Below are 57,671 nucleotides of genomic sequence, written 5' to 3'. Positions count from 1 at the left end.
GTTGGGTCAAAGCCTGCTTTTACACGGAGTGGACGATTCTCTTTCAGTTTTTTCAATAAATCTTCTTCAGAGATAATCTCGTGCGTGCCTCGTTGAATGAGAGCAAGCTGTTCTTCGGCTGGCAAGAAATTTGACATCACAAAACCTAAACACATCAGTTATTCAATTTGTGCGATATACTAACATTTTTTCAGCATCTTGCAGGATAAGTTGTATATGAGCGCGATCTATATTGGTGTAATGACAGGCACGAGCATGGATGGTGTTGATATTGTTGCAACTTCATTCGATCCATTAACATTGCATGCCACGCTGACTGTGCCTTTTGAGCCTGAACTACGTGATGAGTTGATGGCATTGACACTCCCTGACGACAATGAAATTGATCGTATGGGTAAAGCTGATGTTGCTTTAGCGCAAATGATTGGGCATGGCATTAATCAACTGATTGAACAAAATAATTTAGACCGAAGCCAGATTAAAGCGATTGGTTCACATGGACAAACCATTCGCCATCGTCCTGAACATGGTTTCACCTTACAAATTGGTGATCCGAATATCATTACAGAAATCACGCAACTGCCTGTCGTGTCTGATTTCCGTCGTCGTGACATGGCCGCAGGTGGTCAAGGTGCACCTTTAGTGCCTGCTTTCCATCAAGCGCTGTTTCAACATGACAGCATTCATCGCGTGATTTTAAATTTAGGTGGCATTGCCAATGTCAGTATGCTGCCTGCAAATAACCTAGACGGCGTATATGGCTTTGATACAGGTCCTGCCAATATCTTGATGGATGCATGGTGCCATCGCCATACTGGACATCCTTATGATGAAAATGGCGATTGGGCAGCCTATGGTAATCCCATCCGTTCGTTATTGGATCGTCTACAGAATCATGAGTTTTTTGCCAAAGAACCCCCGAAGAGCACAGGCCGCGAAGACTTTAATTTAGAATGGCTAGATGAACAGCTCAGCGATTGGCGCAATGATCTTGAATATGATGAACTGGAAGATACCCCAGAAAATATTCAATCCACTTTAATGAAACTCACCACACGTGCCATTAAAAAAGCGATTTACCGTAGTAAAGAAACCATGCCGACGGGTGAAATCTATGTTTGTGGTGGGGGTGCCTATAACTCACATTTACTTGAGCAACTCCGTTGGCGCTTACGTAAACACAATTGGTCGGTGCAAACCACGGATGCACTTGATTTAGCCCCAACATGGGTTGAAGCAACTGCTTTTGCGTGGTTGGCTATGCGCTTCGTACAACAACTGAGTGGTAATTTACCCGCGGTGACGGGTGCAGCTGGAGATCGCATTCTCGGCACCATCACCATGGTATAAAACAATAAAAAAGCTTCTCAATTGGAGAAGCTTTTTTTACATCAAAAATCGATTAAATCGAGAAAGATGATCCACAGCCACACGTTGTCGTCGCATTTGGGTTTTGGATCACAAAGCGTGAACCTTCAAGCCCTTCAAGATAGTCGACAACAGAACCCACGAGATACTGATAGCTGAGAGAGTCAACCAATACTTTCACATCACCATTGCTGAACTCAGCATCATCTTCATTGACACTTTCTGCAAAGTTAAAGCCATAAGAGAAGCCTGAACAGCCACCACCCGTTACATAAACACGTAACATAAGGTCGTTATTGCCTTCACTTTCGCGTAGTTGGCGAACTTTGTTAGCAGCACTATCTGACAATTCTAGAGCTTGGGCGTTCATGATAGATATTCCTCAGACTTCAATACGTCTTTCATAAATAAAAGACCCGATATGTAGTATAGCATACTCAATATCGGGTCTGTATTTGAAGTTTAAAGTGCCGTTAAAGACTTTTTATACGATTATTTGTAGTTCTCGTCTTGTAGGCCACATTCAAAATTCTTGGCATCTTCACGGCAACGGAATTGCCATAACAATTTCATCATACGCTTGTCATAAATTCCTTTTGCAGTCAGGTTGATACGCGCTTCACGCATCAACTTTTGGTAGCCAGGCTTATCAGAAGCGGGCACTTCCATCCAATATTTTTGTGGAATGTCTGCTTTCATCTTCCCAAGAATGGTAAATGCACGTGGCAATTGTGCCTTCACCCACTCTCGAGATTTTTGACCAAAACCTGCCGGAAATTTCTCTGGATGAATAATTAAATTGCCTGTTACTTGCAGAATTGGATAATTGACAATTGCCCCTTTGGTTCCTAAGCCCTTATACAGTTCCAAAGGTTTAAAGGCCGCGGCTGGTGCACCAATAATATCCACCTGACCATTATTGAACTTGGCACCAAAGTTGGTGATATCAGAACTCACAGCTTGTGCGCCAACTTGTGAAGCCATAATTTTTTGGGCCTCATCATAATCTAGGACAGCGATTTTCTTGCCTGCAGCCTTCGCCACCGTATTGATGTTACGATCATTCACCAATAAATAGGCATCACCTACAGGAATGACCCCAACCACTTCATATTTACCATTCACCATCGCTTTAGCAAAGGTCGGGCTAGCTAAGCCCTGCATCACTTTAACGGCCAATTTAAGGTCAGTAATCGCCCCGATTGCATCCAATGAGCCGGTAAACTGGTTAAACTGACGGCCACGCATTCCTGTGATACTGACCCCATCACATTTACCTGCCTTGAAATCTTCGGCAATAACAGCTTCGTTAGTTCCGACCTTCAGCTCAATATCAGCGCCCCACGTTTTTGCAGCGAGTTGATAATCCTTCATTAATGCATAAACATCGCCACTTTTGCCCACGATATCAAATACACAAATTGTTTGTTTTGCCTGAGTGCCCGCAGATACCGCAGCGATCCCAGTCGCAAGTAATAAAGTTTTAAACCATTGCATTTTATTTTTCCTTTGCATCTATGCTGATTGTTGTTGCATCCCATCCAAAATCAAAAGACTGGTGGTCTATCTTGAAATACGGTTTACCAATGAATCAATGTTTGAATACAGTCATGTTTAATCGTCCTGATTGAAACATCTTTTTAAATCACCAAGATTCCATTTGGTTTTTATATTTTTATATAATTACGATCTTTTTAAATCAAGACAATGGCTTAAATGACATCTACAAAAAAACAAAAAGCCTAGATCAATCTAGGCTTTAAGTCTTGATTATGGCAATTCTGGATTATTCACCCGGTAATGCACATTCAAAGTTTGCTTTGTCTACTGAACAACGCGCTTTCTTCAATACAGACATCATACCCGCATCGTAAATACCACGTTTAGTCAGATCCATACGACCATCACGTAATAATTTTTGATATTTCAAGTTGTCTTCAGCACTCAAGTTCATTTTATATTTGGCTGGAATTTCAGCTTCATAACGTTTGATCATTGAGAATGCTTTTGGAAGTTGTTTTACAAAGTAGTCACGAGATTTTTGACCAAAACCAGCAGGGAACTTCTCTGGACGAATCACAAGATCCGCAGTAACTTGTAACACTGGGAAGTTAAACATCGCACCATTTGAACCTAAGCCTTTGCTTAACTCTAATGGTTTGTAAGCATAAGCAGGCGCACCGACCATATCCACTTGACCGTTGTTAAATTTAGCAGCGAAGTTAGAGATATCAGAAAGTACCGCTTGCGCGCCTACGCGTTGTACCATGATTTTTTGTGCATCGTCATAACCCAATACGGCGAATTTTTTACCCGCTGCTTTTTCAATTGAGTTAATGCTCTTGTCGCGTACGAAAATGTAAGCAGCACCTAAAGGCGCGATACCCGCGATTTCATATTTATTACCACCCAAATTAGTGGTCATTTTTGCTGCATTACGTGCATCAAGTACATAGGTAATCGCACGCTGTGCAACTTCATTGCTTGGCGCACCGCCCAATGAATCAACTGAACCCGCAAATTTGTTATAAGGACGAGCACGCATTGCTGTCATCGCAACAGCAGCACATTTACCCGCTTTAAAGTTATTGTCTGCAACCTGTTCATCCGTGATTGCAAGTAAGTTAACATCAGCGCCCCAGCCTTTCGCTGCGAGTGCCCAGTCTTGCATCATTTTGTATGATTCACCTGACTTTCCTAATAAGTCGAATACACACACATCAATTGCTGCTTGAGTAGAAGCAGATACACCAAAGATCGAAGTTGCTGCAAGAGCAAGTGCAATTTTTTTCATATTTTTCATCCTTTCACAAACTTTATGTTTGTCTCCTTGTTCGAAGCAAATATTAATCATGTTTTTTGAAAAAAAATAGAGCTTATACTCTATTTTTATGACTGGATTGTTTATTTTTTACCCTCTTTTATCTATTTCTATTATTTTCTTAGGCAATTTTGTTATATCTGCCTCACTTTGTGTATAGATTTATATCTAGGCTACTGTTCTCCTTTTTTATTCACCACTCAAAGTACACTCAAAGTTAGTCCGTTCAACCGTACAACGGGCACGTTTCAGCACATTCATCATACTCGCATCGTACACGCCTTGCTTGGTTAAATTCATGCGTCCATCACGCAACATTTTTTGATAACGGGTTTTATCTTCATTGGTCAAAGTAATCTTTTTGGCATTCATTCCGGCCTCTAAACGCTGCACCATGGCAAAGTTACTTGGCAGTTTGTTGACGAACCATTGTCGAGATTGTGGACCAAAACCACTTGGGAATTGTGCAGGGCGAATAATCAGGTCACCAGTAATATTCACCACAGGGAAATTAAACAATGCCCCATTGACCAAACCTTTACTGATTTCTAAAGGCTTATAGGCATAGGCAGGCGCTGCAATCACATCCACCTGTCCACTATTAAATTTTTTCACAAAATCAGAAATATCCGATGGTACCGCCACCAAATCGATACTTTCTACAATGGCCTTTTGTGCTTGGTCATAATGTAAATAAGCAAATTTTTTGCCTTTGGCTTTTTCAATGGTGTCGATCTTTTTGTCACGTACAAAAATATATGCCAGCCCGACTTGGATAATGCCTGCAACTTCGAATTTATCCCCATTCACAGTTGCCGTTAAACGGTGTTGATTACGCTTATCCAGCACATAGCTAATGGCTTTTTGCGCAATGGCATTGCTGGTGACTGCCCCGACCGCATCCACAGAGCCTGCAAATTTATTATATTTACGGGCACGCATCGAGGTCATATAGACGCCATCGCATTTGCCCGCATCGAAATCTTTTTCTGCTTTTTCTTCGTCTTGATAAGGAATCAGTTCAACATCGCCCTGCCATGTTTTAGAAGCCAGCTTCCATTCCTCAATCAGTTTATAAGACTCCCCAGCCTTACCCAATAAATCAAAAACACAAATTTGTTGTTTTGCCTGTACAGGAGTGCTCATGACAAATAGAGCTGTAGCACTCAATGCCCAAAGTCCTTTTTTCATCTTGTTTTCCCTTACTTTGCTATTTTGCACAATTTTCCATCAGTGCTTATTCAATATAGTCAGATTTTGACCAAAAGAATAGCGCTTTTATATACATATGTCGGGTTTTCATCTGTTTTAACCATCTGCATCACAGAATCAGATCCAGTGATAGGTAGACACGAATCAGCTAAAAACATGTCCTTTCACAGCGATTTACTCACCACCCAAAGTACATTCAAAATTGGTTCGATCGACTGTACAACGCGCGCGTTTCAATACACTCATCATGCTGGCATCGTAAATACCGCGTTTGGTGAGTCCCATTCGTGCTTCACGCAGGATTTGCTGATAACGAGTTTTATCCTCGTTATTCAGGTTAATTTTATACTTGGCAGGTAATTCAGATTCCAAACGCTGGATCAGTGCGAAATTGGTATTTAGACGGCTCAGAAACCATGCCCGAGAGTTCTGTCCAAAATTACTGGAGAATTTTTCAGGACGGATAATCAAGTCCATGGTCATATTCACCGCAGGGAAAGTAATAATCGCGCCCTCATTTCCCAATCCCTTAGACAGCTCTAAAGGCTTATAGGCATAGGCAGGTGCCGCCATAATATCGGCCTGACCCGTATTAAACTTTTTGGCGATATCAGAGATATCTGCAAGTACGGCTTGTCCACCTAGGCTTTTCACCACGATCTTTTGAGCTTCGTCATAGCCCAGCACTGCAAATTTTTTGCCTTTGATTTGCTCAATGGTATTCATTTTCTTGTCTTTGACAAAAATATAGGCCAAGCCGATTTGCGAAATCCCTGCAACTTCATAATTTTCATTATCAACGCTACTGACCAAACGGCGTTGATTACGTTTGTCCAAAGCAAAACTAATCGCTTTCTGTGCAATTGCATAGCTGGGCACAGCGCCAATGGCATCAATCGAACCTGCAAATTTGTTATAACGACGCGCACGCATGGAGGTCATATAGACGCCATCACATTTGCCTTGTTCAAAGTCATTTTCAGCCAACGCTTCATTCTGATAGCTGATCAAAAAGGTATCACCACGCCATGCTTTAGCAGCCAAGGCCCATTCTTCCATAGCCTTATAGGCTTCTCCTGATCTCCCCAACAAATCAAAAACACAAATTTTGCTCGCTGCCTGTGTTTCTGTATAGGTCCCCAACACCAGCATTGCCCCCAATGCAAGAATTCCCTTTTTCATCCTTAAATCCTATGCTACTACTTTTAGTCTTGTTGCTTATTTTTTCATATAATTTAAATAATAATCTGATTCGCATCACAAAAATAGAGTTTTTACTCTATTTTATCATTGATTGATCAGCTCAATTCGAACAACTTGATCTTAAATATAAAAATTTGCATTCATGGACGATCACCTTAAAATGCAGCTATCTATTCGCTATTTTGCATGCTCATGATCCAATTTGACCAAGTTTCATTACGCCGTGGTGGGCGAGTTCTGTTCCAAAAAGCATCGATGCAGCTTCATCCAGGCTGGAAAATTGGTCTTACTGGCGTGAATGGTGCAGGTAAATCGACCTTATTTGCTGCATTTCTAGGAGATTTGGTCGCAGATGAAGGTAATCTGACTCGCCCAGCGGTGTGGACTGTGGCCCACATGGCGCAAGAAATTAAGGCCTTGGACATACCAGCAATTGATTTTGTCCTGTCTGGAGATGAAGAGTATTGGGATATTCAAGAAAAATTAGCCCATCCAGACCAGTTGAGTAATGATGATTTAGCCCGATTGCATGGTCGTTTTGACGAGATTCACGGATATGCAGCACCTGCCAAAGCAGCGCAATTGATGGCAGGTCTCGGCTTTCTCGATCACCAATTAAAATTAAATGTCGCCAGCTTCTCGGGTGGGTGGCGCATGCGTTTGAACTTGGCGCGTACCCTCATGAGCCGTTCAGACCTGCTGTTATTGGATGAACCGACTAACCATTTGGACTTGGATGCGATCTTGTGGTTAGAAGACTGGCTCAAAGCCTATGAAGGCACCTTGGTCCTGATTTCACATGACCGAGATTTCCTCGATGCGATTACCGATCATATTCTTCATATCGAGAATCAAGAACTGACCTTATATACAGGCAATTATTCCACCTTTGAAACCACCCGCAGTGAACGTTTAGCCCAGCAACAACAAGCCTTTGAAAAGCAGCAAGAAACCCGTGCACACCTACAAAAGTTTATTGACCGCTTTAAAGCCAAGGCCACCAAAGCCCGCCAAGCACAAAGCCGAATTAAGCAATTGGAGCGTATGCAGCAGCTAGCACCCGCACATGTTGATACACCGTTTACCTTTAGCTTCCGTGAACCGACCAAAATGAGTTCACCGCTGCTCAGTCTAGATGCGGCTACAATTGGCTACGGCGATAAAATCATTGCTGAAAAAATTCGCCTGCAAATTACACCAAGTTCACGCATTGGCTTATTGGGAATGAATGGTGCGGGTAAATCAACCTTGATCAAGACCCTTGTCGGTGATTTACCACTACTTGCAGGTGAACGTAAGGCTTCTGAACTGCTCAATATTGGTTATTTTGCTCAGCATCAAATGGATGCCTTGGATGCCCATGCCAGTCCAATGTTGCAATTGGCCCGTATTGCCGATAAAAAAATCAGCGAAGCCGCTTTACGTGCCTTTTTAGGTGGTTTTGGCTTTAGTGGCGAACGGATGGATACGCCATGTGAGAGCTTCTCTGGCGGTGAGCGTGCCCGTTTGGCCTTAGCCCTGATTGTGTGGCAACGCCCCAATGTCTTGATTCTGGACGAACCAACCAACCATTTGGACTTGGATATGCGTCTGGCATTGACCATGGCGTTACAAGACTTTGATGGTGCAGTGGTGCTGGTTTCACATGAACGCCAATTGATTGCGAGTGTCTGTGATGACTTGTTATTAGTACATGCAGGTCAATGCACCGAGTTTGAGGGTGATTTACAAGACTATGCCAAATGGTTACGTGAAGCGCGCCAACAACAGATCAATGCACAAAATGCATCACAGCAACAAAGTACAACCACTCAAGCCCCTGCCGCAAAAGTAGATAAAGAAGCGCAACGTAAAGAAGCAGCTCGTCGCCGTGAAATGACGCGGCCAATTCGTAAAAACATCGAAAAAGTCGAGGCTCAAATTGAAAAGGTTCAACCACGCTTAGCTGAGATTGAACATGCTTTAGCGGATAGTGCTCTATATGAGGCCGACCGTAAAAATGATTTGATCAAACTGATGAATGAACAAAATGAGCTAAAAGCCAAGTTGGAACAGCATGAAGAACAACTTTTAGAACTAATGATGGAACTGGAAGAATTGGAAAGCTCATTTGCAGATTAAGCAGTTCGCAGATTCATACACATCTCTGATTGAGTGTGTATGAATCACAACATTTAAGGTCAGTGTTTTAAACAGAAGCATCCCATTTATGGCCTTAAAAGATGTTTCGGATACTTAAAAACACTATGAATAGCATGAAAAATGTCATGAATTTGTCGGTAATTTAAGATAAGGTAAAAATTGGAATTTTCTCAGAAAATTGAGCTTTAGCCTCAGGCTCGATATACTCGACCCCCACTGTTGTAAATTTATAACTGACGAATGAATCCTGAGGGTTAAATTCATTTCACATTTTTTGTACTTTGATTTGGTGAGTACTCTATTTTGGATCATACAAACTGAATGAATTCTTTAGATTTTATTTTTAATTTTGAACATATTCTACCGGTCTTGGTTCAAGAGTACGGTTTATGGATTTATGCCATCCTTTTTCTGATTATTTTTTCAGAAACCGCCTTTGTTTTTATGTTCTTCCTACCCGGTGATAGTCTATTACTCACCGTAGGTGCATTATGTTCTGTGGTGGAAATCATGCACCTCGGCTACATGATTAGCCTGTTGTTCTTTGCTGCAGCGTTGGGCTATATGGTGAACTACCATATTGGCCGTCATTTTGGCGACCGTATTTTCAATATGAAATCGCGCTTTATTAAGCAAGAATATCTACAAAAGACCAATGTGTTCTTTCTGAAACACGGCGGAAAAACCATTTTACTGGCTCGTTTTATTCCGTTTGCCCGTTCATTTGCGCCATTGGCAGCTGGTTCTAGTAATATGAACTATAGCCATTTTGTGATTTATAACATCTTAGGCGCATTGCTGTGGATTAGTGTCCTGGTTACTGCTGGATACCTGTTCGGTCATGCACTGATTCAAGTAAGCGACTTTGTAGAAAGTTAATTTTAATAGCACACTATTTTCTTATTCAGCAGGAAAGCTCAGCTCTCCTGCTTTTTTTAATCAATTTATCCCCTGCTAAGTTCCACGTGGAACGCAAAAAACAATGGTAAATAATAATGAAAATAATTATCAATAAAAATAAAATCACCTTATAAAAAATCTAATCATCAAGGGGATCCCATGCACTAAGCCGCATGGGAAAATCAGTTATGAAGCAAACCGTACCTTCAACCAAGAAAACTAACTCCCGCTGGTACCGTCTTAATTTATGGATTCATCGCTGGGTCAGCTTGGTGATTGTGATTCCCTTTGCGATTCTATCGATCACTGGGGTCATTCTGATCTTTCATGAAGAGATTGATCATGCGCTTGGTGTCGAGCCTACAGCGCTGCATTCTTCTTTAGCACAACAACGACCTTTAGCCGATTCTATTGCAACCGCACAACGCACCTACCCCAATGAGCAGATTATCAGTACAGGCTATGATCCTGAACACCATCCTGGTGTGCTGTTAATTGGGATGGCCAAGCCCGATCAAAGCTTCGAACAAGCACGTTGGCTATTTGCTGACATTGGAACGGCACGTTTGATTCAGCAGCCAAATGAACGAGATACCTTAACGGGCTTTTTGCTGGAACTGCATGCCAACTGGTTTTTAGGCTTTATTGGACAACTGATTGGTGCACTGATTGCCTTTTTAGTGTTGTTATCCCTTATTTCTGGCTTGGTGGTCTATGCCCCGTACGTGAAAAAATTCCTGTTTGGCATTTTGCGTTTTAATAAGGGGCAACGGCTATTACAGCTCGATCTACATAACTTAATTGGTTCTGCTGTACTGGGCTGGGCGCTGGTGGTGACGATCACTGGGTTTTTACTGGGTTTTGGCACGGTTGCAATTGGGGTTTGGCAAATGACTGAACTGAAAGCACTGCAAGACAAATATCAGCATGCCCGTGTGATTCATCCCCATTTAAGCATTGATCAAGTTTATGCCGCTGCACAAAAGGGTCAAACAGAATGGCATCCGACCAGTGTGTTCTACCCAAAAACTGAATATGCCACCCAAGGACATTATATGGTGCTGTTACAAGGCAATGAAGGGCTAAAAGAAAAGATGCTTAAAGTGGCCTTGGTCAATGCAGAAACAGGACAAGTGGATACTGTTGAGGAATTACCGACTTATTTGAAAGCCATTTTACTGTCACAACCGCTGCATTTTGGCAATTACGGTGGCCTGCCATTAAAGATTCTATGGAGTTTATGCACCCTACTCACCCTATTTATTACCCTGAATGGCGCCTGGTTATGGTGGGCAAAACGTCAACAAAAGAGCTTAAAAGGAGGCAACAACAATGCAACGATGGAATAAGCTCAGTACTTTATGGTTACTCGCACTCTGCAGTATTGGTGGGATTATTGGAATGCTGCTAATGGATGGTATGGCAGATGTTATTTTTCTAATGATTACCCTGCTGCCCCTGTTGCTTGCAGGATGGCGAGCTTATCTTTTACAGCGTGGTAAAAGATAAGCCAGCTTGATTGATATTGATGCCTAAACTAATTAAGCATCAATATCTGCATTTAAGGCATTTTCTTCAATGAAGGCACGACGTGGTTCTACGTCATCACCCATCAAGCATGAGAACATACGATCTGCTTCAATCGCATCATCAATGGTCACTTGCAACATATTACGGTTTTCAGGATCCATCGTGGTTTCCCAAAGTTGCTCAGCATTCATCTCACCCAAACCTTTATAGCGTTGGATCATCATGCCACGGCGCGAGTCTTGTAAAATATGCTGCCACACTTGATGGAAACTGCTGACTTGAATACGGCGATCACCTTTTTGTAGATAAGCCCCTTCCTCAAGCAACTTGAACCAGCTCTTCGAGTTTTTCAGCAAACGTGCATATTCAGCAGAATTTAACAGACCTGCATCTAATAAATACGAATGCGGCAAATTATGTACATATACGGTGACACGTGGCCAATAATGTGCCGACTTCTCACCTTGCGCATTTTCACGTTCAAACGCTTCCAATGTAATTTCTGGACGTAAGCTTGGTTGTAATTTTTCAATTGCAACACGTAATTGCTCTGCCCATGCTTCCACATAATCACGTTCGTGATTGTGATCCGCTTTAAATGCATCCAACTCAAGTAGACCATCGAGCAAGCTTGCAGGATAACGTTGGGTTAAGCGTTGTAAGCTCTTCTGCGACACTTGATAATCAGCAATAACACTCGCTAGCGCGGTGCCATTAATCGCTGGTGCTTCAGCGCTGATATGTAATGCAAGTTCATCAATCGCATTTGAGATCAGGTAGGTCTCAAGTGCATCGTTATCTTTGATGTATTGCTCTTGCTTGCCTTTCTTTAACTTGTACAACGGTGGCTGCGCGATATAGATATAACCACGTTCAACCAACTCAGGCATTTGACGGAAGAAGAAGGTCAATAACAAGGTACGAATATGTGAACCATCCACGTCCGCATCGGTCATGATAATGATTTTGTGATAACGCAACTTGTCTGGGTTATATTCTTCACGTCCGATACCACAGCCCAAAGCGGTAATCAACGTACCCACTTCTTGGCTAGAAATCATCTTGTCAAAACGTGCACGTTCAACGTTCAGGATTTTACCCTTAAGTGGCAAAATCGCCTGCATCTTACGGTTACGACCTTGCTTGGCACTACCACCCGCAGAGTCACCCTCGACCAGATACAGTTCCGACAATGCTGGATCTTTTTCCTGACAGTCTGCCAACTTACCTGGTAAACCTGCAATATCCAAAGCACTCTTACGGCGGGTCATTTCACGAGCTTTACGTGCCGCATCACGCGCACGTGCCGCATCAATAATTTTACCTGCAATCGATTTTGCAGCCTGTGGGTTTTCAAGTAAATAAGCTGAAAACTCTTTGTTCATGGCTTGTTCAACAGCAGGTTTTACTTCACTCGACACCAGTTTTTCTTTGGTTTGTGAAGAGAATTTTGGATCAGGTACTTTCACTGAAATAATGGCGGTTAAACCTTCACGTGCATCATCGCCCGTCACAGCCACTTTTTCTTTTTTCAGTAAGCTTTCATTTTCCATGTAGCTGTTAAGGCCACGGGTTAATGCAGCTCGGAAACCTGCGAGGTGTGTACCACCATCTTTCTGTGGAATGTTGTTGGTAAAGCAACGGACATTCTCTTGATAGCTATCGTTCCACTGCAATGCGACTTCGACACCGATGCCATTATCCGCATCCATGGTGAAGTGGAAGATTTCATTTAGATGGGTTTTACCTTCGTTAATATATTTAACGAACTCAGATAAACCACCTTCATAATCGTAAACATGCTCGAGATTAACACGTTCGTCACGCAATACGATACGTACCCCTGCGTTCAGGAACGAAAGCTCTCTTAAACGACGCGCCAAAATATCGACACTAAAAATGGTTTGGCTAAAAGTCAGTTCACTTGGCCAAAAACGAACGGTTGTGCCCGATGTATCGGTTTCACCCACAACTTTTAACGGATATTGCGGATCGCCATGTGCGTATTCTTGCTCATGGATTTGGCCAGCACGGTGAATGGTCAAATGCAATTTTTTAGATAAAGCATTAACAACAGAAACACCTACACCGTGTAAACCACCCGACACTTTATAGCTGTTATCGTCGAACTTACCACCTGCATGCAGAATGGTCAGAATCACCTCTGCCGCAGACACCCCTTCTTCAGGGTGAATATCGGTCGGAATACCACGACCATTATCCGAGACGCTGACCGATTCATCTTCATGAATGGTCACCAAAATCTCGTCACAGTGGCCTGCTAAAGCTTCATCGATGGCATTATCCACCACCTCAAACACCATATGGTGCAAACCTGTACCGTCATCGGTGTCACCGATATACATGCCAGGACGTTTACGAACCGCGTCTAATCCACGTAATACTTTAATACTAGAGGAATCATAAGCCTTTTCATTTGTTTGTTCTGTTTGAGAGACTGATTGAGACTCTGAACTCATGGTTACTCCCTAGTAAATATCTAATCTATCCAAAGATGAGGAAATAAAATTATGGCGCAGCAAGACTGACTTGGCCGTGAACAACATGGAATAATTGAAAGGGAATCGACAGATCATGTAAGTGTTTTAATACCGACGCATGGTCTAAGGTGGTCATAAAAACCTGACTTCCCAACTGACTCAGTCGCTCAATTAAACGTTGTTGTGCAGCTAAATCTAACTCTGCTGTCAGATCATCTAATAATACCACAGTTTCCTTATTACTCGCATGCAGCATTGCAATTTGTGACAGTTTTAATGCCATGATTAACAACTTTTTTTGCCCGCGAGACAGCACATCATCGGCATTGCCAAATGGTGTTTTTAAGCGTAAATCCGCACGGTGTGGACCGTACTCGGTATAACGCCGATCGAGATCTTTTTGATGCTGCTGAACCAAGTCCTGTAGCAAGCCCTGCTCGGTATGAAAGCCCGCACTGTATTCCAGCTCAATCTGCAGATTCGGCAACAACTGCTGCAAATCTTCATGGAAAAACTGATTCCATTGTTCAACGATTCCAACACGTTGTGAGTGCAAAATTTCGCCATAATCACTCAGCATTTTGTTCCACGGCTCTAAATCAGCCAAGCTGAGATTACGCCGTGTTTTCAGTAAACTATTACGCTGCTTTAATGCACGCGAATAATACTGCCATGCAAAATAGAACTCAGGTTCCACGTGGAACATCAACCAATCCAACAATTGTCGTCTGGGTTTAGCGCCGTGATCGATAATATCGGTACTTTGTGGATCGATATGTTGTAAAGGCAATAGTTTTGCCAACTGACCTTGTGTGGCAATGGTATCGCCATTGACCTTAATCAGTTGCTCTCCCGAAGCCATTTTTTGCATACCAATCCGTTCACTTGCCGATTGTGCAAACACAATCGCATCACCAGCCTCGTACTGGATATAATGTTTAGGAATATGGGTACGAAACGAGCGACCTGTAGCCAATAAATGGATGGATTCAAGTATTGAGGTTTTCCCAGAACCATTGGCCCCGTAAAAAATATTAAACGGTTGCAACTCATTGAGTGCAACCGCCTTTAAATTACGTACACGCTCGATATTTAAACGCGTAATTTGCATGATTTTAAACTCAAACCATCAACGACCTTAAACACGCATTGGCATGACAACATAAGTTTGATCTGGATGGGCTGGATCTTGAACAAGCACAGATTGATTGGCTTCGCTCATGCTCATTTTCACATCATCACCATCTAAAACGCTTAAAACATCAAGGATATACTGCGCATTAAATGACATTTCCAGCGGTGCATCTTGATATTGAATTGCAATATCTTCAACCGCCTCATCTTGTTCAGGGTTATTGGCACGCAACTGTAATGAGTCTTGATTGAAGTTCAAGAACACGCCACGAAGTTTTTCATTACTTAAAATCGCCACACGCTGTAATGATTGCTTAAACACATCATGTGCAATAAAGACATGCTTATCACCATTTTTTGGAATCACACGGCGATAATCTGGAAATTTTCCATCAATCAATTTCGTGGTAAAACGAACGGTAATATCACCCTGCTCTTTATCACGGCTTGGCGTATTGATGGTGACGTTCAATAGTTCACGACCAATCAATAAGGTTAATTGTTCATCTTCAATACTGAGTAAACGCTGTAATTCACCGACCGCCTTACGTGGCACAATGGCCTGCATTGGTGCAGCTGCTGTTGATGAAGCTAACACTTCACATAAGGCTAAACGATGTCCATCGGTAGTGACTGTACGTAGTTGATTTTGATCAATTTCCAACAATGTACCAGTCAAATAAAAACGAACATCCTGAACCGCCATCGCGAAGGCGGTTTTTTCAAATAAACGCTTTAATTCGCGTTGGGTAACCTGGACTTGTGTTCCTTGGCTATTTTCGGTGGTCAATAATGGATAATCTTCTGCTGGAAGTGTACCCAAGACGAAACGGCTGTTGCCCGATTTTAAAATACAACGTTGATCTTCGGTAATTTGTAGATCAATTAAGGCTGCTGTAGGAAGAGATTTACAAATTTCGACCAGTTTTCGTGCAGGAACTGTGGTTTCACCCGCTTCCAAGCAAGCACCTTCTGCTAACGTAGTACTGGCAACCAATTCAACTTCCAAGTCAGAACCTGTAATGGTTAAAGCCTGTTGTGTGGTTTGAATTTTAACGTTTGAAAGAATATTCAAGGTATGACGGCGTTCAACAGCCCCCACCACATGGGATAAAACATTGACTAAACTTTCTTTAGCGATTTTCAAACGCACGATTTTATTCCTCTTACAACAGAAGCCGATATGAATGTTAGCAGTGTACTATGCTGCACTTAAAAATAGTTTGCAACTCTGAAAAATAGATTAACTTTGTAACAAGCGCAGTAAATTTTTATAGTCTTCATTAAAAATAGGGTCTTCTTCACGCAAGCTGACCACTTTTTCACAGGCATGCATCACGGTACTGTGGTCACGACCACCAAAGGCCATACCAATTTCAGGGAAACTGTCCCCAGTTAATTCACGCGCCAACCCCATAGCCAATTGACGTGGGCGTGCATAAATACGGGTACGCTTTGGCCCAATCAACTCTTTCAGTGGAATTCGGAAGTATTCACTCACCACCCGCTGGATGTTTTCCACGCTAATCGTACGCGCACGAATTGCTAAAACATCTTTTAAAGATTCCCGCACCACATCCAAATCAATCACGGTGCCTTTAAAACGTGAAATTGCGACGACTTTATTGAGTGCACCTTCAAGCTCACGTACGTTTGCAACCACTTGTTGTGCAATAAACAAAGCACAGTTTCGCGGTAAATCAACACCACTATTTTCCGCTTTTTTCAGCAAGATCTCGATTCGGGTTTCAATATCGGGCGGTTCTACCCCCACAGATAAACCCCATGAAAAGCGAGAAACTAAACGTGGATCAAGTTCAGTGAGTTCTTTGGGATAACGATCTGAGGTTAAAATAATTTGTTTAGATTCATCCAGTAAGGCATTGAATGTATAAAAGAATTCAACAAGGCTCGCTTCTTTGCCTGCGAGTAAATGAATATCATCGACCAATAACAAGTCTAAAGAACGGCAATTTTTCTTAAATTCTTCAACCTTACCTTTTTGCAATGAACTGACAAAGTCCTGAACAAAACTTTCGGAGGTCATATACATCACACGTGCATTTGGCTTGGCTTGTAATAGCGCATTGCCCACGGCCTGCATTAAATGTGTTTTACCGAGACCTGTTGGGCCATATAAAAATAAAGGGTTATGTTGAGAAGCACCTAACTGGGTTAACACCTTACGGCAGGTTTCAGCAGCCATTTGGTTAGAACGGCCTTCAACAAATAAAGAGAAGGTAAATAACGGATTGAGTTGTCTTTTCTTCGGTATTTTAGTGACATTTTGACTCGGTTGAACCAGATCAGATTCTTTTTTTACCTTTGTTGGAACAGCAACAGGAGCACTACTCAACGCTGCTGTTGTGGTTGCAGGTTGCTCATTAGAAGACAAAATCGTCCCAGGACGTGAATCAACCAGAATTTCAACCTGACGAACTCGACCTTCCGACAATTGTTCAGCAAGAATAGAAATCAGTTCTAAATGGTTATCTTGAATATAACGCGTCCAATAAGGGTTCGGTGCGTATAAACGCATCACACCATCAACCTCTTCAGCAACCAAAGGACGAATCCACATCGCAAAGACGTTATCAGATAGCTCTTGTCGCAAGCGAGTTAAGCAGTCTGTCCAGAGCATGTGCATCCCCTATATATCCATTTTTTAAATTCAAAAATAAAAAACCGTCACCCCTCATCTTTCAAAGGGGTCGCCATTCTAACCAAGTTATCCACATCTGTCAGGACAATTTATGGGACTTTTGCTGAAAAAGACAGCATTCGTTTATAAATTTAAATTCAAAACCACATGTGCATAACTTTTTGCACAAGCTGTGGATAGTTTTAAGCTCAAAGTTATCCACAAACTATAAAATTAATAAAAACATGCTTATCCACAGTGTAACTCTATGTTTATTCATAAAAAAACATCACTTTCCACAGAAAATATCCACCCTTATAAGAATAAATTTAAATTTTAAAATTTGAATTTACTTATAGGGTTCACTCGAATTGTGGATAACTGAGCATATCGAAATTTAAATTCAAAATCCAAGAATTAAATTTAAATCAGATGATGGAATGTTGATAAGCTTGTTTGTAAGCTGTGAATATAGACGAATACTGATATTATTTAAATAGATAGCTTGTGTATATTTTTTGTTTTCAATAAAAGCATATAACTACGAGCAGCTTTATCGCTTCAAAACAGAACAAACAAAATGTAAAGTTTTTGATTTTCCATTGACAGCGTAAACATTGCACAATAAAATCGCGGACCTTTATAGAAAGATCATTTTGGAGTTTCGAAATGAAACGTACTTTCCAACCATCTGAATTAAAGCGTAAACGCGTTCATGGTTTCCGCGCTCGTATGGCTACTAAAGCAGGTCGTCAAGTTTTAGCTCGTCGTCGTGCAAAAGGTCGTCATAGCTTAACTGTTTAATACTGTTAAGCTGACCAGACTTGGGTGATGACACTTTACAGTTTCGGCACTGAATCTCGTATTCGTTGTGCCGCTGATTATAAAAGTGTATTTGATGGTGCGCTTTTTAAAGTGCATCAGCCCCATTTCCTTTTTTTAGCAAAATTAACCGAACAGCCGAAAAGCCGTTTGGGTATTGTCGTTGCTAAAAAAAAGGTGCGTCGTGCACATGAACGAAATCGAATAAAACGTCTTGCTCGGGAGAGCTTTCGTTTACATCAAGCGCAATTTAATGCTGATATCGATATTGTGGTGATGCCTAAAGTAGGTATAGAAGCAATCGCAAATCAAGAATTACATCAACAATTAGATTTTGCTTGGCAAAAATTACAACGCTTAGCAAAGAAGCATTCCAAAGTCGTTGTGACATCCCTCCAAAATTAGAGATCTCCAATGGTACGTTTACTGCATTGGTTGATAAGATGTTACCAAATCGCAATTAGTCCATTATTGGGTCCTCGTTGTCGCTATATTCCCACTTGTTCGCAATATGCAATCGAAGCGTTGCAGACACATGGCGCGGTCAAAGGTGTATGGCTATCGACTAAGCGAATTTGCCGTTGTCATCCTTGGGGTGGGTCAGGCTATGATCCAGTGCCTCGTAAAGCACTTCGTTTTATTTCGTTTCATCAAATAGATTCTCAAATGCATCACGTTGCTGTACCCTTTCGTGATCGTTTATTCAAGCAAAATCTCTCTAACCATTTGGGATTATAGATATGCAACAATGGGCCAGATTTGCAATTCTTGGAGCCATGTTTGTTACCGCATATTTGCTTATTTTGGCTTGGCAAAAAGATTATGGTCATGCTGCACCAGCACCGCAACAACAAGCGGCTGCTGTGACTGCACATGAAGTATCTGCAGATTTGCCAAATGCTCAAAATGCAACAGCGGCTTCAGACTTGCCACAAGCAAATGCGACTGCATCACAAGCTACAGAACATAATACATCTGTGAGCCAGCAACTGATTTCAGTACAAACTGATCTTTATCACCTGTGGATCAATCCAAAAGGTGGTGATATCGTCCGTATTGAATTGTTAAGCCATGATGAAAGCAAAGACAGCGATAAACCGTTTGTCATGCTGGAAAGTGATGCGAAACGTACCTACGTCGCTCAATCTGGTTTAATTGGTTTAAATGGACCAGATAGCAGCCGTGGCGGTCGTCCAATGTATGATGTTGAAAAAACAGCATATACCTTGGCAGATGCGAAAAGCGTTGCGTCGAAAGATGGTAAAACACATCAAGTGTTGACTGTGCCGTTGGTATTTAAAACACCTGAAGGTGTGGAAGTGATCAAATCGTTCACCTTCACGCAAGGCGATTACCCAATTACCGTTAAACATCAAGTTATTAACCGCAGTCAGCAAAACTGGCAAGGTCAAATGTTTGGTCAGTTAAAGCGTGATAATTCGGATGATCCTGGTAAGTCTTCACAAGGTATTTTCACCTTGGGTACTTATCTTGGCGGCGCTTGGGGTACACCAGATGCGCATTATAACAAGTTAAAATTCGCTAACTTTAATGACGAAAAATTAAATGTTGAAGCCAAAGGCGGCTGGGTTGCCATGGTTCAGCATTATTTTGTGAGCGCATGGATTCCTGGGAACTTAAAACTCACTCAGGCCGATGGTCAGCCATATAATGCAAAATTAGAGTCACGTCAGTCTACGGACGGCATGAATATCATGGGCTTCACCTCTCCAGTGATTAATGTACCTGCAGGTACCTCAATGGAAGTAGATGCTAAGCTTTATTCTGGTCCGAAAGTTCAGTCTGAGCTGAAAGACTTGGCTGATGGTTTAAACCAAACTGTAGATTATGGTTGGTTATGGCCAATTGCGAAATTATTGTTCTTGGGCTTGCAATTCTTCCATAACATTATTGGGAACTGGGGCTGGTCAATTATCTTATTGACGATCTTGGTGAAGTTGATTTTATGGCCACTTTCTTCAAAAAGTTATCGTTCGATGGCGAAAATGCGTGTGATTGCACCCGAAATGCAACGCATGAAAGAAGAATTTGGTGAAGACCGCATGCGTTTCTCGCAAGAAATGATGGCCTTATACAAGCGTGAACAAGTCAACCCATTGTCTGGTTGCTTGCCATTGCTATTACAAATGCCGATTTTCTTAGCCTTGTATTGGGTATTGATGGAATCTGTTGAGCTGCGCCATGCACCATGGTTAGGCTGGATTCAAGATTTATCAGCAATGGATCCATGGTTTATCTTGCCGTTGATCATGGGTGTGACCATGTTCGTTCAGCAAATGTTGAACCCACAACCGACTGATCCAATGCAGGCCAAAGTGTTCCGTATCATGCCAATCATGTTTACGGTATTCATGTTGTTCTTCCCTGCGGGCTTAGTCCTTTACTGGATCGTCAACAACAGTATTACCATTTTACAACAATGGTTTATTAACAAAGGTGTCGAAAAAGACCGTCTCAACAAGGTTGAGCCGAGCGCTTAAGTTCGAACTTTTACTGAATAAATCCGCTTAAGATGGTAATCTTAGGCGGATTTTTCTTTGTCTGTATTTAGGGTTTGAACCCAACAACCCTTGCTTTTTTTAGGTGAATTTAACATGCAACATCAAACCACAATTGCTGCGATTGCTACTCCATTAGGTCGTGGTGGTGTGGGGGTGATTCGACTCTCTGGACCGAAAGCTTATGTGATTGCAGAGCAACTGACCCAGAAAAAGCTCCCTGCGGCACGCATGGCTGGTTTCCGTCAGTTTTGTGATGCCGATGGCTCGGTAATGGACGAAGGCATTGTATTGTGTTTTCCAAACCCACATTCCTTTACCGGGGAAGATGTGGTGGAATTACAAGGTCATGGTGGTCCTGTCATTCAAAATGCCCTGTTAGCACGTTTACTCGATTTGGGGGCGACAGCCGCAAAGGCGGGTGAATTTTCCATGCGTGCCTTTGAAAATGGCAAGATGGACTTGGTACAAGCCGAAGCGATTGCCGATTTGATTGATGCCACTTCACAGGCGGCAGCACGTTCAGCAGTACGCTCTTTACAAGGTGCATTTTCAACCAAAATTAATATGGTTTTAGAGCAACTGATTCACTTACGGTTGCATGTTGAAGCTGCGATTGATTTCCCCGAAGAAGAAATTGATTTCCTGGCCGATGGCAAGATTTTGGCCTTGCTGGATGGTGTACAGGGCTCGGTTCAAGCGGTACAGCAGTCTGCACGCCAAGGCCAATTGCTACGTGAAGGTTTACAGGTGGTGATTGCGGGTAAGCCCAATGCGGGTAAATCGAGCCTATTAAACGCACTCGCTGGCCATGAACGTGCCATTGTGACCGATATTGCAGGGACTACCCGTGATGTGCTGCATGAAAAGATCAGTTTAAATGGCTTGCCGATGACTTTAACCGATACTGCAGGCTTACGTGAAACGGGCGATATCGTCGAGCAGGAAGGGATTCGTCGTGCGATCAAGGAAATTGAACAGGCTGATTTATTGCTGTTGGTGTATGACTTGAATCAAGGCGATGAACCTTTACAGCTGGCACATGAATATTTTGCTGATCATCTGGAGCCAAAGCGTTTATTGTTGATTGGGAATAAATGCGATTTAACTGGACAACAGGCGGAAATGACCGATTATCAGGGCTTCCGTCATATTAGTGTCTCAGCCAAACAGGATATGGGGGTTCAGGCGCTCATAGATGCGATTACAGCGCATGCGGGCTTCCAACCTGAGGAAGACACCTTTATCGCCCGAACACGTCATTTAGACGCAATGAAGCGCACTCAGCGCTATTTGTCTGAGGCACGTGAGCAGTTGGTGGTGTTTAACGCTGGTGAGCTGGTGGCTGAGTCATTGCGTTTGGCGCAAAATGCATTGGGTGAAATCACCGGTGATTTCAGTGCCGATGATTTGCTCGGCAAGATTTTTGGTTCGTTCTGTATTGGGAAGTAATCAAGTATTTAAGCCATTTTAACAATCATAAAACAAGATAAAAGTACTAATTTATAATGAATTAGTACTTTTTATTCTAAAATATACTGATAATAAAATTTAGTGTAATTATTATACTTTTATTGCTGATTTTTCTTATTACAAAATTTCTGATGAGTTAAAAATGATTGCTTATAAAGTGATTTTTGGGCCAATTACAAAAACAAATCGAGAACAAGCCGAATGGTTGGTTGAGGATTATCTTTCGGCTTTATTACATAATGGTCAAGTCTGCGGTGAGTACTATTTGATCGTACATCAAGGCCTGTTGTGTACCTATATCAATCTGCAAGGTCTTGATGCAAATTTAAAAGAATATCATTGCAAATATGGTATTGAACGATTGAAACGCATTACTGAGTTGTTTGATTGTGAACCATTATGGGAATGTATTGATGATGATGTTCCAGAAAAAAATACCCATTGGCAAAATGCTACTTTCCTTTACCTTTATACCCATATGAATGATTGGCAGTCACCTGTGTGTCGAGGGGATAATGGTTATCCAATACCGATTTTTCTTCTTTCAGGAGAGCATCAGCAACGAGAAGAAATATTTTTTTGGCAACAAGAATATAAGATCTATGATCAAGCTTGGATACATAGTGGCGCTTTGGAAAAAATAGCTTATAAACAATTGGCAACTCCAGATAGTGAGTTAGCAAAAACAGGTCAAAAAATCTGTAAATATATTGAAGAAGTTACAGGTGTACCTACGTACTATTACGTTAAGCGTTATTGGGGACGTAAAAAGAATGAAGATGCTCGGCTGTGCCCAGCTTGTGGTCAAAAATGGAGTATAGATACGGATGCAAAAGTGAATGTTTTTTATAATTTTACTTTTAAATGTGATCCATGCCGTTTAGTCTCACATCTTGCCGTCTCTTATGAAGATGAACGACATGCAGTTATTGGAGAATGGCGGCCATCTAAAATCTAATTAAAATTCATATAAATAAAAGGCTTAGATCGTGATGATCTAAGCCATTGTTGATCAACCTTCTTCTTGTTCTTCCTCTGTTTTTTCTTCTTGTACCACATTTAACGCGGTCATCATGGCGGCCGGTGCGCCTTCTTGGCGAGTACTTTTTAGCTTGATCTGCAAACGCAATTCATTGACTGAATCGGCATTGCGTAAGGCTTCATCATAGCTAATTGCGCCTTCGTTATACAGCTCAAATAAGGCTTGGTCGAAGGTTTGCATACCCAACTCACGCGATTTGCTCATAATCTCTTTCAGTGCGTGGAACTGCCCTTTGAGAATATTGTCTGCAATTAATGGGGTATTCAACAAAATTTCAATTGCAGCACGACGACCTTTGCCATCTTCGGTACGTACCAAGCGTTGCGAAATAATCCCTTTCATATTGGATGAAAGATCCATCAGTAATTGATTGCGACGCTCTTCTGGGAAAAAGTTAATAATTCGGTCCAGTGCTTGGTTGGCATTGTTAGCGTGTAATGTACCTAGACACAAATGCCCAGTTTCCGCAAAGGCAATTGCATGTTCCATGGTTTCTGTGTCACGGATTTCGCCAATCAGAATCACATCGGGTGCCTGACGTAGCGTGTTTTTCAAGGCATGCTGCCATGAATGACAATCAACCCCCACCTCACGATGGGTAATCATTGATTTTTTATGTTTATGCACGTATTCCACTGGGTCTTCAACGGTAATGATATGCCCCGCTGAGTTTTCATTGCGATGGTCAATCATGGCAGCCAAAGAGGTTGATTTTCCTGAACCTGTACCCCCAACAACCAGCACCAAACCACGTTTTTCCATAATCACATTTTTCAGAGATTCTGGTAATTTTAGTTTCTGAAAGGTTGGAATTTCTGAGGTAATGGTACGAATCACCATACCGATTTGTAGCTGTTGTTTAAACACGTTGACACGGAAACGGGAAACATTGGGCACATTGATGGCAAAATTACATTCCCATTCTGTTTCAAACTCTTGGCGTTGTTTTTCATTCATCAAACTATAGGCAAACAGCTTGGTTTTATCTGCGGTGAGTGCTTGTTGCCCCAATGGACGCATCAGCCCTTGCAATTTAATGCTTGGTGGGAAATCAGCAGTGATAAATAAATCAGACCCTCCATATTCCACCACTTTGCTGAGCATGTGAAACATAAAGGTTTTGGCTTCTTCTAATAGTTCCGCGTTATACATTGAGCTACCTAAATTTTTTAGAATGAAGCGAAGTTCATTGCTGTAATACGATGATAATCATCCCGATAGGGGAACATTTTTGTTTCTTGAAAATGAATGATGATAGATCAATGTGACTCGATTTGGACCATTTTATCGTCATCATTTTCACTGTGTTGCTGAATGATACGAATTATTCCAAAAAGCGAGGTGTTGATCTATGTGCTTTTTAAAATTATTAAATAATTATCAATGTGATGGACCTAAATTGTCAGTTTTTTACTGAATCGATCGCTTGCAGCATGCTGTATGGGGGATGTGAACAGGATAAACGAACGTTCCACGTGAAACATCGCATGAATTGGTTGAGTTTTGGTTGTTACTGAGTAAGCTGAACTGTTGAGTGGCTTGAGACTGATTACAATAGCCGCTGATTTTTGAATTGAGTGTCAGACATGTTAAAGAAAATTGGGATGTTCTCATTATTGAGCTGTATTTCAGCGCTGAGTTTTGCCAACGTAGACAGCTTAAAAAACAATTTAAATCAGCAATATCCCAATATCGAAGTCAGCAATATTCAACCTACAGAAATGAAAGGCTTATATAGTGCCAGTCTAGATAATCAGATTATTTACCTGGATGAAAGTGCCCAACATATGTTTGTGGGGTCTATGGTGCGCTTAAAAGATCAAAAGAACCTGACCAAAGATTTAGTCATTCAACAAAATTCGATTGACTGGAAACAGCTGCCTTTAAAAGATGCGATTAAAACGGTCAAAGGCAATGGAAAGCGTCAGTTAGCCGTGTTTTCTGACCCAAATTGTTCATATTGCAAAAAATTAGAAGCTGAATTGGACAAGCTGACCGATGTGACGATTTATACCTTTATCTATGCCCTAAAACCACAATCAATCGCGGTGTCAAAATCGGTGTGGTGTGATGCGAATCCAGCTTATGCATGGAAAAACTTGCTACAAAAGAATGTGCAACCGAAAGAGAAAAGTTGTGCCAACCCGATTGATCGTAACCTCGAACTCGGTCGTAAACTTGCTGTCGATGCCACGCCAACCTTGATTTTCTCAAATGGTTTAAAAATGGTGGGTGGACGCAGTGCTGAAGAAATTCAGATAATTTGGAAAGAGCTCGGACTCTAATGAAAAAGCTCCCCAATCATCAATTAAAATGAATGGGGAGCCTTCCGAATGGATTTAACTTTTTTTGGTGACGAGTTTATAAAGGAATAAAATAATCACCGCACCTAGCACAGACGCAATAAAACCTGCTGCCGAATTTTCAGCATATAAGCCAAGTAAACGCCCGCCATAGGTGGCGAGTAATGAACCTGCGATACCCAATAAAGTCGTGACAATAAAGCCCGCTTTGTCATCACCTGGATGTATTGCGCGTGCAATTAAACCAGCAAAAAAACCAACAACAATCGCTACAATCAGAGACCACATTATCTTTTCTCCTTGTTTTAAAAGCAGTATTTCTTATTATCCTGCTTGATTTGAGTGTGCTTTGTCTGTAGTGGATTGCCTATTTGTGTCGTATTTTTGTGCGTTCTTGAGCAAAGTTTGTTTATATCAGGCCATAAAAAAGGCGCCCTAAGGCACCTGAGTAAGGAGCGAACATGGATAAAATGCCAGTCACGGTCTACTCATTAAAGACCGATTTCACCAATAAATGGCAGATGACGGTACTTTTGATCGAAATCCAAACCATAACCGACAATAAAGCGATCTTCGACTTCAAAACCGAGGAATTTCACTTCTAGCGGAATTTCACGGCGTGATGGCTTACTCACCAGAGTACACAGTTCAATCGAATTCGGGTTACGTGTTTGCAGCATTTCAACTACTTTGCTTAAGGTGTTGCCTGAGTCGATAATGTCTTCCACCACCAGCACATCTTTACCATGAATTTCACCATCAAGATCTTTCAGAATCTTGACGTCTCTTGATGAAACCGTGGTGCCATTGACGTAGCTAGAAACAGTCATAAAATCGAGTTCGTGTGGCTTTTCAATGGCACGGCATAGGTCGGCCATAAAAATAACTGAACCACGTAACAGGCCAATCAATACCAGTTCTTTATCACTTTGAGCATAGTGTGCATTGATCTTTTCACCCAGTTCTTTGACTTTGGCTTGAATCTCTTCACTTGAAATCATAATGCGCATTGCAATGGTCATCGGTAGATTCCTAAAACTTAAAAACGGGAAAATAAAAAAGGTGTTGACCTGCAACACCTCGAAATCTTGAGCTAATCTGCCAATTTTAAAACAAAATTACCGTTCATGCACCTTTTGATGATGAAGAATATGTTTCATTTTGAGCAGATGCACGGTCACGTTTTAACAGAACAGCACATCCGACGGCCAATATGATCCACCCAAGTTTTTGTTTATTTAAGCGTTTCGCTTTGGCTATAGGCTTTTTGTCCATAGATATAGGTTGCCTCAATATTTCGGTCATCGCCCATGGTGAATAAGGCAAATAAGCTATCATCAACCGATTTTGAACGTGATTGACGTAATTGTTGTAAGGCAGTTGCTTTGAGATTGAGCACCACAAAATCAGCCTCTTTCCCGATATTAAAGTTGCCAAGTTTGTCATCTAGATCTAAGGCTTTGGCACCACCGAGGGTTGCATGATATAGCGATTCAAACGCAGACAGTTTATCGCCTTGCAACTGTTGTACCTTGTACGCTTCATTGACGGTTTGCAATAAGCTAAATGAGGTCCCTGCCCCCACATCGGTTCCGAGACCAACTTTGACTTGTTGTTGCCAAGTTTTGTTCAATGGGAATAAACCGCTACCCAAGAATAGGTTTGAGGTTGGGCAGAAGGCAATTGCAGAATCAGTCTCATGCATACATTTCCATTCCGCATCTTCTAAATGCACACAGTGCGCAAATACCGAGCGCTGGCCAGTTAAACCATAGTGATGATAGACATCCAGATAGCCCTTTTGCTCAGGGAACAACTCTTTTACCCAAGCAATCTCATCTTTATTTTCACTCAAATGGGTATGTACATACACATCTGGGAATTGTGCTTTGAGTTGGCCTGCTTTTTCGAGTTGCTCAGGCGTTGATGTTGGCGCAAAACGTGGGGTAATCGCATACAGTGCACGACCTTGGCCATGCCACTTCTCGATTAATGCCTTAGAATCCTCATAGCCGCTGTCTGCGGTGTCGCACAAGGCTTCGGGTGCATGACGATCCATCATCACCTTACCTGCGATTAAACGCATTTGGTGCTGTGCTGCGGCCTCAAATAAAGCATCCACCGATTCAGGATGTACCGTACAGAAAACCAAGGCCGTAGTGGTGCCATTTTTGAGTAGTTCATTGACAAAAAACTTGCCAATGTCTTGCGCATAGGCTTGGTTTTTGAACTGGATTTCGGTTGGGAAGGTATAGGTGTTTAACCAGCTTAAAAGTTGCTCGCCGTAGGCACCGACCATTTCGGTTTGTGGGAAATGAATATGGGTATCGATCATACCCGGAATAATTAATTGTTCTGGATAATGCTGAATGTCAACGTTTGCAGGAAGATGGGCTTGAGCGTCGTTCCACGTGCCAAACCAGCGAATTTTGCCTTGTTCAGTGATCATGACACCATCTTCGAGATAGCGCACTTGATCGGCAATTTCAGCAGCTTGGGAAACGGTTTTTTGAATATCTAAGAAGCGACCACGAATCACCGTGATTGGAGTAGCCAAAGTCATAACAACCTACAATTTTACTTTTTTCGGTTGATTGTACCTGATTTTGCCAAAGTTACTGGATTATTCGTCTAATTCGCGTGCTGAAAAGGTATATAAATGTGACTCATAATTTAAAGAAACTCAGTTTGGGGAGATCGAAATGTATGTCTTATCTAGGGGAAACACAGAGACAGAGCAAAGCAATCGAAGCAGACTATTTGATCTGATTATGCAGTCCCCTGCTTTGTATGAGATGTTGCAGCAATTGGCTCAATTACATCCTGCGGCTTATTTAAGTGCAGGTGTGCTTCGGAATACCGTATGGGCACATTTACATGGTCAAAGCTTTGACTTGAACAATTGCGATATAGATGTGATCTACCATGATACAACTGAGCGTGATCACAGCAGAGAAAAGCAATTACAGCGCGCACTAGCGCTAATCTTTCCTGAACAACAATGGGATGTGGTAAATCAGGCCTTGGTGCATACCTGGTATGGTCAGGATAAGACCGAAAAAATTCAGCCTCTAGTCTCGATTGAGCAGGCTTTGTCACTATGGCCAGACACAGCAACGGCGCTTGCAGTCCGCTTAAATCGCTCAGGAGAATTGGAACTGATCGCACCCTTTGGTCTGCATGATTTATTTGCACTCAAATTACGTTGGAATCCTGCATTGGTCAGCTATGACATCTTTAAACAACGGATTGAATCCAAACAGTGGTTACAGCAATGGCCTAAATTGCAATTAGTGGATGATGCTCAAATAAAAAAGGGCCTTCATTGAAGACCCTTTGGAGATAGTTTGTGTTTATTGTTCTTGGCGTTTGTTATGACGTAACGAGAGATACGCGGTGATGCTCAACACCAGTACGATAAAGCCTAATGAGATCCAGATTGGCATGTGGAACACATCGAGCAATAACATTTTTGCACCAATGAACAATAAGATGATGCCCAAACCATACGGTAAGTAATGCATTTTGCTTGCAGCACCTGCCAATAAGAAGAACATCGCACGTAAGCCCAAAATTGCCATTAAGTTTGCGGTTAACACAATGAACGGGTCACTGGTCACGGCGAAAATCGCAGGAATAGAATCCACCGCAAAAATCACATCAGACGCTTCTACCAAGATTAACACCAAGAACAAAGGCGTTGCCCATAACACACCGTTCTGACGAACAAAGAAGTTATTGCCTTCTAGCTGTGGGGTAATCCGCATGTGTTTGCGTAACCATTTCAGCATCTTGATATCTTCAATATTGGTCTCTTCTTCGTCCTGTCCTTTTAGGAACTTAAAGCCTGTGTAGACGAGGAACGCACCGAAGATATACAGCACCCAAGAGAACTCTTGTACGAACCAAGCACCAATAAAGATAAAAATGGTTCTTAAAATGATTGCGCCGAGTACGCCGTAAAGCAGGATTTTACGTTGGAATGCAGGAGGAATCGCAAAAGCCGCAAAAATCATCAGCCAGACAAAGACGTTATCAATTGCCAGCGATTTTTCCAGTAAATAACCCGCAAAGTATTCCATGGTTTTTTGGTTGGCGATGGTTGCGCCTACGGTTTGTTGCAGGTATAGCCACAAACCACCACCAAAAATCATGGCAACAGTGACCCAAGCAATACTCCAATAAGCCGCTTGCCTGATGGGTACATCTTGGTTTTGTTTTTGTTTAAAGCCTAAAAAGTCGACTATGAGCATGACCGTTACGATTCCGAAGAACGCAACGTACAGCCATAAATTACCGATAGTTTCCATCACAACTCCCTATCTGGCAAATGGACATAAAAAAACCTTGACCAGTTGCCAGATGAATTAAATAAAACATCTGTTTCAACATGATCAAGGTCTTGCCTACATCACGATAACCTGTGATGCTCAGAGTCCGACTTTTTGCAAAGTGTAATGACGAAACTCTGACACCTAAATTGTTAAGTTGCACAACCTAGGCTTGGAGGAGGCTACTCCCCTTGTCAAATTCTGTTATGGATGATGACATCCAAAGATAGGCATAGAATTACATAAATAATCGATTTAAGCAAATGTTCAATGCATAAAATTTAAGCATTTTTTGTGATTGCAGGATTAGGTAAATGCTGGAAGATAGATTAACTTAAAAGTGAAGGCCTATATTGTTCAGAGAATAAGAGATGAGTGCTGAAAACAATCAAAATAAACCGCAGAAATTATTTGTCCCCCGTGACCCTGAAGAAGCCCACCGTGCGGCCACGCCATTAGAACTTTTATTTGACCTGATTTTTGTGGTTGCGATTGCAACCGCAGGACAGCAACTCCATCACGCGATTATTGAAGGTCATTTATGGCATGCTTTACCGACCTATTTCATGGTGTTTTTCGCCCTGTGGTGGGCATGGATGAATTTCACTTGGTTTGCCTCCGCCTATGACAATGATGACACGTTGTATCGCTGTTTGACCTTTGTCCAAATTGTCGGATCATTGGTGATGGCGGCGGGTATCCCCGCAGTTTTTCAACAACATAATTTCGATGTCATTATCATTGGTTATGTGATTATGCGTTTGGCTTTAGTGACCCAATGGATACGCGTTGCCAAGCATGATCCTGAACGAAGGGTGACAGCCTATCGCTATGCCATTGGTATTGTCTTGGTGCAGTTGGGATGGTTAATTGGTAATTTCAGCGCCATTCATATGACGCCTGTGTTGTTCCTGATTCTGGTTTTGGCTGAGTTAGCTGTGCCGCTATATGCCGAAAAATATGCGGTGACACCTTGGCATCCACATCATATTGTTGAGCGTTATGCACTACTCACCATCATTGTGTTAGGAGAGTCGATTATTGGCAGTTTTGCTGCCACTCAGGAAGCCTTTGCCAATCATGATGTCAATTTCAAAGAAATCTTTTTAGTGATTGGCGGCTTATTGATGATGTTTGCCATGTGGTGGGTCTACTTTGATCGCAGTCATCATCACCATCAACGTCATGGGGTGCAGCCTTTTTTATGGGGGTACGGCCATTTTTTTATCTTTATCAGTATTGCAGTCTTAGGTGCAGCTTTAGCGGCCTCGGTCGATGTTTCAACACATCATGCTCACATTTCTAGTCAAATGATGGGATGGATGATTGCGATTTGCTTGGTGGTTTATAACACCTATATTTGGCTATTTTATGAGACCTCCTATTTGTCGGGATGGGGACGTTGGCTTTATCCAATGACGATTTTGATCCTTTTCTCGATTCCTTTTTTCTTTGCCGATATTGGCTATATGATTTTTGCGATGGCGGTGGTTTATATTGTCCGTCTCATGCTTTCCAAAGCGTATTTGATCAATTGCCATGATCAGCAACAGCTGGCATCAAACAAATAATCAAAGTCTCTCAATATGGAGATGAGCAGACAGGCGAATGAGCAATGCATTCGCCTGTTCTAATTAAAAATTTTCAAAATTTCTGTGCGTAAAAATTGGTGTCGTGGGTTATGTGTGACATGTTCATGCCAATACATGCCCATGTTGATTTTAGGCAATTCAATCGGCAGTGCGTGGATCTTTAAATGCTTCGCATAATGTAGATTTTTCAGAATACTTTGTGGAATTGTTAGCACTGCATCGGGGTATTGGGCCAAAACTTGTAGTGCGGTTGAATAATGTTGACAACGTAGGAAAATTTGCCGAGACAGCTGTTGTCGATTTAGATAAATATCTTCCAGCAATAAGCCAGTCCGCCGTGATGACACACCAATATGCGGTGAGGATAAATACTGAGATAAACTGATCTCAGGCTGCTGGGTACACACCACAAAATGGTCGTCAATCAGGTTTTCAAACTGTAAATGATCCTGATGCGGTTGCACCAGATCAATCACAAAATCGATTTGTTGCGCTGAGAGATCGGCCAGCATATTTTTACGATCCAGCTTGGAACTCAAGAACTGAATGTTCAGATTCAATTGGGCAAAATGATGCACCAATTGTGGAAAAATAATCGGTTCGATTTCATCATGAATGGCAATTTTTAGGCTGTGTAGCATGCTCGGCATAAAGTCTTGCTGGGGCACTGCAATCTGTTGAATCGCCAGTAATGCTGTTTGAATCGGCTGATAAATTTGCTCGGCATAAGGTGTTGGCAGCATTTTTTGCCCGCTTCGAACAAATAACTCGTCTCCAAGTTGTGTGCGCAAACGCTGCAAGGCATGACTGACTGCAGATTGGCTGATACACAACAATTGCGCAGCTTTGGAAATGCTCTTTTGTTCAAAAATCGCAATAAACAGCGGATATAAATTGATATCAATACGATGAAAGTGAGCCACTTCCAGTGGGCTGGTATTATGAATCTGATTCATAGTTTTGAATAAAATAAAATCATTTCATTCATAATAAATTTTCGCTTATGGTGATGTAAAGCAGCGAATCAATATTCGCCATATTTTAGATTGAGGAAAATGAGGATGTTTGCATTATCTGAACGCGCACAGGATTTTATTGCACGAACGCAAGCCTTTATTCAACAAGAAATAGAACCGATTGAAAAAGCCTTCTGGGACGACGTCCATCATCTGAATGTCGATGGCGACTGGACGCAATGGCAATGGCCTGACCAACTGGAACAGCTGAAAAGTAAAGCCAAAGCAGCGGGCTTATGGAACATGTTCTTGCCTGATGCAGAACTGGGTGCAGGTCTGTCGGTACAGGAATATGCGCATATCGCTGAACTGACAGGACGCAGTCTGCTCGCCCCGACGGTTTTTAACTGTAATGCGCCTGATAGTGGCAATATGGAAGTGTTATGGCGCTATGGCAGTGAGCAGCAAAAACAACAATGGCTACACCCTCTCCTCGCGGGCGAAATCCGTTCCGTATTCTGCATGACTGAACCTGCAGTCGCCTCTAGTGATGCCACCAATATGCAAGCCACGGCGGTGATTGAGGGTGATGAGATCGTCTTGAATGGACGCAAATGGTGGTCATCGGGTTTGGGTGATCCCAATGCCAAAGTGATTATTTTCATGGCCTATACCCCAGATCCTAGCAAAGACCGTCATCATCAGCATTCGATGGTATTGGTGCCAATCGACACGCAAGGGGTAACGATTGAACGGATGTTGCCAGTTTTTGGTGATTACGATGCCCCACATGGACATGGGCAAGTCAATTTCGACCAGGTGCGTGTACCCCTCAGCAACTTTATTGGTGGTGCAGGACAAGGATTTGAAATTGCGCAAGGGCGTTTAGGGCCTGGGCGGATTCACCATTGTATGCGTTGTATTGGCGCAGCTGAAAAAGCATTGGAGCTGATGATTGATCGAGGCATGTCACGTAAAGCCTTTGGTAAAGAAATTCTCAAACTCGGTGGTAATTTAGAGCGTGTTGCAGATGCGCGGGTGCAGATCGATCAAGCGCGCTTATTGACCCTGTACGCCGCTTATAAGATGGATACGCAGGGCAATATGGCGGCATTGACAGAAATCTCTGCGATTAAAGTGGTGGCGCCGAGCGTCTTGCAACATGTGGTCGATATGGCGATCCAGATTCACGGTGGTGAAGGCGTTTCACGCGATACCCCACTGACTGCTTTTTTCAATCAAGCGCGTAGTTTACGTTTGGCCGATGGACCTGATGAAGTGCATAAAGGCATGATTGCCAAATTAGAACTGAAAAAACGTGGCTATGCTCGTTGATAAGGAACATACAACAATGACAATGATTGATATCGGTGGACAGGTTCGCCATGGCGAAGAGCTGGATATTGCAGCGGTTGAAAACTGGCTAAAAAACCAAGGTGTGGATCTGCAAGGACAGGCACAACTGACCCAATATTCAGGGGGCGCATCGAATTGGACTTATCGGCTACAGTATGACAATGCCGACCTGATCTTACGTCGCCCACCGAAAGGCACCAAAGCCAAATCAGCGCATGATATGGCGCGTGAATACAATGTGCAGAAGCATCTTGCGCCGTTCTACCCTGTGCTACCTGAAATGATTGCGCTGTGTCAGGATGACAGCGTCATTGGTTGCGATTTTTATGTGATGAAGCGGATTGAAGGCATTATTCCACGTGCCAATTTACCCAAAGAATTACAGTTGGATGAGTCACAGGTGCAGCAACTTTGTCTGAATGTCTTAGATAAATTGATTGAGCTGCATCAAGTCCCTTATCAAGGGACTGAACTGGAAAAACTGGGTAAAGGTGAAGGCTATTGCCGCCGTCAGGTTGAAGGTTGGGATGCACGTTATAACAAAGCCCTGACACCGAATGTACCTGATTTTGCCTTTGTGCGTCAGTGGTTACTGGAACATATCCCAACTGATGCAAAAACCTGCGTGATTCATAATGACTGGCGTTTTGATAATGTCATTTTAGCTCCACAACAACCGACGCAAGTGATTGGCGTGCTGGATTGGGAAATGGCGACACTCGGTGATCCTTTGATGGATCTGGGCAGCGCCCTCGCCTACTGGATTCAAGAGGACGATGATGCCTTGATGAAATCTAGCCGCCGTCAGCCGACCAATTTAAAAGGCATGCTGACACGGCAACAGGTGGTGGATTACTATCTGGAAAAGACTGGTTTACAGCCTGCCAATTGGGCTTTTTATGAAGTGTTTGGTTTGTTCCGTTTGGCAGTGATTGCGCAACAGATTTATTATCGTTATTACCATCAGCAAACCGATAATCCAGCCTTTAAAGATTTCTGGATCATGATTCATGCTTTACATATTCGGGCTTTAAAACTGATCGCGCAAAACAATCCGCAAGCACGACCATTAATTGCTGAATATGGTGCAAAACTACAGGATATTTTAAAACGATGACCACAATTTATTTGGTACGACATGGGCAGGCATCTTTTGGTGCAGCAAGTTATGATCAACTTTCAGCCAAAGGTGAACAGCAGGCACAGGTCGTCGGTGATTTTTTTAAACAGACCCTGAAGCAAACACCGCTGATTGTGGCAGGTTCGATGCAACGTCATCAGCAAACAGCGCAACTGGCTTTATCACAAAGTTTTCAGGATGCACTGATACAAACAGAATCGGATTGGAATGAGTTTGATCATCAGCATGTATTTGCCCAATACGAACCGCGTTTTAATCAACCTGAATTGCTGAAACAGGATGTCGATTTGATGGCCAATCCTCGTGCTTATCTGGCCAAAATTTTCGATGGAGCCATCGACCGCTGGATTGGAGAGCAATATGACCATGAATATCATGAGACCTGGTTAGGCTTTCAATCGCGTGTACAAAGTGCTTTGCACGGTTTGTGTCAGCATATTGATGCCACGCAACCCCGTCAAGCCGTGGTATTTAGTTCTGGCGGTGTGATTTCTGTGGTGGTCGGTCAGGTGTTGGGACTGAATGCCAAACAGATTTTTGCACTGAATTGGTCGATTGCCAATGCCAGTATCACTACACTGCGTTGGTCTGATGATCGTTTGCAATTACTCAGTTTTAATGAGCATCATTATTTAAAAGCGCGTGATGCTGAACTTTTAACATGGATTTAAAAAAATAGGTGGCAGGCATGGCAAAAACCATTTTAATTACAGGTGCAAGTTCAGGTTTGGGCGCAGGTATGGCGCGTGAATTTGCGGCTAAAGGCTATAATCTGGCGCTTTGCGCACGACGTTTAGAGCGTTTAGAAGCCTTACAGCAAGAGCTGCAAAAGCAGTTTTCGATACAGGTCAAGATTAAAACCCTAGATGTGACCCATTACGATGATGTGTTCACGGTTTTTCATGCCTTTCAGCAAGAATTTGGCACGATTGACCGAATTATTGTCAATGCTGGTGTTGGCGATGGTCGCCGTATTGGTAAAGGGCATTTTGAGGTGAACCGCGCTACCGCGGAAACCAACTTTATCTCGGCCTTGGCACAGTGTGAAGCCGCGGTTGAAATCTTTAGAGCGCAAAATAAAGGCCATTTGGTGGTGATTTCTTCGATGAGTGCGATGCGTGGTTTACCGAAGCATTTATCGACCTATGCTGCCAGTAAGGCCGCTGTAGCGCATTTGGCGGAAGGGATTCGTGCGGAGTTGCTGCATACCCCAATTAAAGTCTCAACGATTTTCCCAGGTTATATTCGCACTGAATTAAATGAAGGTGCCAAGAAATTACCATTTGAGGTGGATGAGATAACAGGAAGCAAGGCCTTGGTCAAAGCCATTGAGAAGGAACCTGTGAAGGCTTATGTACCGCAGTGGCCGTGGTTACCAATGGGGATTGCAATGAAGATTTTGCCGTTAAAATTGGTGAATAAACTGAGTTGATTGCCATTTAAAATGGATTGGACAAATATGTTTATTCGGCATGGATGCCGCCTGTCGCGATCTGAATTAATATAACTTCGAGGAAATGTGATACTCGGAAACGTCATCTGCAACCTGCGTGGTTTAAGTAAGAGACTGTTTCTGCGATATATGTTGATCAATGCAAGAAGAGGACAGGTTTTGCAGATGACAATGGTTTTGCCTACTTTTCCCGAAAGAAAAGTAGGGCGAGCCGCAGGCTGATCCAGAAATTAGATAAGAACTTGCAAGACTCCGTTGAGACAATAGTTTTTCAATAAGTTAGAGAAAGTGTTGAGGTTAATTACGACAAAGCCGTAATTAACTTTTGGTGTAAACCACCAAAACCACCATTGGACATGATCACCACCGCATCGCCCTCACCTGCTTCATTGACCACACGGGCAATGATCTCATCTAAAGAGCGGCTGACTTCAGCCTTGTTTGCTGATGCTGAGATCACCGGTTGTAAATCCCAATCCAAGCCCTCTGGTTGATACCAAATCACTTCATCGGCCAAACGTGCAGAATGTGCTAAACCATCTTTATGGCTACCCATACGCATGGTGTTAGAACGTGGTTCAATGATCGCCCACAACTTACGTTCACCTAGACGTTTACGTGCGCCATCGAGTGTGGTTTCAATCGCCGTTGGGTGATGGGCAAAGTCATCATAGACTTCGATGCCACGCACGGTACCTAACAGCTCCATACGGCGTTTCACCCCGCCGAAGTTGGATAAGGCTTCACAGGCTTGCGCAAGGCTGACACCGACATGCTGTGCCGCTGCAATCGTTGCCAATGCATTGGCAACACTATGCTGCCCTGTCATATTCCATTTCACTTCACCGACCACTTTACCGTGCTCAAGCACTTTAAAGTGACTGCCATCGGCACTGATTAGTTCAGCAGATAATGCGGCTTGCTCATTTGGCTCAAGACTGGTACGAACCACAGGGGTCCAGCAGCCCTGCTCTAATACTTCATCAATATTGGTTTCAGTAATCGGTGCAATAATACGACCTTCACTTGGAATGGTACGCACCAAATGATGGAACTGTTTTTGAATCGCAGCCAGATCATCAAAAATATCGGCGTGATCAAATTCGAGGTTGTTGAGAATCGCGGTTTTAGGGTGATAGTGAACGAACTTAGAACGTTTATCAAAGAAGGCAGAATCATATTCATCTGCTTCAACACAGAAATATTGACCTCCACCTAAACGTGCACTTTCACTGAAACCCAGTGGTACGCCGCCAATCAAGAAACCCGGATTTAAGCCTGCTTGATCAAGCACCCAAGCCAACATGGTGGTGGTGGTGGTTTTACCGTGTGTGCCCGCGACACCAAGTACATGTTTGCCTTGCAGTACATGATCGGCCAAGAATTGTGGCCCAGAAATATAAGGCAGGCCTTCATTCAGCATGTATTCAATCGCATCAATACCACGTTTCATGGCATTGCCGACGATGACAAGATCAGGATGTGGTTGCAAGTGGCTACGGTCATAGCCCTGCATCAATTCAATACCTGCATTTTCCAGTTGAGTCGACATCGGTGGATAAACATTGGCATCTGAACCTGTGACTTTATGTCCTAAATCTCGTGCGAGTAGAGCCAAAGACCCCATAAATGTGCCACAAATACCCAAAATATGCAGATGCATAACGCGCCTTCTCCACTGCTTTTCATACAGCACGGTATCGTATGTATGATTGTCGTTATCAATAAAAATCAAACGCAACGATAGCAAGGCTTGCATGTAAAAGATAGTCAAAATTCGTTGTTGTTGTTTACTTATAATGATGCGGATAGATGCTAATATTTCAACGATTTTACTGGCATGCTATTCCCTATTGTTCAACCCTGATTTGGATAAAAGAACACGATGTTGAGCCCGACACTTTTAGCGCTATGTTTGTTGATTATTTCTAACTGTTTTATGACCTTGGCATGGTATGGGCATCTGAAGATTTTGCATGATGCACCGCTCTGGCAGGCCATCTTATTTAGCTGGTGTATTGCACTGTTGGAATACAGTTTTATGATTCCTGCCACCAAATTGCTCAACCAGCATGGCTGGAGTCTGGGCGAAATGAAGATTACCCAAGAAGTGGTGACTTTATTGGTATTTGTGCCTTTTATGATTTTTCTATTTAAACAACCCTTCAAACTGGATTATGTCTGGGCGATGCTGTGTTTAATGGGGTGTGTCTATTTCGTTTTTAGAAATCAGTAAATCACAATGGCTCGGATCAAACATGGTCTGAAGCCCTTCACCATTGTGAGATACGCATTCAGCTCTATTTGGCTGGGTGCTTACAGGCATTTTTTAAAATTTTGCTAAACTTTTGATCTCTTGCCGAAGGATTTTCATATTCAAAGCCATAGTCACTGTCCATTGTTGTTGTGGATAATGCACCATTGGGCTCAAAATTAGACAAGGCATAGCTATAGGTCTCATCGTCACAGTACACACGATACTGTGTAATTGAATAAAGCGTACCGAGTTCAGTCGGGTTCATATAATACCCTGTCATCAATACAGGTTCTCTTTCATCGGTATGTGATGAACCGGTGACAATGAATTTCTCATAGGCTTTACCCGTGAGTGCATCACTGTTAATTTCGCCATTATAGCCCTGTGCTTTATTTAACGATTTAAAGGTTTTTTGAAACTCATCGAGATTTAAATTCACTAAAGCGGCATTGCTGTATGCCGTGAAAAGTGTGATTGCCAATAGGCTTAACCGTTTTTTCATTATTAATGCTCTTGTTGATTTTTAAGCTCCCCTATTATTATTGAAATATAGCGCTATGTCATTGTTAGCACACTTTATTTCATTTTTTCCTAAAAAATATAGTTGCAGTCGTTCAGTTAAATTTTCGTGAGATGAAAAATCAGTCTATAATAATGGGGTTCTGAATCCTCTAAAGCTTGGCTCTCGTCGAGATTTATCTTCTTTAATTTTTGTCTCTGGAACATTAGCAATGAATGCGGCCGCAGCACAAGACGCTCAACCACTTGTTGGAATTATCATGGGTTCTCAATCAGATTGGGCAACTCTCGAACATACTGCCAATATGCTTAAACAGCTTGGTGTCCCATTTGAAGCGGAAGTTGTTTCTGCACACCGTACCCCAGACCGTTTGTTTGAATATGCGGAAACTGCACGTGATCGTGGTATTCAAGTGATTATTGCAGGTGCAGGCGGTGCAGCACATTTACCAGGTATGTGTGCAGCGAAAACTGATTTACCTGTGCTTGGCGTGCCTGTAAAGTCTTCAATTTTAAATGGTGTAGATTCATTGCTTTCGATTGTACAAATGCCAGCAGGTATTGCAGTCGGTACTTTGGCCATTGGTCAGGCTGGTGCAACCAATGCAGCAATTATGGCCGCGCAGATTTTAGGTTTAACCCGCCCAGACATTGCAAAAAATGTAGCGGACTTCCGTACCGCACAAACTGAAAAAGTGTCGAATAATAATATCCCTGGTCATGAATGAGGATAAGCAAAGCAACGCTTTGCCCGAATGTAAGGCGAAGACTTTGTCTGAGCAAAAGAGTTATAGATATGAATAAAACCATCGGTATTTTTGGTGGTGGACAGCTTGGTCGCATGATGGCGCAAGCAGCCTTACCACTGAATATTCAATGTACTTTTTTTGAAGCAGAAACGGATTGCCCTGCTGCAATTTTAGGTCCTGTATTTTCTAGCCAAAACCCGCAAGGCTTGCACGATTTTATTGCCAGTGCGGATGTGTTTAGCCTTGAATTTGAAAATACGCCTGTTGCAGATGTAGATGTGTTGACGCAAAGCAAAACCTTGTACCCACCTCGCCTTGCTTTGGCGACCGCACAAAATCGCTTGGCAGAAAAAAGTTTGTTTGACGAACTGGGTATCCCAGTTGCGCCGTATCGTGCTGTGGATAGCTTGGACAGCTTAAAACAAGCGGTGACGGAATTAGGCTTACCCATCGTCTTAAAAACCGTAACAGGTGGTTATGATGGTAAGGGCCAATTCGTATTACGTACGCAAGATCAAATCGAGACAGCTTGGGCTGAACTCGGTCCTGCGAAAAGCTTGATCGCGGAAAGTTTTGTCAAATTCAGCCGTGAAGTTTCGATCATTGCAGTACGTGGTCAAAATGGTGATGTGAAAACTTGGGCATTGGCCGAAAATCACCACCATAACGGTATTCTGTCGCATTCAATTGTACCTGCACCGAATAGTGTCGATTTGCAGCCTGTGGCACAGGACTATATTACCCGTTTGTTAAACCACTTAAATTATGTCGGTGTGTTGACGCTTGAATTGTTTGTCACTGAACAAGGTTTATATGCCAATGAAATGGCATGTCGTGTACATAACTCGGGTCATTGGTCGATTGAAGGTGCAATTTGCTCGCAGTTTGAAAACCATATTCGTGCAGTTGCAGGCTTGCCATTAGGTTCTACAGAAGTCATTCGTCCTACAGTGATGATCAATATTATTGGTCAACATCCCAATTCTGAGGATGTTTTGGCGCTAAATGGCGCACATTTACACCTCTATAATAAGTCTGAGCGTACAGGTCGTAAGCTGGGTCATATTACCTTGATGCCAAATAATACAGATGATTTAACGGATTTATGTCGTCAATTGGCTCAGATTTTACCTGTCCCATTGGCACTAACCGCAGAAATGACGCTCTAAACTTATCCATAATTCCTAAAAAGCGATCTTCGGATCGCTTTTTTATTGCAGGTTGATTTTAAATTTAAACTTTTAAATTTAAAAACTGATAAATGGGGTGTGGATAACTTAATTGTGGATTTTGAATTTAAAACAAGGGGGGTGATTTGAATTCAAAATATATTGAATGACTTTAAATTTATTTGCTGAGAATAAGCTGAGTTGAGTTGTTTTATTTGAGATTGTATAAAAAGAAAACAGTGATTTACTTGTTTTGGAATAATCGTTATAACAAATAGATAAAAAGATTCTAAATAAAAAAATTGGCTAAGCCTGTGGGAGGGTCTGATGTCCGAAAAAATTGAAATTGCTCGAATAAAAATGCAGAGTCCTTTAACCAATGCGATTGATGGTGAGGTGCGGTGGTCACCTTTAAAATCTTTATGGGTGTTTAGTCATTTGGCGATTGCATTGATTGGTGGTGCGCTGACATTTTCTTTCGATGCACTGTTGGTATTTATATTAACGACAGCTTTTACTTTGTGTTTTGGGCATTCTTTGGGAATGCATCGAAAATTGATTCATCACAGCTATAAGTGTCCAAAATGGCTAGAATATTTTTTGGTTCATCTGGGGGTGCTGGTTGGCTTGGCTGGGCCATTTGGGATGGTACACACCCATGATTTAAGAGACTGGGCGCAAAGACAAAAGCAATGCCATTCTTATTTGCGTCATGGTGAAAATATGATGAAGGATGGTTGGTGGCAATTACATTGTGACCTTAGATTAAAGCACCCACCTGTGTTTAAACCTGAATCTCATTTGAAGGATAATTGGGTTTATCAATTTATGGAAAGAACGTGGATGCTGCAACAGCTGCCATTGGCAATTCTTTTGTTTATTTGTGGTGGTTTTGCATGGGTGATTTGGGGAATTTCCGCGCGTATCGTTGTTTCTGTGATGGGACATTGGTTGATTGGTTATTTTGCTCATAATCATGGGGAAATGGACAATGAGGTGATGGGTGCTGCTGTTCAAGGGCATAATGTGAAATGGGCTTCGTATATTACCATGGGTGAATCGTGGCATAACAACCATCATGCTTATCCTGAATCAGCAATTTTAGGAATCTATGAGAATCAGCCTGATCCGGGTTGGTGGGCTTTAAATGCTTTAAATAATTTGGGCTTGGTTTGGGATATTGTGTTGCCTGAAAATTTACCACATCGTCATAATTTAAAAGCATTGACCTATAGGGCGATACAGGGTAGAGGGACTAAGGCGCCTTTTAAATGTCCTGTATTGAGTTTGATTCGTTAGTTGTAGGTAGTGTCGAAAAAAAGCTTGGTGGAGTTGACTTCATTAAGCTTTTTTTATGTGCGATGGTTTTAAATTTAAAAAACATGTGGTGGTTTTCTGTGGATAACTTGGTTGTGGATTTTGAATTTAAAATCAGGTGGGTGGTTTGAATTTAAAACCAGCCTGACTGTGGTTATGTGCTTTTAAATTCAAAAGTAATCCTGGGTTTTAAATTTAAAAGAACTGCGTTGGTTTGGGTTTAAATTTAAATCAATGGCGTGTGGATATCTATTGTTTTCATGATTTAAGTGCTTGGATTTGTGTTGGTTCGATGTTTTATTCTGTGTTTGATTGGCTTTTAGGGGTGAAATGAATTTAAAAGTGGATAACTTTTTTAAATTTAAAAGGGTTGGTTTGGTGGTTATGTTTTTTGAATTTAAATGAGGGGTGTTGATAACTTTTAAATTTAAAATAAGGGTGAAATTATGAATTTAAAAAGCGTATTTTAAATTTAAAACCCAGAAATGAATTTAAAGTTACGTTTCCAAACTATACATCTTGATCGAGCATGTTAAGGTGGAAAGGAAATTTAAATTCAAAAGTTTTGGTTCAGTCATGAAACGTCATTTTTCTTTTTTTCTAGGCACTGCCTTATTTACTTTTTTTAATCAGGCGCATGCTGAGCTTGTGATTAACGGTGCAACGGTTTCGACACCGACCACAGCTGCTGCTGTTAGTAGTAATTATACGCCAAATTCGAACTTTCAGGGCTGTATTGCCAATTTACGTTCACAGGCGATTGCATCCGGTGTATCGGGCGCAACCTATGATCGTTATACCCAAAATTTAAGCCCAGATTATTCGGTGATTGATCGTCTGAATTATCAACCTGAATTTTCGACACCAATTTGGGATTATTTGTCGGGCCTTGTGGATAACGAACGCGTACAGGCTGGGCAGCAAAAACTCACCCAACACCGTGCAGTCTTAAACCGCGTTGAACAGGCCTATGGTGTACCTGCTGAAACTGTTGTAGCGGTATGGGGGGTAGAAAGTAATTATGGTGATATTTCGGGTAAATATCCTTTATTACAAGCACTCGGTACGTTAAGTTGTGAAGGTCGCCGTCAAAGTTATTTCCGTGGTGAGTTTTTTGCCACTATGCGGATTTTGCAACGTGGTGATTTAACTCAAGATCAATTGTATGGTTCATGGGCAGGGGCTTTTGGTCATACTCAATTTATGCCATCGACCTATGAACGTTTAGCGGTTGATTTTGATGGCGATGGCCGCCGTGATTTGGTTTCAAGCACCACCGATGCCTTGGCTTCGACTGCAAATTTCTTAAAGCGAGCAGGCTGGCAAACCGGTATGCCATGGGGCTTTGAGGTCAAAATTCCACAAGGTATGTCCATCTCTGGTGAAAGCCGTCGTAATAAAAAGCCATTGAATAGCTGGATTGCACAAGGCGTCACCCGTGCCGATGGGACAGCATTGATTCAAGGCAATTTATCGGGTAGCACACCGGCAGGACTCATGTCACCAGCAGGGGCTAATGGTCCAGTGTTCTTGGTGTTTAAAAACTTTGATGCGATTTATAGCTATAACGCAGCCGAGAGCTATGGTTTAGCCATTGCGCATTTATCTGATCGTTTACGTGGTGGTACGCCATTTTTAACCACGTGGCCAACTGATGATGCAGGTACATCACGTGCTGAACGTCGTGAAATTCAACAGTTCTTAGTTCAGCGTGGCTATGATATTGGTGCTGTTGATGGTTTGATTGGTGATAAAAGTCGTCAAGCCATTCGCCAAGAGCAGAGCCGTCTCGGTTTAAACCAGACGGGGCGTGCTGGACAGCAGATCTTACGTGCCTTCCGTCAGGAACAGGCCAAGCAAATGATGCAATAAAGTGGCTTCGATAAAACAAAAAGGTCTGCTTAATGCAGACCTTTTTTATCTTTCAGTTTTATGGTGCTGCGTCTAATTTCACGGCCTCTAAAATATCAAAAATCACCGCAGTCACATCTTGGCTTAAATCACGATCATTGAAGATCTCAAAAGCGGTGATGGTGACATCAGTATCACTGGGTAATTGTTTTTGTTCTTCTTCAATCAAGTGTTCAATCGGTAATAACGTCTGTTTAACTTCTAAATGCAGTATCTCGTCATATGCTACATTTTCATCTTCAAGCTCAATTTCCTGCTCATTGAAATAAGGAATTAAAATAGAGTGCAGATATGGGCTAATATCTTGAATATCCAAAAGTTCGACATCACGAGTTTGTTCAATCGTACTGATGTGGTCGTTCACTTCAATTAAGATATGATAATAACTCATGCTGATCTCCATTAAGGCTAAGATGATGTTTTAACACCACAATAACATGAATAAATCAAAACAATCGACCCATTCTTGTTATTGCTTAGCAGATCATCTTATATCGACCTATTCTGTGAGATTGATCTGCTTTTAATTTGAAAAACCGAGTAACTTGAGATCCGTATCTGTTAACTGAAAATCTTTGGCATCTTGATCTTTAATACGTGGATACATTAAAGATTTAGGGTCACGGGTGTGCTTGAGCCCCAAAGCATGACCAAACTCATGTGCTAAAGTTAAACGTAGATCATCGATTGAAGAAAACTCATAAATAAAAATCTGTTTTCCATCAAATTGACCTTTGTGCAGTACTTCAGGCTTAAAGGTTTCATTAAATTCATTCACAGAAGCACTTAATTGCTGATGAATCTGCTTTGATTTTTCAGCCTGTTGCTGATTTTGCTGAACTTTATGATTGTATTCAGTAATCTTGGCTTGTAGCTTCTGAGCTTGTTGCTGCAATTGCTGCTGCTGTTTTTGTAAGGCAATGAACAGTGCTTTATTGCTGCTGTCAGCCTTATATTGCGCTAAACCTTGTTGATATTGCTGAGCTTGGTTTTCATAAACTTGCTTTTGACGCTCAAGTTGGGCACTGCTTTCAGCTAAGTCAGCATTAACTTTTTGTAGCTGCTCATTTCGACTCACCCAATTCTGTTGTTCCTGCTCAAGTTGACCTAAACTTTCAGCACGTTTCATGCTACGAATTTGACGTTGATCAAACACCAGATTGATTGCAAATTCAGCCTCAGGGTCATACACAAAATATTTTTGCCCCGTGTTTTTTTCCCAAATTGCTGCTGCTTGTTTACTTAAGGCAACCATTTGTGCTTGATCAATATTTAAGCGTGGATCAAGTTCTGCGATACGGTAGCGTAAAGGTTGCTCTGTGCTGTAGCGAATTTGTGGCTGTGCCAAGGCCGTTGAGGAAATTTGAGCAAAAGCCGTGACTGGGGCTAGCACGCTAAAACATGTAGCCAAAAGTAGAGATAAAAGACGCATAATAGGAGATAAAACATGAAAGAGGTCACATTTTAAGCGAAAAAAGACAGTAGTCAAATTGATGTAAAAGGATGCGCCTTATGAGTTTTAACGATATTTCCGTAAAATGAATAAAAATACATTTGTAGACATATAGCTAAAAAATCGTGATAAAAAAACAAGATTTGTTTATTAAATGATCTAAAAATAACATCAGAACAACTGTTTATTTTTTATTTTAAGTCGGCTTGATTGATAAAAATTTCTCGAAACATTTAGAAAACATATTTTTTTCTGCTTCAAAAAATACATTCTATTTCACATAAAATATTTATCTATTTGTACAAAAACTATACTCAAAGTCTAGTTAATGTTAATTCTTGTAACTGTTTTTCCTGAAATCAATTTAATAAATGGCTTTTACGAGGTCTTTATCCGAATCGGTGAGTGCAAATTGCTGTAGATTTTGTTTTTGGATCACAGGGTACATTAGTGAGCTTGGATCATTGGTATGTTCTAAGCCAAGCGCATGTCCAAACTCGTGTGCCAGTGTGAAACGGAGGTCGTTCATTGATGAAAATTCATAGATCAGAATCTGTTTACCGTTGAAATGGCCTTTATGGAATAAGTGGGGCTGAAACACTTGATTAAATTGACTTGCGGATGCAACCAGTTGTTGATTGTTCTGATTTAAATTCTGGATCTGTTGATTGAGTTGTTGCGTACGTTGATTGTGTTCTTGAACTTCCTGTTGTAGTGCTAAAGACTGTTGTTGTAATGCTTGCTGTCTTTGTGAAAATTGTTGTGCCAAGTCTTTTGAACTGGAACGACTTTGATTGAAACGCTGTACTTCTGCATTATAGTGCTGGAACTGAGCAGCGAGCTGTGCCTGTTTCGTGGCAATTAAAGCGGTCGTTTTTTGGATTTCATCCTTTGCTTGTTTCAATTGTTGATTCAAGATTTCCCATTGCTTTTGCTGTTGCTTCAGTTGATCTAAGCCTTGTAATCGCTCAGTACTGCGTTGTTGACGCTCATCAAAGACTAAATGAATGCTAAATTCGGCTTGTGGGTCATAAATGAAATTTTGTTGTCCTGTTTCTTGTTCCCACAGTTTGGCGGCTTGTTGGGTCAATTCAAGCACTTGTTGCTGATTTAAATTAAAGCGTGGATCAATCTCTGCAATACGATAATGCACGATTTTTTTGGGGCTTGCGTGTTGGTGTGTATCCTGTGAATGGGTATTGCTTTGTGCATTGCTGAATTGAGATATGCCCATGCTTAAACAAGCGATCAAAAATGCTAGAGAATAGACTCGCATTGTGAAATCTCCCCAAAATAAAAACTTATTTTTGATCATTATTTTGTGAGCGTCAAAATGCTATGTAGTTAATAAATAAAATGAAAAAGTGTGATTTTTTTCTAATAAATAAAAAAATGAATCGAATGATGTACACAATCAAAAAATGATGTTTTTGTTGTTTTTTTAAGCATAACTCAAAAAATATCAATGAATTAAATTAACAGATGTAAAAATTTTCAGGAATAAACGCAACGAAGAGACCTATTGTTAACTTTTGTAAAATTTTTCTGAAAGCGGCAAGTTTTTGACTTTTCAGTGAATAATTGTTTGTTTGTGACATTTATAGTCCATGAAATTTTGGGGGTGCCTGAGGAGATATTCAACCTTGGCGGAGACAAAGCCTATCGTGTCAGGAATAGCGCACGATCGGCTGGGGTCAGGCGAAAATGAGCAGCATTTTGTTCTTTCATGATTGGGTACATCAGGGCTTGAGCATCCTCGGCGTGGGCTAAGCCCAATGCATGGCCGAACTCGTGGGCGAGTGTTAAACGTAGATCATCCTCAGATTCGAATTCATAAATAAAGATCTGTTTACCATTAAATAAACCTTTATGAAATAAATGTGGTTTAAAGCGCTGTTTATATTGGTTCACCGAGGCATTGAGTTGTTGGTCTAGAGCATTGAGTTCATCGACTTGCTGATTGAGTTGAGCAATTTTCTGATTATATTGATTAATTTCCTGCTGCAAGGTTTGCACATTTTGCTCTAGATCCCGCTGCCGTTGCTGAAAATAGTCCGAATTGGCAAATGCGCTTGGATGCTGTCGTGCATTTTGTTGTTCTTGATTATAGTGCTGGATTTGCTGATTCAGCTGTTGTTGTTTTAAATCCAGAAATTGCTTGCTCCGTATAATTTCCTGTTCGATCTGATCCAGTTGTTGTTTTTTCTCTTGCCAATGTTGTTGATTCGACGCGAGTTGGCTTAAATGTTCTCGGCGTTGCTCACTTTCGATTTGACGTTCATCATAAATCAGGTGAATGGCGAGTTGAGCATTGGGGTCATAGATAAAATAATCTTCTCCTGTACCATCTTTCCAGATTTGAGTCGCTTGTTGGCTAATATCTTTGACTTGTTCAATACTGAGTTTAAAGCGAGGATCGACTTCAGCAATACGATAACGTAGACGTGTATCTAGTGGATTAGTGATGCGATCTGTTAGCGAGTTAAATTTAAGTTGAGGGTGTTGACGGGTTTGATAACCCGACCAGAAGATAAAGAGTAGCAATGCAATAATGAGAAACAGCTTCATTCGTTATTTTTGGAAAATAGAGGTTGGTAGAGGCTAGGTAGTACTAAAATTCCCCAGATCAGTGTAGAGAGAATATTGCCTAGCTCATAAAAAATAGCACCAAAACCAGAGATGAATGTCCAAGAATAACTTGGTAACAGATAAATGAGTAGACCCAGGAAGAAGCTATAAACGTATAGCTTTCTTGCCCACTCTTTAAATAGAAGTAAACCGACCACGATAACAAAGAGACCAATAGCTAAAAGACCTGAAAGAATGAGTTCCCAGTTCTGAGGGTCTGTGAATAATAGTTGGTTAATTGCAATCGACGTTTCATCATATGCATCGAATATTGCGCCTGTAAAAATACACAGCAGCGAAAAAATAAGCATGAATCTAAATTGGGTTCTGCTAATGACAGGATCTATTTTCATCTTTAATCTAGGTATCATTATTTTTAATATTTGGATTATACCGAAAATAATTTCATGTGTATTAAGCCAATATTGTGGTATTCAAATCGATTTGGTTCAGGTTTAGTATTTCCGATGGGACTAATTCATACACTGGCCATCTGGTCGATGAGACAATTTATTCTGATGGACAATAAAAAAATAGTGCGAAGGAATATGCATGCTGAAATATTTACTCAAATCGCCTGAGGCTGCATGGGCGGCCGTTTCACCCGCACCAGCAAAGGCAGAAAATCTAAAAATTAAATATCTGGGGACCGCAGGGTTTATCTTGTCTGATTCTAATCGAAGCTTAGTACTTGATCCTTTTATTAGCCGTCCAAATCTTTGGCAGACCTTTACTCAACCTTTATCTAGTGATCCAGCATTGGTCAAGCACTATATTCCTGATGCGGATGAGGTACTGATTGGACATGCGCATTATGACCATATTCTGGATGCCGCAGAAGTGTGCAAACAAACAGGCGCTCGCTTGATTGGCTCACAAGCCAGTGTGATGTATGGGCGTTCCGCAGGTTTGCCTGAGCAACAGATGCATGCAACGCAGGGAAGGGATGTGATTCACTGTGGTTCTTGGCAGGTGATTGGCTTACCTTCAATCCATGGCAAAGCCTTGTTTGGTCGTGTTCCATTGCCTGGAGATATGATCGAACCACCACCGTATCCACCAAAATTTCATCAGTTACGGCATGGTTTGGTTTTGAACTGGTGGATTGACACAGGTCAACTGCGTGTTGTTCACATCGACTCTGCTGACTTTATTGAGCAAGAGTTACAGGGCAAACACGCTGATATTGTCTGTTTATGTGCAATCGGACGTAAATATCGACCAAACTATGTCAAAGATGTAGTCCGACTACTCAAGCCGAAATATATTATTCCATGTCATTGGGACAGCATGGTGACACCCATTGATGCACCAGCGCAGTTATTACCTGGAGTGAATATTGCTGAGTTTCTGGATGAAATTAAAGCGTGTGGCGTGATACCTTTGTTTATGCCAATTTTGGGCGAACTTTATTTTGAACAAAATGATTCATCTTAAAATATAAAAAAAAACCGCGCTTTCGCGCGGTCTTTTCTAAAGAGACAAATTATTTTTTGTCATCTTTTACTTCAGTGAACTCAGCATCTACAACGCCATCGTCCGCTTTTTGTTGTTGACCAGCAGCATCACCTTGGAATGCATTTGGATCAAAACCTTCTGCGCCGCCAGCACCTTGTGCTTGTTCATAAGCACGTTGAGTGATTGGCATCAAGATGTTTTGTAAAGCTTCAGTTTTCGCTTTGATGTCTTCAACATCATTTTCTTTGGTTGCTGCTTCAAGCTCAGAAACCGCAGTTGTGATGGCAGTTTTTTCATCTTCAGTGACTTTGTCACCAAGATCTTTTACTGCTTTTGTTGAGCTAGAAACCAGCGCATCTGCTTCGTTACGTGCTTTCGCTAACTCTTCAAACTTACGGTCTTCTTCAGCATTCGCTTCAGCATCTTTGATCATTGCATCGATTTCAGCATCAGACAAACCTGAGTTTGCTTTGATCTGGATTGATTGCTCTTTACCAGTGCTCTTATCTTTTGCAGATACTTTCAAGATACCATCCGCGTTGATGTCGAATGATACTTCAATTTGCGGTACACCACGTGGAGCAGGTGGGATATCGCCCAATTGGAAGTTACCCAACAATTTGTTTTGTTGAGCCATTTTACGTTCACCTTGGTAAACCGAAATGTCTACAGCAGGCTGGTTGTCAGCAGCAGTAGAGAACACTTGTGATTTCTTCGCAGGAATCGTGGTGTTTTTCTCAATGATCGGAGTCAATACGCCGCCCATTGTTTCGATACCTAAAGTTAACGGTGTTACGTCTAATAAAAGCACGTCAGTTTTGTCACCAGACAATACTGCACCTTGAATTGCTGCACCAATCGCAACTGCTTCGTCAGGGTTTACGTCTTTACGTGGCTCTTTACCGAAGAATTCTTGTACTTTTTGTTGTACAAGCGGCATACGAGACTGACCACCAACCAAAATTACGTCAGAGATGTCAGACGTTGAAAGACCCGCATCTTTAAGCGCAATACGGCAAGGCTCGATGGTACGAGCAACCAAGTCAGCAACCAAACCTTCAAGTTTTGCACGTGTTACGTTGATCACTAAGTGTTTAGGACCAGTCGCATCAGCGGTGATGTATGGAAGGTTGATTTCAGTCGCATTTGATGAAGAAAGCTCGATTTTTGCTTTTTCAGCAGCTTCTTTCAAACGTTGTAACGCAAGTGGATCATTTTTCAAGTTCACACTTTGTTCTTTCTTGAACTCTTCAACCAAGAATTCAATTAATGCGTTATCAAAGTCTTCACCACCAAGGAAAGTATCACCATTTGTTGATAACACTTCGATTTGTTGGTCGCCATCAAGGTCAGCGATTTCAATGATTGATACGTCGAATGTACCACCACCTAAGTCGTAAACCGCGATTTTACGATCGCCTTCTTTTTTGTCCATACCGAACGCAAGTGCCGCAGCAGTTGGTTCGTTAATGATACGTTTAACATCAAGACCTGCAATTTTACCTGCATCTTTAGTTGCTTGACGTTGCGCATCGTTAAAGTAAGCAGGAACAGTAATCACTGCTTCAGTAACGGTTTCACCTAAGTAGTCTTCTGCAGTTTTCTTCATCTTTTTCAAGATTTCAGCAGAGATCTGTTGAGGTGCTAATTTCTTATCGTTAACTTCAACCCAAGCATCGCCATTGTCCGCTTTGATGATTTTATAAGGGACAAGACCGATATCTTTTTGTACCGCTTGATCTTCATAACGACGGCCAATTAAACGCTTGATTGCGAATAATGTGTTTTTCGGGTTGGTTACCGCTTGGCGTTTCGCGCTTTGGCCCACAAGGATCTCGCCATCTTTATATGCGATGATCGATGGAGTTGTACGTGCGCCTTCTGCGTTTTCGATTACTTTTACTTTATCGCCTTCAAGTACAGCAACACATGAGTTGGTAGTACCTAAGTCAATACCAATAATTTTTGCCATTGATTGTGTTCCTCTAAAATTTTGTTGCAATGTTTTGCTTGTTATTCGATATGAGAGTCAATTGGTATTTTTCAAGCATTTTTATGAAAAAAAATCAAAAAACTCTCAAATTTCTGCACTTTTGAGCAAATAAACGCTTTGCTGCTTGGATTATTGACCGACCATCACCATCGCTGGGCGGAGTAGGCGACCATTTAAGGTATAACCCTTCTGTAAAACAGTGCCAATTTGGTTGGCTTTGGCATTTGGATCGATCCCAACTGCTTGGTGTAGATCAGCATTGAAGCCATTTTGGGTATCCGCTTCAAGCACGCCAAATTTTTCCAGTGTGGTCAGTAATGATTTCAGGGTTAGCTTGACGCCTTCAAGCACAGGTGTTTCTTCTTCGCCAGCCGCTTGAATTGCACGTTCAAGGTTATCGACAGAATCTAGTAATTCTTTTGCAAATTTTTCTAGCACGGTCTCTTTGTGCTTTTCAGATTCGCGTTGAATACGCTCGACACTCTTCTGCGCTTCATAAACAGCATTGGCAGTACGTGCTTTTTCTAATTTCAAGCTTTCTTCAAGTTTGGTGATTTGCGCTTGTAAATCTTCAACGCTAAGCTCGTTTGCCTGCTCTACACCTTCAGCTTGAGTTTGTTCAGTCTGTTGCTCATTTTGAATGTCTTGAGCTTGCTCATTGTGCTCATTAGCCATTGATGATCTCCGTTGAAAAAGGTTCTTAAACATGTACAGTCCTTTTTGGCGTGAATGCTCATAGGGTTAAACCCGAACTGCCACATCTTGGTCATTCATAGATAGGGATGAAGTATGGGCAAGCCGACAAAATTCAAGCGTTCAGGTCGATTTAAATCTTTTAATTTTGCTGATTTAAGTAAAAATTTAAGTTTTCGATGACAAAAGCAATAAATTCTTGGGTGATTTTCGGTAAATGTTGTCGAGAAGCATAGACTAAGGACAAGGTCAGATCGGGTGCAGCAAAATCTGTAAATACCTGTTGCAAACGCTGTTGCGCAATATCCTTACGCACCAGTAATGTTGGCAACATGGCAATCCCTTGGGCTTTAAGACACATTTGATAAAGCGCAATCACATCATTGCTTTTAAACGTAACATTTAATGGATAGTTCTGCGGTTGCTGATCTGTATCAAATAGGGTCCAGTATTGGTTATGTGTGTGATGGGCAATGCATTCATGTTGAATGAGTTGACTGGGATGTGATAGGGGCGTGTGATCCTGTAAATAGTGAGGATGTGCACAAAAGATGGATTCGATTTGACAGACGGGTCGGGCAATCAGCCCTTCCGCAACTTTTTGGGTAATACGCAGTGCCAGATCGACATGAGCATCCATTAGGTCGACCGTATTTTCAGTTAAATAGACATCGAAATGGATCTGTGGGTAGCGTTTCTTAAACTGTTTAATACATTCATTCACACCCAGTTGGAACAGAAACAAGCCACAGGTAAAGCGGATGGTGCCGCTGTGCTGTTCAGGCGCGGCTAAGCCTTCTAATAGTTGTTGTTGCTGTAAAATATTTTCACAATAGACCAAGGCTTTTTCACCCGCAGGGGTGAGTGAAACTTTACGGGTATTGCGTTGAAACAACCGCGTCGAAAAAGTTTGTTCGAGATGTTCTAAATAGCGTGACACCATTGCCTTAGAATAATCCAGATGTTCGGCCGCTTTACTGAGATTGCCTTGCTGCGCGATACAGACAAAGACTTGGATGGCTTTTAAGGTGTCCATGTTTATTATCATTGTTGCAAGATATGCAACATTTTATCTTAATTCAGGGTGTTTATTCAGCAATAATTGCAATTTAAAGTGTTCCTTATCAGATTGGAGACGATAAGATGAATACCAAACCTTATATCATTGCTTTATCTACTTTAGCGGCAACATCAACTGCTTTTGCACAAGACTTAAAAATCCAAAACTTTCTGGCTCAACCTGAACACTTTGGTGTGACTTCGACCTTAATTGAAGGCGATAAAGAAGTGTTATTGGTGAATGCACAATTCTCTAAATCAGAGGCATTGCGTATTGCAGCCGATATCTTAGATAGCGGTAAAACCTTAAAAACCATTTTTGTCAGCTATGGCGATCCAGACTTCTATTTTGGTTTGGACGTATTTAAGCAGTACTTCCCGAATGTGCAAGTGATTGCGACCCCTGAAACGGTGAAGCATATTCAGGATACGCAAGCGCTGAAAGTACAGTATTGGGGACCAAAAATGGGTGCCAATGCACCGAGCAAGATTATTGTTCCACAAGCGTATACAGCTAAAACCTTAAAATTAGAAAATGAAAATATCGAAATCAAAGGTAAGAAAGAACTGACTTATTTATGGATTCCGAGTGCCAAAGCAGTTGTCGGTGGTATTCCAGTGTCTTCGGGGATTCATCTGTGGACTGCGGATACCCCAACAGCCAAAGATCGTGCAGAAGTGGTACAGACTTTAGAGAGTATCAAAGCCTTAAATCCACAAGTGGTGGTGCCTGCACATATGAAAGTAGGCGCAGCCGAAGGTCTTGATGCGGTAAACTTCTCGATTGACTATTTAAAGCAGTATGAAAAAGCGGTAAAAGCCAGCAAAAATTCAGCTGAATTAATTGGAATTATGCAAAAACAGTATCCAACTTTAGGTGAGTCAAGCAGTTTAGAGTTGGGGGCTAAAGTGGTAAAAGGCGAGATGCAATGGCCTTAAACCAAGCTAAATAAATGGAAAAACCGTGATCAGAGGTCACGGTTTTTTTATGGCTGCTACATTTATTTTTAATCAAAATTACCCAATTGTAATCTTTTAAGCAGATTGTACGGTGTTTCTATGAATTATAAAAAAATAAGATAATCTCTTTTTAACTGAAAAAATAAAACTAAAAACCGTGAAATTACTTTAACTCTAATGCTTTAGAGATTTTGAATGTTTTTCTTAATATGTGAAATATGAAAAGAGTTGATTTAAGAAAAATTGCAAAATAGAGCGGCTTACATAACAAACTGCAACTAATCCGCATCACGTCTAAGAAAAAAATTGTGAATCATAGGCATCGCAAAGACAACTTTGCTTTTTGTCATAATGAAAGGAAATACGAAATGAAAAAGTTAGCATTGATTTCTGCGGTTGTAGCAGGTGTTGCATTAACAGCTGTAGGTTGCTCAACTCAAGGTGGTTTAGATGCATCTGGCTCAGCTCAAACAACAGGTGCAAGCCCGGCAGGCGTACAAGGTGGTGTTGGTGTGCAAGGTGGATCATCCGTTGATGTTCAACCTGGTGGCGCTTCTGCGGATGTATCAGGTTCAGTTTCTGGTTCAGCAGGTACGACTGCTCAATAATTTTTTAGGATGAAGTTGGCTTCGCATAAGATTGAACACACGATGCCGCATGCAATCTTATTGATGTACTGCTATACATCACGCGAAGTTAACTGAATTCATAAAACTGACACTTTTTTAGTGCTATAAAACTAGAACGAATTCATTGGTTCTAGTTTTATTGTTTTAACAATCGCATGATAAAACAGCATTTAATTGACATAAAAAGTAGTTGTGAATAAGCACTATGGTTAATGACTTTTTGATAATAGCCCTTTAGCGTACGACATATTTTTCAAATCTTGAACTTGATCTAAGACTTTAGAAAAGCATATAGTCGAAGACAACAAGAATTATGGACAGAGCGAAGAAGGGGACAGAAGTGACAGCATTACCTCAAAAAATTCAAACCATTCTAGACAAAGGACAGGGCCCTGCTGCACGAGCACTTGATAAGCTCCCCAAAATCGTACAGGAGTCTCTTGCCAAGCTTCTCGCTTATCCACACCAATATCCAGATTTAGATTCTTTTATCAAATGTCTGATGGCTGTCCAAATTAAACAAGGGCGCATTGGCTTCATTGGTGATGACCCAATTGAATCTCGCCGTCAGTTTGATGCACAAATGTTGGCAATCATTAACAAGCCAACCTCAATAGAATCTGTTGAAGATATCCGTCTTCCACTGCAAAGCGGTACGGTATTTGCCAGACATTATCATCCTGCACCCAATAAAAAATTACCGATGATTGTGTTCTATCATGGTGGTGGTTTTGTGGTAGGTGGTTTGGATACCCATGATGAAGCCTGTCGACTCATTGCCAAGTATGCAAAAGTACAGGTCTTAAGTATTGATTATCCACTTGCACCAGAAGCATCGCCACAACTGTTGATCAAATCATGTGAAGATGCCTTGGCATGGGTGTATCAAAATCGCCGTCAACTGAAAATCTATAAAAACCGGATTGCGGTTGCAGGAGACAGTGCAGGGGGTAATATCAGTACCACGGTTGCGCAACATGCTGTAGGTAAGGCCTATGCACCTCAAGCACAATTATTGATTTATCCCGTGGTTGATTTCAAAAGCCGCCATCCTTCGTTCTATGCCTATGGAGAGGGCTTGGTGTTGACCAGCAAAGATGTAGACTATGTCACTGACTACTATGCGACACAGCACGATGTTGCACTCGATGATCCGTTGATCTCACCAACCTATGGCAGTCTTAGAAAGCTGGCACCAGCCTATGTGATTACTGCCGGGCATGATCTGCTGCATGATGAGGGTGCAATCTATAGTCATAAGCTCAGACAAAACGGGGTGAAAGTACAATACGTTGATTACCCAGATCAGACCCATGGCTTTATTAACCTCACGCCAGTCTCTAGTAAGGCTAAACGTAATACCATTGAAGTTGCCAAAAACTTTAGAAAATTTTGGGATAAACATAGTTAATAAAGTCTGAGCCGATGTTTCACGTGAAACATCGGTTTTTGTTTTAAAGATAACAAATAGAAATAGCAAAATAGAATCAGCAAAACTAAGATGAGCATTCACAACAAATCAATGATCAAGCCGAGAAAAGCAATGATGAAAAAGTTGTTCATGACAACAGGTTTAATTTTGGCAAGCAGCCATTTATTTGCAAATACCATGGTTGATATGAAAACCAGTATGGGCAACATCGAAATTGAACTTTTTGATGATAAAGCACCTGTGTCGGCAAAAAACTTTGAAAGCTATGTAAAAAGCAACTTCTATACAGGCACGATCTTTCATCGTGTGATTCCTGGTTTTATGGTGCAGGGCGGTGGTTTAGATGCCAATATGATTGAGAAGACAACTAAAGCACCGATTGTGAATGAGTCGAGCAATGGTTTGAAGAACACACGTGGTACTTTGGCAATGGCACGTACCAGTAATCCGAATTCTGCAAGCAGCCAATTCTTTATTAATGTGGCGGATAATAACTTTTTAAATAAGTCAGCAATGGATGCAGGGTACGCCGTATTTGGTAAAGTGACCAAAGGGATGGATATTGTCGATAAGATCGTAAATGTACCAACGGCAAACTACGGGATGCATCAAAATGTACCAAAACAGCCGATTAAAATTATCAGCGTACAGATAAAGAACACTAAGTAAAAAACAAAGCAGAAATATCTATAAAATATTTCTGCTTTAATTTTATGTGCTTACGAGAATTATGCTGTTTTGTTAAACAAATTTGTGTGTAAAAAAAGAACACTCGATAAAACAAGGGTTTAAAAAGACTTGCACACTAAAAAAAATCTCCTATAATGCACTCATCCCGACGCGATGAAGCAAAAATAACTTAGCTTTACTGGTTAAGTTGTTGAATGTTTATTGCGTTGATTTGCCACTGACGAGGTGGTGAAAAGATCATTAAGAGAATAGAAGAACAACTTGTGTGGATTTTTACTAGTTGATCAATCGAAAATATTTCATTGATTGAAGAG

Annotated in this window: 54 protein-coding genes (1 of these 54 running past the window's edge); 28 read left to right on the top strand and 26 right to left on the bottom strand. The window is 41.6% G+C overall.

Going from position 1 to position 57,671, the window contains the following annotated elements:
* A protein-coding gene (tyrS, locus tag NG55_RS20240) for a tyrosine--tRNA ligase (protein ID WP_016543200.1) crosses the window boundary here: on the bottom strand, nucleotides 1–155 show its 5' portion. The gene continues 1,078 nt to the left of window position 1, outside the view; 155 of the gene's 1,233 nt are visible here — the first part of the coding sequence; its start codon is at nucleotides 153–155; the stop codon falls past the left edge of the window.
* A gap of 61 nt (nucleotides 156–216) precedes the next feature.
* Here tyrS and NG55_RS20235 point away from each other — a divergent pair, with 61 nt between their 5' ends.
* On the top strand, nucleotides 217–1,350 hold the full coding sequence (locus tag NG55_RS20235; protein ID WP_016543201.1) for an anhydro-N-acetylmuramic acid kinase: 1,134 nt from the start codon (nucleotides 217–219) through the stop codon (nucleotides 1,348–1,350).
* 52 nt (nucleotides 1,351–1,402) lie between these two features.
* Here the strand turns inward: NG55_RS20235 and erpA are convergent, their stop codons facing one another.
* The 5 genes from erpA to NG55_RS20210 all read right to left on the bottom strand — a co-directional run bounded on the left by erpA (nucleotide 1,403) and on the right by NG55_RS20210 (nucleotide 6,583).
* Nucleotides 1,403–1,738, bottom strand: a complete 336-nt coding sequence (gene erpA, locus NG55_RS20230; protein ID WP_016660072.1) for an iron-sulfur cluster insertion protein ErpA — start codon at nucleotides 1,736–1,738, stop codon at nucleotides 1,403–1,405.
* A gap of 122 nt (nucleotides 1,739–1,860) precedes the next feature.
* On the bottom strand, nucleotides 1,861–2,865 hold the full coding sequence (locus NG55_RS20225; protein ID WP_065344245.1) for a putative solute-binding protein: 1,005 nt from the start codon (nucleotides 2,863–2,865) through the stop codon (nucleotides 1,861–1,863).
* A gap of 289 nt (nucleotides 2,866–3,154) precedes the next feature.
* The gene (locus NG55_RS20220; protein WP_016543205.1) at nucleotides 3,155–4,162 is read right to left on the bottom strand and encodes a putative solute-binding protein; all 1,008 of its coding nucleotides are present in this window, start codon (nucleotides 4,160–4,162) and stop codon (nucleotides 3,155–3,157) included.
* A 216-nt stretch (nucleotides 4,163–4,378) separates the two neighbouring features.
* Nucleotides 4,379–5,380, bottom strand: coding sequence for a putative solute-binding protein (locus NG55_RS20215; protein WP_065344244.1), 1,002 nt, complete (start codon nucleotides 5,378–5,380; stop codon nucleotides 4,379–4,381).
* 195 nt (nucleotides 5,381–5,575) lie between these two features.
* Nucleotides 5,576–6,583 (bottom strand): putative solute-binding protein, encoded by a 1,008-nt coding sequence (locus NG55_RS20210; protein ID WP_065344243.1) that lies wholly within the window; start codon nucleotides 6,581–6,583, stop codon nucleotides 5,576–5,578.
* 213 nt (nucleotides 6,584–6,796) lie between these two features.
* On the opposite strand from NG55_RS20210, the gene NG55_RS20205 reads away from it, so the two are divergent.
* The 4 genes from NG55_RS20205 (at nucleotide 6,797) to NG55_RS21075 (ending at nucleotide 11,155) form a co-directional block, all read left to right on the top strand.
* A complete protein-coding gene (locus NG55_RS20205) occupies nucleotides 6,797–8,725 on the top strand; it encodes an ATP-binding cassette domain-containing protein (RefSeq protein ID WP_065344246.1) in 1,929 nt (642 codons plus the stop codon).
* A 342-nt stretch (nucleotides 8,726–9,067) separates the two neighbouring features.
* Nucleotides 9,068–9,625 carry a VTT domain-containing protein gene (locus NG55_RS20200; protein ID WP_016543208.1) on the top strand — a complete coding sequence of 186 codons (558 nt, stop codon included), beginning with the start codon at nucleotides 9,068–9,070 and terminating at the stop codon, nucleotides 9,623–9,625.
* Between the two features lie 209 nt (nucleotides 9,626–9,834).
* Complete coding sequence (locus NG55_RS20195; protein WP_065344242.1) at nucleotides 9,835–10,995, top strand: PepSY-associated TM helix domain-containing protein; 1,161 nt, start codon at nucleotides 9,835–9,837, stop codon at nucleotides 10,993–10,995.
* The gene (locus tag NG55_RS21075; protein WP_016543210.1) at nucleotides 10,979–11,155 is read left to right on the top strand and encodes a hypothetical protein; all 177 of its coding nucleotides are present in this window, start codon (nucleotides 10,979–10,981) and stop codon (nucleotides 11,153–11,155) included. The genes NG55_RS20195 and NG55_RS21075 overlap by 17 nt, the downstream gene beginning before the upstream one ends.
* 32 nt (nucleotides 11,156–11,187) lie before the next feature.
* Here NG55_RS21075 and gyrB read toward each other — a convergent pair whose 3' ends face one another.
* The 4 genes from gyrB to dnaA all read right to left on the bottom strand — a co-directional run bounded on the left by gyrB (nucleotide 11,188) and on the right by dnaA (nucleotide 17,452).
* Nucleotides 11,188–13,656 (bottom strand): DNA topoisomerase (ATP-hydrolyzing) subunit B, encoded by a 2,469-nt coding sequence (gene gyrB / locus NG55_RS20190; RefSeq protein WP_005277650.1) that lies wholly within the window; start codon nucleotides 13,654–13,656, stop codon nucleotides 11,188–11,190.
* 49 nt (nucleotides 13,657–13,705) lie between these two features.
* On the bottom strand, nucleotides 13,706–14,788 hold the full coding sequence (gene recF, locus NG55_RS20185; RefSeq protein ID WP_065344241.1) for a DNA replication/repair protein RecF: 1,083 nt from the start codon (nucleotides 14,786–14,788) through the stop codon (nucleotides 13,706–13,708).
* Between the two features lie 27 nt (nucleotides 14,789–14,815).
* Nucleotides 14,816–15,964, bottom strand: coding sequence for a DNA polymerase III subunit beta (gene dnaN / locus NG55_RS20180; protein WP_016543212.1), 1,149 nt, complete (start codon nucleotides 15,962–15,964; stop codon nucleotides 14,816–14,818).
* A 90-nt stretch (nucleotides 15,965–16,054) separates the two neighbouring features.
* Complete coding sequence (gene dnaA, locus NG55_RS20175) at nucleotides 16,055–17,452, bottom strand: chromosomal replication initiator protein DnaA (protein ID WP_004803339.1); 1,398 nt, start codon at nucleotides 17,450–17,452, stop codon at nucleotides 16,055–16,057.
* 669 nt (nucleotides 17,453–18,121) lie between these two features.
* On the opposite strand from dnaA, the gene rpmH reads away from it, so the two are divergent.
* From rpmH to NG55_RS20145, 6 genes are all read left to right on the top strand, one after another.
* A complete protein-coding gene (gene rpmH, locus NG55_RS20170) occupies nucleotides 18,122–18,256 on the top strand; it encodes a 50S ribosomal protein L34 (protein WP_000831329.1) in 135 nt (44 codons plus the stop codon).
* A 27-nt stretch (nucleotides 18,257–18,283) separates the two neighbouring features.
* Nucleotides 18,284–18,679: a ribonuclease P protein component gene (gene rnpA / locus NG55_RS20165; protein ID WP_004656857.1), complete on the top strand. Its 396-nt coding sequence runs from the start codon at nucleotides 18,284–18,286 to the stop codon at nucleotides 18,677–18,679.
* Nucleotides 18,680–18,688: 9 nt separating this feature from the next.
* On the top strand, nucleotides 18,689–19,012 hold the full coding sequence (yidD, locus tag NG55_RS20160) for a membrane protein insertion efficiency factor YidD (protein WP_004803336.1): 324 nt from the start codon (nucleotides 18,689–18,691) through the stop codon (nucleotides 19,010–19,012).
* A 2-nt stretch (nucleotides 19,013–19,014) separates the two neighbouring features.
* The gene (gene yidC / locus NG55_RS20155; protein WP_016543214.1) at nucleotides 19,015–20,775 is read left to right on the top strand and encodes a membrane protein insertase YidC; all 1,761 of its coding nucleotides are present in this window, start codon (nucleotides 19,015–19,017) and stop codon (nucleotides 20,773–20,775) included.
* Nucleotides 20,776–20,889: 114 nt separating this feature from the next.
* On the top strand, nucleotides 20,890–22,245 hold the full coding sequence (gene mnmE, locus NG55_RS20150) for a tRNA uridine-5-carboxymethylaminomethyl(34) synthesis GTPase MnmE (protein ID WP_065344240.1): 1,356 nt from the start codon (nucleotides 20,890–20,892) through the stop codon (nucleotides 22,243–22,245).
* A gap of 163 nt (nucleotides 22,246–22,408) precedes the next feature.
* Nucleotides 22,409–23,224 carry a DUF2310 family Zn-ribbon-containing protein gene (locus tag NG55_RS20145; RefSeq protein ID WP_065344239.1) on the top strand — a complete coding sequence of 272 codons (816 nt, stop codon included), beginning with the start codon at nucleotides 22,409–22,411 and terminating at the stop codon, nucleotides 23,222–23,224.
* A 54-nt stretch (nucleotides 23,225–23,278) separates the two neighbouring features.
* Here NG55_RS20145 and NG55_RS20140 read toward each other — a convergent pair whose 3' ends face one another.
* The gene (locus NG55_RS20140; RefSeq protein WP_065344238.1) at nucleotides 23,279–24,460 is read right to left on the bottom strand and encodes a PilT/PilU family type 4a pilus ATPase; all 1,182 of its coding nucleotides are present in this window, start codon (nucleotides 24,458–24,460) and stop codon (nucleotides 23,279–23,281) included.
* A 434-nt stretch (nucleotides 24,461–24,894) separates the two neighbouring features.
* Between NG55_RS20140 and NG55_RS20135 the strand changes: the two genes are divergently transcribed.
* Entirely contained in the window at nucleotides 24,895–25,593 is a 699-nt protein-coding gene (locus tag NG55_RS20135) for a DsbC family protein (protein WP_065344237.1), read from the top strand.
* A gap of 54 nt (nucleotides 25,594–25,647) precedes the next feature.
* On the opposite strand, the gene NG55_RS20130 is transcribed toward NG55_RS20135, so the two are convergent.
* From NG55_RS20130 to guaD, 3 genes are all read right to left on the bottom strand, one after another.
* Nucleotides 25,648–25,899: a GlsB/YeaQ/YmgE family stress response membrane protein gene (locus tag NG55_RS20130; RefSeq protein ID WP_016543219.1), complete on the bottom strand. Its 252-nt coding sequence runs from the start codon at nucleotides 25,897–25,899 to the stop codon at nucleotides 25,648–25,650.
* 203 nt (nucleotides 25,900–26,102) lie between these two features.
* Nucleotides 26,103–26,633, bottom strand: a complete 531-nt coding sequence (gene hpt, locus NG55_RS20125; RefSeq protein ID WP_016162105.1) for a hypoxanthine phosphoribosyltransferase — start codon at nucleotides 26,631–26,633, stop codon at nucleotides 26,103–26,105.
* A gap of 212 nt (nucleotides 26,634–26,845) precedes the next feature.
* Complete coding sequence (gene guaD, locus NG55_RS20120) at nucleotides 26,846–28,174, bottom strand: guanine deaminase (RefSeq protein WP_065344236.1); 1,329 nt, start codon at nucleotides 28,172–28,174, stop codon at nucleotides 26,846–26,848.
* A 139-nt stretch (nucleotides 28,175–28,313) separates the two neighbouring features.
* Here guaD and NG55_RS20115 point away from each other — a divergent pair, with 139 nt between their 5' ends.
* Nucleotides 28,314–28,940, top strand: a complete 627-nt coding sequence (locus tag NG55_RS20115; protein ID WP_065344235.1) for a nucleotidyltransferase family protein — start codon at nucleotides 28,314–28,316, stop codon at nucleotides 28,938–28,940.
* A gap of 24 nt (nucleotides 28,941–28,964) precedes the next feature.
* On the opposite strand, the gene NG55_RS20110 is transcribed toward NG55_RS20115, so the two are convergent.
* Nucleotides 28,965–29,921, bottom strand: a complete 957-nt coding sequence (locus NG55_RS20110; RefSeq protein ID WP_016543223.1) for a TerC family protein — start codon at nucleotides 29,919–29,921, stop codon at nucleotides 28,965–28,967.
* Between the two features lie 392 nt (nucleotides 29,922–30,313).
* On the opposite strand from NG55_RS20110, the gene NG55_RS20105 reads away from it, so the two are divergent.
* Nucleotides 30,314–31,513 (top strand): low temperature requirement protein A, encoded by a 1,200-nt coding sequence (locus NG55_RS20105; protein ID WP_023271078.1) that lies wholly within the window; start codon nucleotides 30,314–30,316, stop codon nucleotides 31,511–31,513.
* A 59-nt stretch (nucleotides 31,514–31,572) separates the two neighbouring features.
* On the opposite strand, the gene NG55_RS20100 is transcribed toward NG55_RS20105, so the two are convergent.
* Entirely contained in the window at nucleotides 31,573–32,490 is a 918-nt protein-coding gene (locus NG55_RS20100) for a LysR family transcriptional regulator (RefSeq protein ID WP_065344234.1), read from the bottom strand.
* A 105-nt stretch (nucleotides 32,491–32,595) separates the two neighbouring features.
* Here NG55_RS20100 and NG55_RS20095 point away from each other — a divergent pair, with 105 nt between their 5' ends.
* From NG55_RS20095 to NG55_RS20080, 4 genes are read left to right on the top strand one after another with little or no spacing between them, the layout of a single operon-like run.
* Entirely contained in the window at nucleotides 32,596–33,825 is a 1,230-nt protein-coding gene (locus tag NG55_RS20095; protein ID WP_023271076.1) for an acyl-CoA dehydrogenase family protein, read from the top strand.
* Nucleotides 33,826–33,841: 16 nt separating this feature from the next.
* On the top strand, nucleotides 33,842–34,963 hold the full coding sequence (locus tag NG55_RS20090) for a phosphotransferase family protein (RefSeq protein WP_065344233.1): 1,122 nt from the start codon (nucleotides 33,842–33,844) through the stop codon (nucleotides 34,961–34,963).
* Nucleotides 34,960–35,658: a histidine phosphatase family protein gene (locus NG55_RS20085; RefSeq protein WP_065344232.1), complete on the top strand. Its 699-nt coding sequence runs from the start codon at nucleotides 34,960–34,962 to the stop codon at nucleotides 35,656–35,658. Before NG55_RS20090 ends, NG55_RS20085 begins: the two co-directional genes overlap by 4 nt.
* Before the next feature lie 17 nt (nucleotides 35,659–35,675).
* A complete protein-coding gene (locus NG55_RS20080; RefSeq protein ID WP_023271073.1) occupies nucleotides 35,676–36,419 on the top strand; it encodes an SDR family oxidoreductase in 744 nt (247 codons plus the stop codon).
* Nucleotides 36,420–36,741: 322 nt separating this feature from the next.
* On the opposite strand, the gene mpl is transcribed toward NG55_RS20080, so the two are convergent.
* On the bottom strand, nucleotides 36,742–38,103 hold the full coding sequence (mpl, locus tag NG55_RS20075) for a UDP-N-acetylmuramate:L-alanyl-gamma-D-glutamyl-meso-diaminopimelate ligase (RefSeq protein ID WP_065344231.1): 1,362 nt from the start codon (nucleotides 38,101–38,103) through the stop codon (nucleotides 36,742–36,744).
* Nucleotides 38,104–38,325: 222 nt separating this feature from the next.
* On the opposite strand from mpl, the gene NG55_RS20070 reads away from it, so the two are divergent.
* On the top strand, nucleotides 38,326–38,676 hold the full coding sequence (locus NG55_RS20070) for a DMT family protein (protein WP_016543231.1): 351 nt from the start codon (nucleotides 38,326–38,328) through the stop codon (nucleotides 38,674–38,676).
* Between the two features lie 64 nt (nucleotides 38,677–38,740).
* Here NG55_RS20070 and NG55_RS20065 read toward each other — a convergent pair whose 3' ends face one another.
* On the bottom strand, nucleotides 38,741–39,199 hold the full coding sequence (locus tag NG55_RS20065) for a hypothetical protein (RefSeq protein WP_016543232.1): 459 nt from the start codon (nucleotides 39,197–39,199) through the stop codon (nucleotides 38,741–38,743).
* Between the two features lie 229 nt (nucleotides 39,200–39,428).
* On the opposite strand from NG55_RS20065, the gene purE reads away from it, so the two are divergent.
* The 4 genes from purE to NG55_RS20045 all read left to right on the top strand — a co-directional run bounded on the left by purE (nucleotide 39,429) and on the right by NG55_RS20045 (nucleotide 44,323).
* Entirely contained in the window at nucleotides 39,429–39,944 is a 516-nt protein-coding gene (purE, locus tag NG55_RS20060; RefSeq protein WP_004656816.1) for a 5-(carboxyamino)imidazole ribonucleotide mutase, read from the top strand.
* Between the two features lie 68 nt (nucleotides 39,945–40,012).
* Nucleotides 40,013–41,134 (top strand): 5-(carboxyamino)imidazole ribonucleotide synthase, encoded by a 1,122-nt coding sequence (locus NG55_RS20055; protein WP_016543233.1) that lies wholly within the window; start codon nucleotides 40,013–40,015, stop codon nucleotides 41,132–41,134.
* Between the two features lie 327 nt (nucleotides 41,135–41,461).
* The gene (locus NG55_RS20050) at nucleotides 41,462–42,433 is read left to right on the top strand and encodes an acyl-CoA desaturase (RefSeq protein WP_065344230.1); all 972 of its coding nucleotides are present in this window, start codon (nucleotides 41,462–41,464) and stop codon (nucleotides 42,431–42,433) included.
* A gap of 594 nt (nucleotides 42,434–43,027) precedes the next feature.
* Nucleotides 43,028–44,323, top strand: a complete 1,296-nt coding sequence (locus tag NG55_RS20045) for a lytic murein transglycosylase (RefSeq protein WP_065344229.1) — start codon at nucleotides 43,028–43,030, stop codon at nucleotides 44,321–44,323.
* A 58-nt stretch (nucleotides 44,324–44,381) separates the two neighbouring features.
* Here the strand turns inward: NG55_RS20045 and NG55_RS20040 are convergent, their stop codons facing one another.
* The 5 genes from NG55_RS20040 to NG55_RS20020 form a co-directional block, all read right to left on the bottom strand.
* Nucleotides 44,382–44,765, bottom strand: coding sequence for a hypothetical protein (locus NG55_RS20040; RefSeq protein WP_167539957.1), 384 nt, complete (start codon nucleotides 44,763–44,765; stop codon nucleotides 44,382–44,384).
* Between the two features lie 120 nt (nucleotides 44,766–44,885).
* Complete coding sequence (locus tag NG55_RS20035; protein ID WP_065344228.1) at nucleotides 44,886–45,794, bottom strand: matrixin family metalloprotease; 909 nt, start codon at nucleotides 45,792–45,794, stop codon at nucleotides 44,886–44,888.
* 385 nt (nucleotides 45,795–46,179) lie between these two features.
* Nucleotides 46,180–47,091: a matrixin family metalloprotease gene (locus tag NG55_RS21155; RefSeq protein ID WP_213029727.1), complete on the bottom strand. Its 912-nt coding sequence runs from the start codon at nucleotides 47,089–47,091 to the stop codon at nucleotides 46,180–46,182.
* 383 nt (nucleotides 47,092–47,474) lie between these two features.
* Entirely contained in the window at nucleotides 47,475–48,383 is a 909-nt protein-coding gene (locus NG55_RS20025) for a matrixin family metalloprotease (protein ID WP_065344226.1), read from the bottom strand.
* Complete coding sequence (locus NG55_RS20020; RefSeq protein WP_065344225.1) at nucleotides 48,380–48,796, bottom strand: hypothetical protein; 417 nt, start codon at nucleotides 48,794–48,796, stop codon at nucleotides 48,380–48,382. Before NG55_RS20020 ends, NG55_RS20025 begins: the two co-directional genes overlap by 4 nt.
* 199 nt (nucleotides 48,797–48,995) lie before the next feature.
* Here NG55_RS20020 and NG55_RS20015 point away from each other — a divergent pair, with 199 nt between their 5' ends.
* Nucleotides 48,996–49,880: an MBL fold metallo-hydrolase gene (locus NG55_RS20015; RefSeq protein ID WP_065344224.1), complete on the top strand. Its 885-nt coding sequence runs from the start codon at nucleotides 48,996–48,998 to the stop codon at nucleotides 49,878–49,880.
* A 49-nt stretch (nucleotides 49,881–49,929) separates the two neighbouring features.
* Here the strand turns inward: NG55_RS20015 and dnaK are convergent, their stop codons facing one another.
* The 3 genes from dnaK to NG55_RS20000 all read right to left on the bottom strand — a co-directional run bounded on the left by dnaK (nucleotide 49,930) and on the right by NG55_RS20000 (nucleotide 53,623).
* Nucleotides 49,930–51,873 (bottom strand): molecular chaperone DnaK, encoded by a 1,944-nt coding sequence (gene dnaK / locus NG55_RS20010; RefSeq protein ID WP_016543242.1) that lies wholly within the window; start codon nucleotides 51,871–51,873, stop codon nucleotides 49,930–49,932.
* 150 nt (nucleotides 51,874–52,023) lie between these two features.
* Nucleotides 52,024–52,569 carry a nucleotide exchange factor GrpE gene (gene grpE, locus NG55_RS20005; RefSeq protein WP_016543243.1) on the bottom strand — a complete coding sequence of 182 codons (546 nt, stop codon included), beginning with the start codon at nucleotides 52,567–52,569 and terminating at the stop codon, nucleotides 52,024–52,026.
* Nucleotides 52,570–52,729: 160 nt separating this feature from the next.
* Nucleotides 52,730–53,623: a LysR family transcriptional regulator gene (locus tag NG55_RS20000; protein WP_065344223.1), complete on the bottom strand. Its 894-nt coding sequence runs from the start codon at nucleotides 53,621–53,623 to the stop codon at nucleotides 52,730–52,732.
* 107 nt (nucleotides 53,624–53,730) lie between these two features.
* On the opposite strand from NG55_RS20000, the gene NG55_RS19995 reads away from it, so the two are divergent.
* From NG55_RS19995 to NG55_RS19980, 4 genes are all read left to right on the top strand, one after another.
* Complete coding sequence (locus NG55_RS19995) at nucleotides 53,731–54,585, top strand: MBL fold metallo-hydrolase (RefSeq protein ID WP_016543244.1); 855 nt, start codon at nucleotides 53,731–53,733, stop codon at nucleotides 54,583–54,585.
* A 389-nt stretch (nucleotides 54,586–54,974) separates the two neighbouring features.
* Complete coding sequence (locus NG55_RS19990) at nucleotides 54,975–55,214, top strand: hypothetical protein (RefSeq protein WP_016543245.1); 240 nt, start codon at nucleotides 54,975–54,977, stop codon at nucleotides 55,212–55,214.
* 361 nt (nucleotides 55,215–55,575) lie between these two features.
* Nucleotides 55,576–56,646 (top strand): alpha/beta hydrolase, encoded by a 1,071-nt coding sequence (locus NG55_RS19985; protein ID WP_212750477.1) that lies wholly within the window; start codon nucleotides 55,576–55,578, stop codon nucleotides 56,644–56,646.
* A 132-nt stretch (nucleotides 56,647–56,778) separates the two neighbouring features.
* Nucleotides 56,779–57,336 carry a peptidylprolyl isomerase gene (locus NG55_RS19980; protein ID WP_023271062.1) on the top strand — a complete coding sequence of 186 codons (558 nt, stop codon included), beginning with the start codon at nucleotides 56,779–56,781 and terminating at the stop codon, nucleotides 57,334–57,336.
* Nucleotides 57,337–57,671: the final 335 nt, after the last annotated feature.

Source organism: Acinetobacter gyllenbergii, from assembly GCF_001682515.1.
GTDB classification, from domain to species: Bacteria; Pseudomonadota; Gammaproteobacteria; order Pseudomonadales; family Moraxellaceae; genus Acinetobacter; species Acinetobacter gyllenbergii.
The sequence above is the reverse complement of the archived record's forward strand: the minus strand, read 5'-3'. Positions and strand labels throughout refer to the sequence as shown.

Bases quoted from the DNA above. Each gene is read 5' to 3' on its own strand.
- rnpA (WP_004656857.1), top strand. From the start codon at position 18,284: ATGACACTTTACAGTTTCGGCACTGAATCTCGTATTCGTTGTGCCGCT.
- NG55_RS20200 (WP_016543208.1), top strand. From the start codon at position 9,068: ATGAATTCTTTAGATTTTATTTTTAATTTTGAACATATTCTACCGGTC.
- NG55_RS20235 (WP_016543201.1), top strand. From the start codon at position 217: ATGAGCGCGATCTATATTGGTGTAATGACAGGCACGAGCATGGATGGT.
- NG55_RS19990 (WP_016543245.1), top strand. From the start codon at position 54,975: ATGAAAAAGTTAGCATTGATTTCTGCGGTTGTAGCAGGTGTTGCATTA.
- NG55_RS20065 (WP_016543232.1), bottom strand. From the start codon at position 39,199: ATGAAAAAACGGTTAAGCCTATTGGCAATCACACTTTTCACGGCATAC.
- NG55_RS20195 (WP_065344242.1), top strand. From the start codon at position 9,835: ATGAAGCAAACCGTACCTTCAACCAAGAAAACTAACTCCCGCTGGTAC.
- erpA (WP_016660072.1), bottom strand. From the start codon at position 1,738: ATGAACGCCCAAGCTCTAGAATTGTCAGATAGTGCTGCTAACAAAGTT.
- NG55_RS20210 (WP_065344243.1), bottom strand. From the start codon at position 6,583: ATGAAAAAGGGAATTCTTGCATTGGGGGCAATGCTGGTGTTGGGGACC.
- hpt (WP_016162105.1), bottom strand. From the start codon at position 26,633: ATGACCATTGCAATGCGCATTATGATTTCAAGTGAAGAGATTCAAGCC.
- NG55_RS20130 (WP_016543219.1), bottom strand. From the start codon at position 25,899: ATGTGGTCTCTGATTGTAGCGATTGTTGTTGGTTTTTTTGCTGGTTTA.
- purE (WP_004656816.1), top strand. From the start codon at position 39,429: ATGAATGCGGCCGCAGCACAAGACGCTCAACCACTTGTTGGAATTATC.
- NG55_RS20055 (WP_016543233.1), top strand. From the start codon at position 40,013: ATGAATAAAACCATCGGTATTTTTGGTGGTGGACAGCTTGGTCGCATG.
- NG55_RS20040 (WP_167539957.1), bottom strand. From the start codon at position 44,765: ATGGAGATCAGCATGAGTTATTATCATATCTTAATTGAAGTGAACGAC.
- NG55_RS20000 (WP_065344223.1), bottom strand. From the start codon at position 53,623: ATGGACACCTTAAAAGCCATCCAAGTCTTTGTCTGTATCGCGCAGCAA.
- NG55_RS21075 (WP_016543210.1), top strand. From the start codon at position 10,979: ATGCAACGATGGAATAAGCTCAGTACTTTATGGTTACTCGCACTCTGC.
- gyrB (WP_005277650.1), bottom strand. From the start codon at position 13,656: ATGAGTTCAGAGTCTCAATCAGTCTCTCAAACAGAACAAACAAATGAA.
- NG55_RS20070 (WP_016543231.1), top strand. From the start codon at position 38,326: ATGTTGAGCCCGACACTTTTAGCGCTATGTTTGTTGATTATTTCTAAC.
- NG55_RS21155 (WP_213029727.1), bottom strand. From the start codon at position 47,091: ATGCGAGTCTATTCTCTAGCATTTTTGATCGCTTGTTTAAGCATGGGC.
- NG55_RS20140 (WP_065344238.1), bottom strand. From the start codon at position 24,460: ATGTATAACGCGGAACTATTAGAAGAAGCCAAAACCTTTATGTTTCAC.
- NG55_RS20225 (WP_065344245.1), bottom strand. From the start codon at position 2,865: ATGCAATGGTTTAAAACTTTATTACTTGCGACTGGGATCGCTGCGGTA.
- NG55_RS20105 (WP_023271078.1), top strand. From the start codon at position 30,314: ATGAGTGCTGAAAACAATCAAAATAAACCGCAGAAATTATTTGTCCCC.
- NG55_RS20035 (WP_065344228.1), bottom strand. From the start codon at position 45,794: ATGCGTCTTTTATCTCTACTTTTGGCTACATGTTTTAGCGTGCTAGCC.
- NG55_RS20050 (WP_065344230.1), top strand. From the start codon at position 41,462: ATGTCCGAAAAAATTGAAATTGCTCGAATAAAAATGCAGAGTCCTTTA.
- NG55_RS20045 (WP_065344229.1), top strand. From the start codon at position 43,028: ATGAAACGTCATTTTTCTTTTTTTCTAGGCACTGCCTTATTTACTTTT.
- yidC (WP_016543214.1), top strand. From the start codon at position 19,015: ATGCAACAATGGGCCAGATTTGCAATTCTTGGAGCCATGTTTGTTACC.
- grpE (WP_016543243.1), bottom strand. From the start codon at position 52,569: ATGGCTAATGAGCACAATGAGCAAGCTCAAGACATTCAAAATGAGCAA.
- mpl (WP_065344231.1), bottom strand. From the start codon at position 38,103: ATGCATCTGCATATTTTGGGTATTTGTGGCACATTTATGGGGTCTTTG.
- NG55_RS20080 (WP_023271073.1), top strand. From the start codon at position 35,676: ATGGCAAAAACCATTTTAATTACAGGTGCAAGTTCAGGTTTGGGCGCA.
- yidD (WP_004803336.1), top strand. From the start codon at position 18,689: ATGGTACGTTTACTGCATTGGTTGATAAGATGTTACCAAATCGCAATT.
- mnmE (WP_065344240.1), top strand. From the start codon at position 20,890: ATGCAACATCAAACCACAATTGCTGCGATTGCTACTCCATTAGGTCGT.
- NG55_RS19980 (WP_023271062.1), top strand. From the start codon at position 56,779: ATGATGAAAAAGTTGTTCATGACAACAGGTTTAATTTTGGCAAGCAGC.
- NG55_RS20095 (WP_023271076.1), top strand. From the start codon at position 32,596: ATGTTTGCATTATCTGAACGCGCACAGGATTTTATTGCACGAACGCAA.
- NG55_RS20115 (WP_065344235.1), top strand. From the start codon at position 28,314: ATGTATGTCTTATCTAGGGGAAACACAGAGACAGAGCAAAGCAATCGA.
- NG55_RS20025 (WP_065344226.1), bottom strand. From the start codon at position 48,383: ATGAAGCTGTTTCTCATTATTGCATTGCTACTCTTTATCTTCTGGTCG.
- recF (WP_065344241.1), bottom strand. From the start codon at position 14,788: ATGCAAATTACGCGTTTAAATATCGAGCGTGTACGTAATTTAAAGGCG.
- guaD (WP_065344236.1), bottom strand. From the start codon at position 28,174: ATGACTTTGGCTACTCCAATCACGGTGATTCGTGGTCGCTTCTTAGAT.
- NG55_RS20085 (WP_065344232.1), top strand. From the start codon at position 34,960: ATGACCACAATTTATTTGGTACGACATGGGCAGGCATCTTTTGGTGCA.
- NG55_RS20100 (WP_065344234.1), bottom strand. From the start codon at position 32,490: ATGAATCAGATTCATAATACCAGCCCACTGGAAGTGGCTCACTTTCAT.
- NG55_RS20205 (WP_065344246.1), top strand. From the start codon at position 6,797: ATGATCCAATTTGACCAAGTTTCATTACGCCGTGGTGGGCGAGTTCTG.
- rpmH (WP_000831329.1), top strand. From the start codon at position 18,122: ATGAAACGTACTTTCCAACCATCTGAATTAAAGCGTAAACGCGTTCAT.
- NG55_RS20110 (WP_016543223.1), bottom strand. From the start codon at position 29,921: ATGGAAACTATCGGTAATTTATGGCTGTACGTTGCGTTCTTCGGAATC.
- NG55_RS20020 (WP_065344225.1), bottom strand. From the start codon at position 48,796: ATGAAAATAGATCCTGTCATTAGCAGAACCCAATTTAGATTCATGCTT.
- NG55_RS20135 (WP_065344237.1), top strand. From the start codon at position 24,895: ATGTTAAAGAAAATTGGGATGTTCTCATTATTGAGCTGTATTTCAGCG.
- dnaA (WP_004803339.1), bottom strand. From the start codon at position 17,452: ATGCTCTGGACAGACTGCTTAACTCGCTTGCGACAAGAGCTATCTGAT.
- NG55_RS19995 (WP_016543244.1), top strand. From the start codon at position 53,731: ATGAATACCAAACCTTATATCATTGCTTTATCTACTTTAGCGGCAACA.
- NG55_RS20015 (WP_065344224.1), top strand. From the start codon at position 48,996: ATGCTGAAATATTTACTCAAATCGCCTGAGGCTGCATGGGCGGCCGTT.
- NG55_RS20145 (WP_065344239.1), top strand. From the start codon at position 22,409: ATGATTGCTTATAAAGTGATTTTTGGGCCAATTACAAAAACAAATCGA.
- NG55_RS20220 (WP_016543205.1), bottom strand. From the start codon at position 4,162: ATGAAAAAAATTGCACTTGCTCTTGCAGCAACTTCGATCTTTGGTGTA.
- NG55_RS20090 (WP_065344233.1), top strand. From the start codon at position 33,842: ATGACAATGATTGATATCGGTGGACAGGTTCGCCATGGCGAAGAGCTG.
- dnaK (WP_016543242.1), bottom strand. From the start codon at position 51,873: ATGGCAAAAATTATTGGTATTGACTTAGGTACTACCAACTCATGTGTT.
- NG55_RS20215 (WP_065344244.1), bottom strand. From the start codon at position 5,380: ATGAAAAAAGGACTTTGGGCATTGAGTGCTACAGCTCTATTTGTCATG.